Raw genomic sequence first — 55,967 nt, forward strand, 5'->3', positions numbered from 1 at the left:
GTCACCCGCAGACCCAGTCGCCACAAGGCTTTCGCCCGGACTTCCCGTCTCCCCCGCGCCTTCATCGAAAGCGCGAAAGACCGGAATTCTAGTCACGCAGATGACATCTTGCAAGCGGTTTTTTGACCGGCTAGCAAAGTCGGGGCTGACCACGGCTCGCCTGCTCCATATAGCAGTCGTCATAGTGCTTCCGGCCGATGCCTGCCGGCCGCGCAGCAACGACGATCCCGCATCGCGCACGGGCCCATCCGGCGCGCTCCTGCTGCCCAATCCGATGGCGCGCACGGAACCGACTAGAATATGGGGTTCTCTGCACCCCAACTCACAGATTTATGCGCTCGCGAATCGCCAAACGCCTTCCTCCTGACGCCGACAAGCTCGTCGGCCTCTCGCTCGCCCTGTTCGCCTCGGGCAGCCGCACCGAAGACCGCTTCTGGGAGGCAAAGCTCGACACGCTGCTAGCGAAGGTCGTGCGCAACGGCAATCAGACTACGCTCGACGCCGCGCTCGATCATCTGCAGCAGAATCATCCGGACGCCTACGGCGCGCTCGCCGACATGGCGGAGACGCACAGCGAGTCGTTCATCGTCGAACACGACGGCGCGCAATACGAAGCGCTGCTCGTCGCCGCGCCGGTGCTGGCCTGGACGCGCTATGTCATCCCTTCGGGCCCGCTGAAGGCCGATGGAGCCGATGCCCTGCGCACCCATCTTCAGGCGCACGTGCTGGCGAACGGCACGCGCGTCGCGATGGCCCCCTATCTCTATAGCATCGACCAGTTGCCGCGCCACCATGTCGAAACCTGGCGCCTCGCACAACAGCTTACACAGGCGGCACTGAGCGGCGCGCCGGCGAAAATCAGCTCTGGCGAACTGCCGGAAACGTCGCCAATCCTCGCCGATCCGCGTTTCCTGCTCGCCGTCGTCGCAGCACCTGTTGGCGCCCCGCTCTTCCGCTGGCAGGAAGAGGAGCACGGCTCGCGCATCGAGCGCGGTCAGTGCCTCGAGCAATGGGCCACCCAGGGCGGCGCCAACCTTGCCGTCGTCATGCCGGGCTGCGAGTTCGAGTGCCTGCTGCCCGACGCCTACTACTCCGCCTGCCGCGACGCGGACGAGCGCGTGCGCCCGCACACCATCCGCACCGCCGTGCGCTATCTGCTCGACACGATCGGCGCGGGCGCGCAGGACCTGCGCGCCGTCGTCGCCGGCTTCGGCGAGCGCCGGATCGACGAATACCGCATCGGCTTCACGAAGCGCGGCAGCAACGATGTGCTGTATGGCGTGGTCTGGCCGCTCTATGGCCGCGAGAACGGCGACGCCGACATCGACGAAGAACCGACCGAAGAGAATGTCAGCAGCGGTCCGCTCGAAGAGATCGTTGCGCTGCTGAAGGAATCGGGCATCACCGACATCCGCCGGCACGCAGGCCGCTTCGAGCCGGAATATTGCGATGACTGCGGCGTGCCGCTCTATGCGGATCCGCTCGGCGAGATCGTCCACGCCGAGATGCCAGAAGATGCTGAGCCCGTACAGCCACACTTCCACTAGGACAACGCCCAAATTCCTACCCGGTCCCGCCTGTGTGCGGGACTTTTTTTTGCCCTATGTCTTATGCCTTTTGGACAGGCCGCCAGCGCGCAACCTTTTTGTCATCATGGTGCTGTTGGTCTGGTTCACCGCCGCTTAGAAGCGGTGCGCGTTTCACAACATTGCGAGAGGCCGTCAACGAGAGGAGGGCAAATCCATGCGGTTCGTTGTACTCAATCCGGACGCCGAAAGGCGCGAAGGGCTCAAGGCGCTGTTAAGACAAATCGACCGTCGCGCACGCTTCAATGACGCGCCGGACTGGCGCAGCGTCGAGCGCGCCTTGCAACGGTTCACCCCCAACCTCATCGTGATCGACTGGCACGACGGCATCCGCGCCGGCGAACTGCGCCACTTTGTCATGCGGCACCGCAGCCTGCCCGTCGCCGTACTGGTCGACAGCGGCGAGACGCCTACGAGCGTGCGCGCGCTCATCAACGAAGGTGCCCGCGGCATCATCCGGCGCACAACGGACTCCCTCCTGATCGTGAAGTTTCTGGAGCTCATCATGCTCGGCGGCGATCATCTGCCGGCCGACGTGCTCGGTCCATGTACGCCCTGGCCCCTGCCGCCCCGGCTCAACGCCAAAGCCGCCGCACAGGCCCGCAAGGTGCGTCCGAAGGTCGACCTGTCACCTCGACAGGAGCAGATCCTGCGCTGCGTCCATATGGGCAATACCAACAAGATGATCGCGCGAGCGCTCGGCATCAGCGAGGGCACGGTGAAAGTCCATCTGACAAGCATCTTTCAGCAGCTCGGCGCGCCCAATCGCGCGGCGGCCGTCGCGATCTACAACGGCTTGCTCGCGAACCAGCTGCAGGTGCTGCGCGCGCGATGCGAGCGCGCGGCGAAGCCCAGGCACGGCGAGCATGGCCCGGTGCCATTACGCGCACGCGACGGTCTGGCGCATCGCTATCCGTTGCTGTCAGGCGACAGTGCGGAGCCGCTGCCCTTCGCCGCGGAGCCGGTGACGCCTTATGGCGACCCCGCCGCAGCGCAGCAGATGCGCCCCGTCGAGGTCGGCGAGGCCAGCGAGGGTGCGGACGAGGAAGCCCTGGTGCTCGCCCGCGCACACGGCTTGCCTTCCAACGAGTAATATGAAGCACATGGGGTTCCTATTTACGCCGCTTCCGCTCTGGGTTGCTATCGGTGCCTGGGTTGTCACCGCGGGGCTGCTCGCGCTCGCGCTATGGAAGAACCCCTTCAAGCGCCTGCAGGACGCGACGCTCCAGCACGTTTGGCTTGCGATCGTCGTCGCGATCTCCGTGCTGTGGGCAAGCAATGCGTGGCTCGAAGACGGCACCGTGCTGCACCTGCTCGGCGCCACGCTCGTGGTCACGCTATTCGACTGGGGACTCGCGCTCGTCGCCATGGGCGTCGTCGTCGGGCTCGCCGCGCTTGTCTTCGACGCCCCGTGGGAAGGCGTCGCCCTCACCTTCCTGATATTCGGCGCCTTCCCTGTCGCGATTTCGGCGCTGCTGCAGCGCGCCTGCACCGCGTGGCTGCCACGCAACCTCTTCATGTTCATCGTCGGCCAGGGTTTCGTGTCGCCGGCCATCGCCGTTTCGGCGGCGGCCTATCTCGCGCTCGGCACCCATGTCGCGCTCAACGGCGGATCGGCGATCACCGTGCCCGCAGGTTATGCATTCAGCGTATTTCTCCTCGCTTCGGGCGAAGCCTGGTTCACGGGCATGGCAACGGCGCTGATCGCCGTTTACCGTCCGACCTGGGTCACCACCTACGACGTGCGTCGCTATCGCCTGGGCGGTCCGCGAACCTGAGCGCTACCTCAACGCCGCACCGCCAGCAACGTGACGACGGGCGCGACGACACGTCGCGATCGGCCTTCGGCGCACACGCAGCAGCGCTTGCGCCGACTCCATCGCTCAGGCAGAAGAAAATAATTGTTTCCGGATTGAACTCGACCCGGCTGTGCAGCATCTTACGGTGCCTGACGTTTCACCCCTGATCCCAAGCAAGCAGATGGACTGCAACCATGCATCCCGCCGGCTGTTGTTCGTAGCCGGTCAACTGGCGGCGTGTGCCGCGAGCCTCATGCTCATCGCCGCGCCAACCGCGCAGGCCGATCAACTCGATCAACACAACGATCTCGTCAATCAGTTCGTCACCCAGATGCACGCGGACCCGCTAGTCGCGGACTGCGCGGCGCATGGCGACTTCGTCGCAAGCACGTCGACGGCGCTCGATCACGTCGAGTTTCCACCCAGCTCGTTCGACAGCGCGCACGCGAGCGTGACGCCATGGAACGACTCGTTCGACGAAGGCAAGCAGCGCGTGAAGGTCGAGACGATCGTGACGGTCGACGGCATCGGCATTCCCAAAGCAAGCGGCAACTCGCCCTACGACCTGAAGTTTCGCTGCGGCTATGTCGGGCAGCAGATGCTCGCGTTCAGCTGGAACGATCCGGTCCCGCCGGCGCGTGCACGCAGCGAGCGCGGCACGGCGTCGAGCGGCGCTCATGGAAAGGGCAAGCATTCGACCAGGAAGGCCACGGGCAACGGCTCGAAGAAAGCCCCCGCGAGCAAGTCGAGCCACAAGTCGTCGACGAGCAGCACGAAGTCGTCCAGCAAATCGACGACGACGAAATCCACTGCGAAGAAAACGACTTCAAAGAAGAAGACGACGGCTCACTGAACTCGTCAGTACGCTCGATGCAAAAAAGGGGGAAACGGCCTGGCCGTTTCCCCCTTCTTCTTGATGTCTGCGTGAAGAAGGCGCGTGTTACGCGAACGCCTCCACGTGATGCAGGATAGCCTGCAGCATCGCAGCGCCGAGCGCGGCGCTGCGCTCGCCGTTCCAGCCTACGCGTTCGTCGGGCAGATTGGCGTTGTCCTTGAACGGCATCTCGAGCGTGAGCGACAGGCAGCCATAGCGATGGCCGATGTACTTCGACGCGAGCTTGAGCGCATCTTCGCGGTAGCGGCTCGCCTCGTAGCCGTGCTGATCCTGGAAGTCGGGGCTCGCCACCTTGAATGCCTCGATGAACGCCTTCTGCTCCGTGCGTTGCTGATCGGTAAAGCCCGGCAGCATTTCCGAGCCCGCCACGAACACATAGGGCAGCGTCTCGTCGCCGTGGATGTCGAAGAAGAGATCGACGCCCGTGGCTTCGATCGCATCGCGCACGACCAGCACTTCGGGGCTGCGCTGCGCGTCAGGCCCCATCCACTCGCGGTTGAGGTTCGCGCCCACGGCATTGGTGCGCAAATTCCCGTGCACGCTGCCGTCCGGATTCATGTTCGGCACGATATGGAACACGGCGCGGTCGTACAGCTTGCGCGCGACCGGATCGCCCGCCCAGTCGCCCCAACCCGCGAGCCGCTTCACCAACCCTTCGACGAACCACTCGGCCATGCTCTCGCCCGGATGCTGGCGCGCGATGATCCACACTGTCTTCTTGGGCTTGCCGTCAGGCGCGGTGTCGCCCGGCATGCCGAGCGAGAGCAGCGACATGGGCCGGCCTTCCACGCTTTGCCCGAGTTCCGTGAGCGTGGCGTGCGGCAGCTGCTGAAGCGCGCCCAGGAACTCCGAGTGACGCTCTTCGCCATACGGCTCGAAGTACGCGTAGTAGACACTGTCGAAGTCGGGCGTGTGATCGATGACGAGTTCCTTCCCGTCATACGAGGTCGGCACGCGGAACCAGTTCACGCGGTCGTAGCTCGCTGCGGCCTGGTAGTCGCGCCAGCCCTCGGGGAATGCGCAGGCCGACGCGTTCTCGAAGGTCATCACGCAACGCTCGCCGCGCACGCCCGAGAGGCGGAAGTAGAACCATTGCGCGAACTCGGACTGGTTGTCCGCTCGCACGCGCAGGCGAATATCGTCGGCGCGCTCGCACGACAGAACTTCGATCGCGCCCGCATCGAACTGGCTGGAGATGGCAATCGTCATGGTGTTTTCCTTCCCGCTTGCTTGTTCACTTACTCGGCGATGCGCCGACGAAATACATAGGTCGAATCGTTCGATGCATCCGCATCGAACGCGTAGCCCTCCACGTCGAACGCCTTGAGCGCTGCGGGCTCGGCCACGCGGTTCTCGACGGCATAACGCGCCATCAACCCGCGCGCGCGCTTCGCGTGGAAGCTGATGATCTTGTAGCGGCCGCCCTTCCAGTCTTCGAATACCGGCGTGACCACAGGCGCAGCGAGCTTCTTCGGCTTCACGGCCTTGAAGTACTCGTTCGACGCGCAGTTCACCACCACGCGTGCGCCCTTCGCTGCTTTCGCGTGGTTGTGCTCGATCTGCGCATTGATCGCGTGCGTGATGCGCTCACCCCAAAACGCGTAGAGATCCTTGCCGCGCGCATTTTCGAAACGCGTGCCCATTTCCAGGCGATAAGGCTGCAGGAGGTCGAGCGGACGCAGCAGGCCATAGAGCCCGGAGAGCACGCGCACATGCTGTTGCGCAAAGTCGAGATCCGCCGACGAGAGCGACTTCGCGTCGAAGCCTTCGTAGACGTCGCCGTTGAACGCGAGCACGGCCTGCTTCGCGTTGTCCTGGCTGAACTGCTTCGACCAGTCGGCGTAGCGCTGGAAATTCAGGCGCGCGAGCGGGTCGGAAATGCTCATGAGCGAACCGATCTGTTGCGGCGAGAGGCGGCGCAGGCCGGCGATCAGCTCGGCTGCGTCGTCGACGAAATCGGGGATGGTGTGGGCTTCGATGTGCGCCGGCGTGTCATAGTCGAGCGATTTGGCCGGCGACAGAACGATTATCATAGAGGCTTGCAGGCACGATGTGCCGATGTTCAAAGGCGAAAGCCCGATTGTAGCGAATTCACGAATGACCGGCCTCACGCCCCCAACTGCAGCCCCCCTCTCGCCCGCCGCCGCTCGCGCGCTCCCCGTGGTTCTCGACTCGAACGTCTGGCTCGATATCCTCGTGTTCGACGACCCGCACACGCGCCCCATTCGCGCCGCGCTCGAGCGCGGCGCGATCCAGGCGCTGATCGACGCGCGCTGCCAGGCCGAGTTGGCCCACGTGCTCGACTACCCGCAGTTCGCGGATCGCGGCGTCGCGAAAGCGGATGCGCTCGCGGCGCTGGTCGGGCTCGTCGAACTGATCGAGCTGCCCGAGCTTGCCGCCGACGCGCGGCCCCTGCCCCAATGTCGCGACCGCGACGACCAGAAGTTTCTGGAACTCGCGCGCGCAAGCGGCGCACAGTGGCTCGTCTCGAAGGACCGCGCGGTGCTCAAGCTCGCGAAGCGCGTGGCACGCGACTTTGGCTTTCGCATCGCGACGCCCGATGCCTTCGTCGCCGAATGCGTGCAGAACGCGGCTCAAGCCGCGCAGGCCTGATGCCCTTGCGTCACGGCGCTCGCGCCCGGCCTGAGCACCGCAGCGGCGCCGATTTGCCTACAATCGGACTTTGATCCAACTTTTCCCGTCCCAACGTCCGACTCCCGCCCGCGACATGAACGCACCGCATCCCACGCAGAATTCGCAGGACACCCTGCTCACGCCCTCTTTTCCGTCGCGTCTGCCGAACGTCGGCACGACGATCTTCACCGTGATGAGCGCGCTCGCCGCCGAAAAAGGCGCGGTCAACCTGGGCCAGGGCTTTCCCGACTTCGATTGCGATTCGCGCATCGTCGACGCCGTCGCGCAAGCCATGCGCGAGGGCCATAACCAGTACCCGCCGATGGCAGGCATCGCCGCGCTGCGCGAGGCGATCGCGGACAAGATCGAGCACGTGTACCGCCGCCGCTACGACGCGAATAGCGAGATCACGGTGACGGCCGGCGCCACGCAAGCGCTCCTCACGGCGATCCTCGCGACCGTGCACGCGGGCGACGAAGTGATCGTGGTCGAGCCGACCTACGACAGCTATTTGCCGTCGATCGAACTGGCGGGCGGCAAGCCCGTGTTCGTGACGCTCGAAGCGCCTGACTACGCGATTCCGTTCGACCGCCTCGCCGCGGCCATCACGCCGAAAACGCGCCTCATCCTCATCAACACGCCACACAACCCGACGGGCACGGTGTGGCGCGCCGAGGACATGCAAAAGCTCGAGGAGATCGTGCGCGGCACCAACGTGCTGATCCTCTCCGACGAGGTCTACGAGCACATGGTCTACGACGGCCAGCCGCACGAGAGCGTGGCGCGCTATCCGGAACTGGCCGCGCGCAGCTTCATCGTGTCGAGCTTCGGCAAGACCTATCACGTGACGGGCTGGAAGGTGGGCTATGTCGCCGCGCCCGCGCCGCTCACGGCTGAGTTCCGCAAGGTGCACCAGTTCAACGTGTTCACCGTGAACACGCCGATGCAGTTCGGCCTGGCGCAGTATCTGCGCGATCCGAAGCCGTATCTGGAACTGCCCGCGTTCTACCAGAAGAAGCGCGACTTCTTCCGCGCCGGTCTCGCCAGCACGCGCTTCAAGCTGCTGCCGTGCGAAGGCACCTACTTCCAGTGCGTGGACTATTCGGCGATCAGCGATCTGCCCGAAGCGGAATTCTCGAAGTGGCTCACAGCGGAGATCGGCGTGGCCGCGATTCCGGTGTCGGCGTTCTATCACGAGGCGCACGAATCTGGCGTCGTGCGCTTTTGTTTCGCCAAGCAGGAAGGCACGCTCGCGACCGCGCTCGAGCGGCTCGCGCGGCTCTGATGTCGTGCGCGCGCGATGAATCCACGAACGGCAGTGCGTTCCCGATCATCGCGCGCAACAACGTGCAAAACGCCGCAACGCTTACGAGTTCGCCTCGATATACGCCTTGCGGTCCGCGTTGACGCGCTGCGCCGTCGGGCGTTCACCGATCAGCTTGATATACGACTTCCAGTCGATGCCCACGTCGACGAGGAAATCGCTGCCGTACACGGCCTGCGTCGCGCGGCCCACGAGCGGCAGGCTCACGAACGCCGCCGCATCGGCCACACGGAACTGCTCGCCCGCCACGTAAGGCGCGAACTTCGCGAGCCGCTTGAAAGCCGCCACGTAACGGCGCAGCCGCTTTTCCATGGTCGCCTTGACCTCGTCGGTCGCCTTCCCTCCGAAGAACGCCTCGCCGTAAAGCTCGCGCGCATTCAACTCCAGATACGTCTCGATGAAGACGATGAGTTCGCGCTCCTTCGCTGCCTGCCACGGATCCGCCGCGAAGATGTGCTTCTCTGGAAAGCGCGCCGCCAGGTACTCGACGATCACTTCCGACTCGCACAAGAAGCCCTGCTCCGTTTCGATAAAAGGCACCTTGCCAGCCGGCGACTGTGCGAGCAGCGCCTCTTCGAGCGGCAGCTTGTTCGGCACCTCCTCGAACGCGATGCCGTGCTCGAGCAGCAGAAGCTTGACCTTGTTGTAGTAATTCGACAGCGCGAAACCGTGCAGCTTGATCATCCTCGTTGCCTCCTTGAGGGGGCAGTTCCCTTATCGGAACTGCCGAACCGTTTTCATAAAATTGTACGACCGTGCTATTCTAGGCCAATCATGGAGCCAGGCTTCCAATGACTTCACATCATTTCAACATTGAGACAATCGGCATCGTCGGCACCGGCGCGATGGGCCGCGGTATCGCCCAGATCGCCGCGCAGGCGGGCCTCGCGGTGCGCCTCTACGACACGAACCCGCAGGCGGTCGCCGCTGCGCGCGACTATCTCGCCGACACCTTCGCGAAACTCGCGGCAAAAGGCAAGCTCGACGAGCCCGCCGCGAAGGCCGCGCTCAAATGCGTGAGCGGCGCGCACACGCTCGATGAACTCGCGGTCTGCGATCTCGTGATCGAGGCGATCGTCGAAAATCTCGAGGCCAAGCGCACGCTCTTTCGCGAACTCGAAACCGTGGTGGGCGAGCGTTGCCTGCTCGTCTCGAACACCTCTTCGCTTTCCATTACGGCCATCGCCGCCGCGTGCAGCGATCCCTCGCGCGTCGCGGGCTATCACTTCTTCAACCCCGTGCCGCTCATGAAGGTCGTCGAAGTGATCGACGGCCTGCGCAGCGATCCCGCCGTCGGCGATGCCCTCGTGGCGCTAGCGCGCCGGATGGGCCACACGCCGGTTCGAGCGAAGGACATGCCCGGCTTCATCGTCAATCACGCTGGCCGCGGCATGAATACCGAAGGCCTGCGCGTGGCGGGCGAAGGCGTAGCGAGCTTCGTCGAGATCGATCGCATCATGCGCGAGCAGGCAGGCTTTCGCCTCGGACCGTTCGAGCTGCTCGACCTCACCGCGCTCGATGTCTCGCATCCGGTGATGGAGTCGATCTATCACCAGTTCTATGAAGAGCCGCGCTTCACGCCCTCGCCCATCACGGGTGTGCGGCTCGCGGGGGGACTCGTCGGCCGCAAGGCTGGCGAAGGGTTCTATCGCTATGTCGATGGCAAGCAGCAGGTGCCCGACGAGCCCGCAGCGCCCACGGCGCTGCCCGCGCGCGTCTGGGTGAGCCGCCGTAACGCCGCCGCGCGTGACGCCGTGCTCGCGCTCGCCGCGCAAGCGCGTGTGCCCGTCGACGAAGGCGATACGCCCGCAGCTGACGCGCTGATCGTCGTCGCGCCGCTCGGCCTCGACGCCACGACCGCCGCGCTCGACGAGCAGCTCGACGCGAGCCGCGTCGTCGCCATCGACACGCTGTTCCCGCTCGACGCCGCGAAGCGCCGTACGCTGATGACGACGCCCGCCACCACGCGCGAAGCCCGCGACGCGGGCCACGCGCTCTTCGCCGCCGACGGTGTGCCGGTCACCGTGATCCGCGATTCGACGGGCTTCGTCGCGCAGCGTATCGTCGCGACGATCGTCAACATCGGTTGCGACATCGCGCAAAAACAAATCGCCACGCCCCGCGACATCGACCTCGCGGTCACGCTGGGCCTGGGCTACCCGCGCGGCCCGCTCGCGCTCGGCGACGCGCTGGGCGCGCGCACGATCCTCGCGATCCTGCGCAACATCCACACCGTGCTCGGCGATCCGCGCTATCGCCCGTCGCCGTGGCTCGCGCGCCGCGCGCAGCTCGGCCTCTCGCTGACGCAAGCAGACGCAGCAGACATCAACGCATCGAACGAGGCACCGCAATGAGCGCCGAACTCCGCAGCACCCGACCGCAAGGCCACGAATCGACCCTTGTCCTCACGCTGTCGAACCCCGGCGCGCGTAACGCGCTGCATCCCGACATGTACGCCGCCGCCGTCGAAGCCTTCGACACCGCCGAGCGCGACCCGTCGCTGCGCGCAATCGTCCTCACGGGCGCCGACAACTTCTTCTGCGCGGGCGGCAACCTCAACCGTCTGCTCGAAAACCGCGCGAAAGACCCTTCGGTGCAGGCCGCCAGCATCGACATGCTCGCCGCCTGGGTCACCGCGATGCGCCAGTCGACCAAGCCGATCATCGCGGCCGTGGAAGGCGCGGCTGCCGGCGCGGGCTTCTCGCTCGCGCTCGCCGCCGACCTGCTCGTCGCCGCCGACGATGCGAAGTTCGTCATGGCCTATTCACGCGTGGGCCTGACGCCCGACGGCGGTGGCTCGTGGTTCCTCGCGCGCTCGCTGCCGCGCTCGCTCGCGTTCGAGCTGATGGTGGAAGGCAAGCCGATCGGCGCTGCGCGCCTCGCGGAACTGGGCGTCGTGAACCGGCTCGCGAAGCCGCAATCGGCGCTCGATACGGCGCTTGCGTGGGCCGACGAACTCGCGAAGATCTCGCCGAATTCGGTGGCGCGCATCAAGGGTTTGACGAACGTCGCGGACGCGCAACCGCTCGAAGCACAGCTCATTGCGGAGCGCGAAAGTTTCGTCGCGTCGCTGCATCACCGCGACGGCCTCGAAGGCATTACCGCGTTCCTCGAAAAGCGCGCCCCTGTCTACAAGTAAACCGGCTTCACTCCGCACGAGCGGCACACCCATGACCGAGTACCAGTTGCCCGCGCGCCGGCGCCTCTATGTGATGCGTCACGGCGACGTCACCTACTTCGACGAGACGGGTCGCGCAATCGACCCGGACACCGTGCCGCTCAACGAGAACGGCCGCGCCCAGGCTACCGCCGCCGGCGAAGCGTTCTCGTTGCAGGGCGTGCGTTTCGATCGCGTCATCGTGAGCGGACTGCGCCGCACGGTCGAGACCGCGCAGCGCGTGCTCGCGGCTACCGGTCAGTCGATCGAACTCGAGGTGCAGAGCGCGTGGGAAGAGATTCGCGGCGGGCGTCTCGCCGAGATTCCCCCCGCCGAAGTCGAAAATGCCTTCCTGCGCGTGTTCGACGGCATCGTGCCGGAAGACACGCGCTTTCTCGGCGGCGAGACCATCGGCGAGTTGCTCGACCGCGTGCTGCCGCCGCTCGATGCGCTGCGCGCCGACCTCTCGTGGGACTCGGCGCTGCTCGTCCTGCACGGCGGCGTGAATCGCGCGATTCTCTCGCATGCGATCACGGCGGGCGGACGCGCATTCTTCGGCCATCTCGCGCAGGCCACGGGCTGTATCAACGCACTCGATGTCGGCGCCGAACCGCGGGACTGGGTCGTGCGCATGCTCAACTACGCGCCGCCCTCCCCGCTGCACCGCGACACCCGCAACACGACGATGGAGATGCTGTACGCGCAGTACCTGCGCTATAGACCGCGCGGCTGACGCGCGGCCACCCACAGGAGAATCAGGAGAAGGGAGACGCATATGGCGCAAGCCACCCCGGATGGAGACACGCACAACAACGCGCAAACGCGCCCCGACTACTCGGCGTTCGAAGGCACGCGCCCGGTTGCCGAGCGTCAGCGCTTTGACGTGGAGGCGCTGAGCGCCTGGCTCACCGCTCACGTGGAAGGCTTCCGAGGCCCTCTCACGATCGAGCAGTTCGCCGGCGGCCAGTCGAACCCGACGTTCAAGCTCATCACGGCCGGCCGCACCTACGTGATGCGCGCGAAGCCGGGACCCAAGGCGAAGCTGCTGCCGTCTGCGCATGCGATCGAACGCGAATACCGCGTGATGGATGCGCTCGCCGCAACCGACGTCCCGGTCGCAAAGATGCTCGCGCTCTGCGACGACGAAGCGGTGATCGGCCGCGCGTTCTACGTGATGGAGTTCGTCGAGGGCCGCGTGCTCTGGGACCAGTCGCTGCCCGGCATGACGCGCGAGCAACGCGGCGCGATCTACGACGAGATGAACCGTGTGATCGCCGCGCTCCACAACGTGAAGCCCGACGCCGTGGGTCTCGCCGACTACGGCAAGCCAGGCAATTATTTCGCACGCCAGATCGATCGCTGGAGCCGCCAGTATCAGGCCTCGGAAACGGAGCGCATCGACGCCATGCATCACCTGATCGAATGGCTGCCGCAGCACATGCCTGACGATGCGGGCTCACGCGTGTCGGTCGTGCATGGCGACTATCGCCTCGACAACCTGATCTTTCACCCGAGCGAGCCGCGCGCGCTGGCCGTGCTCGACTGGGAGCTCTCCACGCTCGGCGACCCGCTTGCCGACTTCTCGTATCACTGCATGGCCTGGCACGTCGATCCCGCGCAGTTCCGCGGCATTGCCGGGCTCGACTGGCAGGCGCTCGGCATTCCCGACGAGGCGCAGTACGTCGCGCGCTATTGCGAGCGCACCGGCCTCGAGATTCGCGGCGACTGGAACTTCTATCTTGCGTACAACATGTTCCGGATCGCGGCGATCCTGCAGGGCATCATGAAACGCGTGGTGGACGGCACGGCCGCGAGCGCGCAGGCCATCGACGCAGGCCGCCGCGCGAGGCCCATGGCGGAGCTCGCCTGGCGCTACGCGCAGAAGGTGCGCTGAAAGCCCGTTCGAGAACGACTCACTTTTCACTGTCACTGCATCGCATTGCGAGGTCACCGATGAATTTCGATTACTCCCCGAAAGTGCAGGCGCTGCGCGAGAAACTGCTCGCGTTTTTCGACGAACACATCTATCCGAACGAAGCCGTCTTCCACGAGGAAGTCGAGCGCAATCGCGCGAGCGGCAACCCGTGGGTGCCGACGCAAATCGTCGAACAGTTGAAAGAGAAGGCGCGCGAAGCGGGCCTGTGGAACCTGTTCCTGCCCGCCTCCGAACGCGGCGCGGGTCTCACGAACCTCGAATACGCGCCGCTGTGCGAAATCATGGGCCGCGTGCACTGGGCGCCTGAGGTGTTCAACTGCAGCGCGCCCGACACCGGCAACATGGAAACCATCGAGCGCTACGGCAGCGAGGCGCACAAGCAGCAATGGCTCGCGCCGCTGCTGGCAGGCCAGATCCGTTCGGCCTTCCTGATGACCGAGCCCGACGTGGCCTCGTCGGACGCGACCAACATCCAGACGCGCATCGAGCGCGACGGCGACGACTACGTGATCAACGGCACGAAGTGGTGGTCGTCGGGTGCGGGCGACCCCCGCTGCGCAATCTACATCCTGATGGGCAAGACCGACCCCGATGCGCCACGCCATGCTCAACAGTCGATGATCCTCGTGCCCTCTGACACAGCCGGCATCACCGTGCGCCGCCCGCTTACCGTGTTCGGCTACGACGACGCGCCGCATGGTCATATGGAGATCACGCTCGAAAACGTGCGCGTGCCCGCGTCGAACATTTTGCTCGGCGAAGGCCGCGGGTTCGAGATCGCGCAAGGGAGGCTCGGGCCGGGCCGCATCCATCACTGCATGCGTCTCATCGGCCTCGCGGAACGTGCGCTCGAATTCATGGCGAAACGCGCCCTCTCGCGCGTGGCGTTCGGCAAGGCGGTCGCCCAGCAGACCGTCACGCAGGAGCGCATTGCCGAAGCGCGCTGCATGATCGAACAGGCCCGCCTGCTCACGCTCAAGACCGCGTATATGATGGACACCGTCGGCAACAAGGGCGCGCGTGGCGAGATCGCCATGATCAAGGTGGTGGCGCCGAACATGGCCTGCCAGGTGATCGACTGGGCCATGCAGGTGCACGGTGCCGCCGGCGTGAGCGGCGACTTCCCGCTGGCGTACTCGTACGCCTCGGCGCGCACGCTGCGCTTCGCCGATGGCCCCGACGAGGTGCACCGCAACGCCATCGCCAAGCTCGAACTCGCTCGCCATATGGACGCGGGCGCGGCGTCGCGCGTGGAAATGCCGGTCACGCGCTCGTAAGTCGGCGCGTGTCCACGTAAGTCCACAAGCGCAGCAGGGGCGCTCATGCGCCCTCTGCGAGCGACGCCGATCTATGCTAATTTGCGCCAGATCGGGCGTCGCGGAAGACTATCCGGACTTTCGCGGCGCCTTCTTTCATGGTGCCAAGGAGCCACGATGATCGACGTTTACAGCTGGGCCACGCCGAACGGTCACAAAGTCCATATCATGCTCGAGGAAACCGGCCTCGAATACCGGGTGCATCCGGTCGATATCGGCGCGGGCGACCAGTTCAAGCCCGAATTCCTCGCCATCAGCCCGAACAACAAGATTCCCGCCATTACCGACTCCGAAGGCCCGCGCCGCGCCGACGGCCAGCCGTTCTCGCTGTTCGAGTCGGGTGCGATCCTGATCTATCTCGCCGCGAAAACCGGCCGCTTCATGCCTGAAGACCTCGCGGCGCGCTACGACGTGCTGCAATGGGTGATGTTCCAGATGGGCGGCCTCGGCCCCATGCTCGGCCAGGCACACCACTTCCGCATCTACGCGCCCGAGAAGATCGAGTATGCGGTCAATCGCTACACGAACGAAGCGAAGCGGCTCTACAACGTGATGGAAACGCAGCTGGAAAAGACCGAGTATCTGGCCGGCGACGAATACACCATCGCGGATATCGCCGCATTCCCGTGGACGCGCTCCTGGCAAAACCAGGGTATCGATCTCGATTCACTGCCCAACGTGAAGCGCTGGCACGAAACGATCGCGGCGCGGCCGGCGGTCAAGCGCGGCGTGGAAGTGCTCGCCAATGCGCGCAAGCCGCTCATGGATGAGAAGGCGAAGGAGATGCTGTTCGGCACGACGCAGTACGCCAGACACTAACTCTTTACGCGGAAATCCGCGCAAAACCAGAGGGGCGCCCGCCTTGCAGCGGAGCGCCCCCTTTTGGTTGACTACGCAACCAGCCTAGAAGTAGTGCCGCGTGATGAACTCGGCCACACACGCGGGCCGCTCGCTGCCTTCGCGCTCGATGCTCACATCCCACACGACCTGCACGCCGCCGCCCTCCACGTCGCTCACTTCATTCACCGCGATACGTGCACGCACTTTCGCGCCCACGGGCACCGGCTGCGTGAAGCGCACGCGGTTGAGCCCGTAGTTCACGCCCATGCGCTGGCGCATGTGCAGCGTGCCTCCGAGCAGCACGGGAATCAGCGAGAGCGTGAGAAAGCCGTGCGCAATCGGGCCGCCAAACGGCGACTCGCGGCGCGCGCGTTCGGCGTCGATGTGGATCCATTGATGGTCGCCCGTGGCGTCGGCAAAACCGTGCACGTCCGCCTCGCTTACCTCGCGCCAGCCGCTCACGAGCGGCCCAGCGCCGATCAGCGCGCGCAGCGCCGCCGCGTCGGCAATCTGCATGACGTCGCTTTCGCTCACATCGAGCTCCCTGGATGACGAAGGCCGAACAGCGCCTTCGAACGCACCGTCACGATCAGTTCGCCGTGCTGGTTGTGTCCTTCCCACTGCGTTTCGACGATGCCGCGATCGGGCTTGGTCGCCGAAACGCGCTTGCTCAGGATCGCGTTCGTCATCGTCAACGTGTCGCCCACGCGCGTGGGCTTGAGCCAGCGGATCTCGTCGACGCCGGGCGAGCCCATCGAGGTCGAGTCCTTGAGAAAGTTGCGCACGAGCATGCCCATCATGACCGAGCAGGTATGCCAGCCGCTCGCAACGAGGCCGCCGAACATCGACGCCTCGCCGCCCGCCTCGCTCATGTGGAACGGCTGCGGATCGAACTGCTCCGCGAATTGCACCACCTCGTCACGCCCAAAAGTGTGGGAACCGACCACATAGCGCTTGCCCACTTCGAGATCTTCGTAACTCAGGCCCATCCCTATTCTCCGCTTATGTTGCCTGCTGCCGCCACGCGTTACGCTGCCTGCGCGAAACCGGGCAGCGAAGCGAAGCGTTCGAGGTGATGATCGACATCACCGAGCGTCGTTTCGATGATCGCGAGACGCTTGAACAGATGCGCGGCCGCCACTTCGTTGGTGACGCCCATGCCGCCGTGCAGCTGCACGGCCTGCTGGCCGATGAAACGCGCCGCCTGCCCCACGCGCACCTTCGCTGCCGAGATCGCGCGGCGCCGCTCTTCGGCCGACGCGCTACTGTAACGCGCGGCGGCGAGGTAAGTCAGCGAGCGTGCCTGCTCGGCGTGGATCAGCATCTCCGCCATGCGGTGCTGCAGCGCCTGGAAACGCGCGATCGGCACGCCGAACTGCTGACGCGTCTTCGTGTATTCGACCGTGGCGTGGTTGAGCGCATCCATGGCACCCACGGCTTCGGCGCACAGCAGGAACGTCGCGTAGTCGGCGATCTTCTCCCACGTCGCCGCGCCGGTGTGCGCGTCGCCAAGACGGCGCGCGTGCGTTTCCTTGAAGGTCAGCGTCGCAGCGCGTTGGCCGTCGATCGTGCGGTAATCGCCCACCTCGACACCGTTCGCATCGTACGCGACGACGAAGAGCGCTAGCTCGCCCGCGAAGCGCGCCGGCACGATCCAGTAGTCGGCCTGGGCGCCGTGCTGCACGACCGATTTCGTGCCGGTGAGCGCAAAGCCGTCGCCCGTTTCCTTCGCCTGCGTTTCCAGCGAGAACAGGTCGTAGCGCGACTGCGGCTCGTGGAACGCCGCAGCGAGCTTGATCTCGCCCGAGGCGACGCGTTCGAGCAGTGCCGCGTTTGGCGCATTGGCCGCACCGCCCGCGAGCTTGAGCGCCTCGACGCCCACCACAGTTGCCCAGTACGGCTCGACCACGAGCGCGCGGCCCAGCTCCTGCATGACGACGAGCATGTCGAATGGCGTGCCGTCGAAGCCGCCCTGCCCAGCCGGCACCGGCAGCGCGGTCAGTCCGAGTTCGACGAAGGCGTTCCAGTGCTGGTCTGAAACGCCGGCGGGTGTCTTCACGATCGCCTGGCGCGCCTCGAAGCCGTAGTTCTTGTCGAGATAACGACGCAGCGCGTCGGCGAGTTGCTGTTGTTCTTCGGTGAAATTGAAGTTCATTGCGCCGCTCCTCAAATTCCCAGAATCATCTGCGAGATGATGTTCTTCTGAATTTCGTTCGACCCGCCGTAGATCGACGTCTTGCGATAGTTGAAGTAGTACGCCGCGAGCGGGGCCGCGTCGTCGTCGCCGCCGGCCGCGTGTTCGTGTTCACCCTCGAGGAAGGCCGGATCGAACGGCGCCGCGAGCGGGCCGATCGCGTCGACCATCAGCTCGGTCAGCGCCTGCTGGATCTCCGTGCCCTTGATCTTGAGCATCGACGCCTCGGGGCCAGGGCCGCGCCCGTTGGACGCGCTCGCGATCACACGCTCGGCCGTGACTTCGAGCGCCATCAGCTCGATTTCGACGGCGGCCACGCGTGCCGCGAACACAGGATCTTCGAGCAGCGGCTTGCCATGCTTCTTCTGCTTGAGCGCGACGCCCTTGAGGAACGCGAGTTCGCGGTTCGACGCGCCCACGCGCGCGATGCCGGTGCGCTCGTGGCCGAGCAGATACTTCGCGTAGGTCCAGCCGCGGTTCTCGTCGCCGACGAGATTGTCGACCGGCACCTTCACGTCTTCGAAAAAGACTTCGTTGACCTCATGGTCTTCATCGAGCGTGATGATCGGACGCACGGTGATGCCGGGCGTTTTCATGTCGATGAGGAGGAACGAGATGCCCTCCTGCTTCTTGGCCGCAGGATCGGTGCGCACGAGGCAGAACATCATGTCGGCGTACTGGCCGAGCGTGGTCCAGGTCTTCTGGCCGTTCACGACGTAGTGATCGCCTTCACGCACGGCCCGCGTGCGCAACGACGCGAGATCGGAGCCCGAGCCCGGTTCGGAGTAGCCCTGGCACCACCAGTCTTCACCGGAAAGGATGCGCGGGAGATAGCGGCGCTTTTGGGCCTCGTTGCCGTACTTCATGAGCACGGGCGCGACCATCGACACGCCGAACGGCAGTACCGGCGGCGCGCCGATGCGGCCGCACTCGGCGTCCCAGATGTGGCGCTGCGTTTCGGTCCAGCCCGGGCCGCCCCATTCCGCGGGCCACGCGGGCGCGGACCAGCCCTTCTTGCCCAGCAGCTTGTGCCAGTTGGCAATGTCGTCGCGCGAGAGACGTTTGTGGTTGAGAACCTTGTCGCGCATTGCTTGAGGCAGATTGGCCTCGAGCCAGGCGCGGATTTCGGCGCGAAATGCGTCGTCAGCGGGGGTATAGTCCAGATCCATGCGCAATGTCTCCTGGCCGCGGCCGGTGCGGGGCGTTGCCCGCGCCGCGGCGAAGACCCGCATGGCGTTATTGCAGCGGACCCTTCAACGCGGCCGGAACCGGCAGCGGCATCACATCGATGCCTTCTTCGACGAGAGCTTGCGCATCGTCCGCGGAGGCGACTCCACGGATGTTGCGCGACGGCGCTTCGTTGTAGTGAATGCGCCGCGCCTCCTCGGCGAAACGGTCGCCTACGTTCTCCGTCTTCTCGAGGACCTCGCGGATCACACGCATCGCATGCGCCTGCCATTGCGCCGCCTGCTCGTGCAGCGACGCTTTCGGCGTTTCGCTCGCGCCGGACAGGTTCAGCCGGGGCGCGGACGGCAAGCGGGTCACATGGGTGGCGCCGCACATCGGACATTCGACCAGCTTGCGGGACAGTTGCGACTCGAAGTCGTCAACCGATGCGAACCAGCCTTCAAACCGATGGCCGTCTGGACACTGTAAATCGAGGACCTTCATGGGGAATCGAGGCTTGCGATGAGTTTAGCGCAAATCGTAAATTTGTGAACGACCGTTCGCAAAAATTCCTGCGGCCGGCCACCGGGACTTTCCCGGGGGTTCGATTGTAGCGCCGCTCGGGCGGGCGCGCTGAAGGTGCTTCGAGGCGTATGCTGCTGCGGGTGCGCGTAAAAGCAACAACGGCGGCCACAAGGGCCGCCGTCGATCGGGAATTCGCCGCGCCGCGTAGCGCGTGTCAGCCCTGCTCTGCCTTCGCGAGCGGCCACGCGCCCGACAGCGCCTTTTCGAGCCAGAACGTGCCGACGATTGTCTTCACGTCGGTGATCTTGCCCGTGCGCACCCATTCGAGCAGTTCGGGAACCGTCGCCGTGAAGGTTTCGAGAAACTCGCCATCGTCGAGTTGCGCCGCGCCTGCGGTCAGCCCGCGTGCGAGGTAAATGTCGATGAACTCGGTCGAGTACGAGATCACGGGATGGATCTGCGCCAGATAGACATACTCGCGTGCCGTATAGCCCGTCTCTTCCTTCAGTTCGCGGATCGCGCAGGCGAGCGCGCCCTCCTGCGGATCGAGCTTGCCAGCCGGGAATTCAGTCATCACGCGCGAGAGCGGATAGCGGTACTGGCGCTCCATCAGCACGCGGCCGTCGTCGAACAGCGGGATGACCATCACCGCGCCAGGATGCTGAACGAACTCGCGCGTGGCGTGCTTGCCGTCCGGCAGCGCAACGGTGTCGCGCTTCAGGGTGAGGAAATTGCCGGCGTAGAGCGTCGTGCTTTCCACGCACGTCTCGGCGAGCGCCGGGTCGTGTTGATAATGTTCAGCCATAGTCAGCCTCGTGGGTGCTCAGAAAAATCGGGAAGCCGCGGGCGCGCCGCTTGAAGTGAAATCGGCCAGACTGCAGGCCAGACTGCGGGTCGCACGACGCGTGCCGGCCGCGGGCCGGCGACGCGCCTCACGCCGGGCGGCGTTTGACGAGATATTGCCAGGTGAAGCCGGGGAACGCGAACACGACAAAAAGACTGAAGGTGATCGCGTAGAACTGCCAGCCCTGGTCAAAACGATTGCCGGCGCGCGCCTCCAGCAGGAAGCCAAACGTACCGACCACAAAATACAGCACGATCATTTCAGCGATGCGAATCCACGCACTCTTCTTCGGTGCGCGAAGCGGCACGACGCCGAACAATCGCTGGTTGAGGAACGGCAGGTTGGCGCCTGCGAGCGCCAACAGCACGATGAACCAGCCCGCTGCCGACATTAGAGCGGCAGCGTATGCGTAACAGCCTGCAGGCAGATCGACATCAGCGGGCCAGGAATGATGCCAAGCACGAGCACCGCCACGCCGTTGAGCGTGAGCAGCGCGCGGTTGCATGCGTGGCTCTCGATCGGTGCATCGTCCTGCGGTGCGTCGAAGTACATCAGCTTGACGATGCGCAGGTAGTAGAACGCGCCGAACAGCGACGTGATCACGGCGAGCACCGCAAGCCACGTGAGGCCCGCGTTCATGGTCGCTTCGAGCACGGCGAGCTTCGCGTAGAAGCCGACGGTCGGCGGAATGCCCGCGAGCGAGAACATCATGAGCATCATGACGAACGCGAACACCGGGTTGCGCTGGTTCAGGCCCTTGAAGTCGTCGATCGTTTCCGCTTCGAAATCGCGGCGGGACAGCAGCATGACGATGCCGAACGCGCCCAGCGTCGTGATCAGATAGACGATGCTGTAGAACATGGCCGAGCTGTACGCGCTGGCCGCGCCCGTCGCCTTGTTGTCGACGATGCCGGCGAGCAGGCCGAGCAGCACGAAGCCCATGTTCGAAATGGCCGAGTACGCGAGCATGCGCTTGATGTTGCGCTGGACGATACCCGTGATGTTGCCGACGATCATCGAGAGTGCGGCGAGGATGATCAGCATCTCCTGCCAGTCCACAGCCAGCGGCAGCAGGCCCATCACGAGGAAGCGCACGGCCCAGGCGAATGCCGCGACCTTCGGGCCGCCGCCGGTAAGCAGCGTCATGGCCGTAGGCGCGCCTTGATAGACGTCGGGCACCCACATGTGGAACGGCACCGCGCCCATCTTGAACGCCACGCCGGCGACGATGAACACCACGCCGAACAGCAGGACGATATCGTTGATGTGGCCCGAAGCCACGGCCTTGAACACTTCGTTCAGCTCGAGCGAGCCGGTCGCGCCGTACAGCATCGAGATGCCGTAGAGCAGGAAGCCCGAAGCGAGCGCGCCCAGCACGTAGTACTTCATGGCCGCTTCGTTCGACTGCGCCGCGTTACGACGCAGGGCGATGACCGCGTAGAGCGAGAGCGACATCAGCTCGAGGCCGAGGTACAGCGTGAGGAAGTTGTTGCCGGAGATCATCGTGATCTGGCCGAGCAGCGAGAACAGGCCAAGCAGGAAGAACTCGCCCCGGAACATGTCGCGGTCTTCGAGGTACTTGCGCGAGTACACGATCGACACGGCGTAGCCGAGCGTGACCACCGCCTTCATGGCGCTCGCGAACGGATCGACCACGTACATGCGCGTGAAGTAGTAGTACACGTGCGGATCGAACGCGTCCACCGCGAACCAGATACCGGCTATGACCGTGGTCAGCAGCGCGATGAAGTAGGTCGTGCGCCGGCCTTCAGGACCGGTGAACGTGTCGTTGAGCCACGCGACGACGAGGCCGGTCATCACCAGGCCGTCGGGCAGCAGAGCGTACATAGGGGCGTTTGGCATGATCTTTTGTTCCTCCGCTCGGGTATTACTGTGACAGCGGCAGTTTCGACACTGCGACGTGGGAGAGGAGGTTTTCCACGGAAACGTGCATCACATCGGTAAAGGGCTTCGGGTAGACGCCCATGAAAAGCGTAAACAGTGCGAGCACCCCAAGGATGAAGTATTCGCGACCGTTGATGTCCTTCAGCTCGCGAACATGGTCGTTCGCAACGGCGCCGAAGTACACCCGCTTGTACATCCACAACGTATAGGCCGCGCCCAGGATCAGCGTGAACGCCGCCCCGAATGCGATCCAGAAGTTGAACTTCACTGCCGCCAGAATCACCATGAATTCGCCGACGAATCCCGAGGTGCCCGGCAGGCCGCAGTTGGCCATCGCGAACAGCATGGCCAGCGCCGCGAACTTCGGCATGGTGTTGACCACACCGCCGTAATCCGCGATATCGCGTGTGTGCATGCGGTCATACAGCACGCCGATGCACAGGAACATGGCGCCCGAGACGAAACCGTGCGAGATCATCTGGATGATCCCGCCTTCCATCGCGAGCTGGCTCGATTCGCCGAACATAAAGAAGCCGAGCGTGACGAAGCCCATGTGGGCAATCGACGAGTACGCGACCAGCTTCTTCATGTCCGCCTGCACCATCGCCACGAGGCCGATGTAGATCACGGCGATCAGCGACAGCGTGATGATGACCGGCGCCAGGTAGTGGCTCGCGTCGGGCGTGACCGGCAGCGAGAAACGCAGGAAACCGTACGCGCCGAGCTTGAGCATGATCGCGGCCAGCACGACCGAGCCGCCCGTGGGCGCTTCGACGTGCGCGTCCGGCAACCACGTGTGAACCGGCCACATCGGCACCTTGACGGCGAACGCGAAGAAGAACGCGATGAACAGCAGGATCTGCGGCGTCATGGCGATCTTCGCGGCCTGCCAGGTGGCGAGGTCGAAGGTCCCGGTAATGCGGTACAGGTACAGCAACGCGACCAGCATGAGCAGCGAGCCGGCCAGCGTGTAGAGAAAGAACTTGAACGCTGCGTACACGCGGTTCGGGCCGCCCCACACGCCGATGATGATGTACATCGGAATGAGCGTGGCTTCGAAGAACACGTAGAACAGCAGACCGTCGGCAGCGCAGAAAACGCCGATCATGATGCCCGACAGGATGAGGAACGACGCGTAATACTGCGCGACGTTCTTCGTGATGACCTGCCAGCCCGCGATCACGACGATCACGGTGATGAGCGCCGTCAGCACGACGAACCACAGCGCGATGCCATCGACGCCCAGGTGATACGCAATATTGAACCGCTCGATCCAGACCGACTTCTCCTCGAACTGCAGGGAAGCCGTGCTCGTGTCGAAGCCCGCAACGAGCGGAAGGGTGACGAGGAAACTAAGCACCGAACCGATGAGTGCGAGCCAGCGGTCCGCACTCGGGTTCCGACGGGAACCCACTACAAGAACGATGATGCCGAATACGATCGGCATCCATATCGCAATACTGAGAATCGGAGTTGCGTGCATGCGTTTCCTCGCCTTATTTTGCCTTATTTGCCGCCAAGCGTTACAAACAGGGTAAGGAGGCCAAGCATGCCGATGATCATGGCAAATGCGTAGTGGTAGATATAGCCGGATTGCAGGAAACGAATGACAGTTGCAAACCAGCCGATAAACTTGGCGCTCCCGTTTACGACGCCGTCGATCACGACGACATCGCCCTCCTTCCACAGACCGCGACCGATCGCGACTGCTCCGCGAGCGAAGACGATTTCGTTGATCTTGTCGAGGTAATACGCGTTTGCCAGCAGCTTGTAGACCGGCGAGAAAGTGCGCGACACGACGGCCGGCAGTTCCGGGCGCTTCATGTAGAAGAACCACGCCACCACCACACCCGCGAGTGCGAGCCACACCGGCAGCCCCGAGAACGCATGCGCGCCCATCGCGGCCCAGCCCTGGAATTCCTTGCCCATCTCCGCGAGCGCTTCGTGGTTCTCGCCGACGAAGATGACGTTCTGGAACGCCACGCCATGCGAGAAGAAGTCACCGAAGAGCAGCGGCTGGATCGCGAACGCGCCGGCGATCACCGAGGGGATCGCGAGCAGAACGAGCGGCACCCAGATGACCCACGGCGACTCGTGCGGCACGTGCACGTGGTGTTCGTCGTGACCGTGGCCATGATCGCCGTGACCGCTGTGGGCGGCATTCGCGGCTTCGATCGCCATCGGCGATTCCGGATGCTTCGGACCGCGGAAGCGTTCTTCACCGTGGAACACGAGGAAGTACATACGGAACGAGTACAGCGCCGTGACGAACACGCTCGCGACCACTGCGAAGTACGCGAAGCCCGAACCCGGCAGGTGCGAGAGCTTCACGGCGTCGATGATCGAATCCTTCGAGTAGAAGCCCGAGAAGAACGGCGTGCCGATCAGCGCGAGCGAACCGACGAGCGAGGTGATCCACGTGATGGGCATGTACTTGCGCAGGCCGCCCATGTTGCGCATGTCCTGATCGTGATGCATGCCGATGATGACCGAGCCCGCGCCGAGGAACAGCAGCGCCTTGAAGAACGCGTGCGTCATCAGGTGGAAGATCGCGACCGGGTAAGCCGAGACGCCGAGCGCCACCGTCATGTAGCCGAGCTGCGAGAGCGTGGAGTAAGCCACCACACGCTTGATGTCGTTCTGGACCACCCCGAGGAAGCCCATGAAGAGCGCGGTAATGGCGCCGATCACGACGATGAACGACAGCGCGGCTTCCGACAGTTCGAACAGCGGCGACATGCGCGCGACCATGAAGATACCGGCCGTCACCATGGTTGCCGCGTGAATCAGCGCGGAGATCGGCGTCGGGCCTTCCATCGAGTCCGGGAGCCAGACATGCAGCGGGAACTGGGCCGACTTGCCCATTGCGCCGATGAACAGGCAGATACACGCGACGGTGAGCAGGTTCCACGAGGTGCCCGGGAACGTCAGCGCGGCGATTTCATGACCCTTCGCGAAGATGTCGTTGTAGTTCAGCGAGCCGCCGAACGCGAGCAACAGGCCAATGCCGAGCAGGAAGCCGAAGTCGCCCACGCGGTTCACGAGGAACGCCTTCATGTTCGCGTAGATGGCGCTTTCACGCTTGAAGTAGAAGCCGATCAGCAGGTACGAGACGAGACCCACCGCTTCCCAGCCGAAGAACAGCTGCAGGAAGTTGTTGCTCATCACGAGCATCAGCATCGAGAACGTGAAGAGCGCGATGTACGAAAAGAAGCGCTGGTAGCCCTCTTCTTCCGCCATGTAGCCGATCGTGTAGATGTGCACCATCAGCGACACGAAGGTCACGACGACCATCATGAGCGCAGTCAGCGAGTCGATGAGGAAGCCGACTTCGAACTTCAGGGTGCCAACCGACATCCATTCGTAGACCGTCGCGTTGAAGCTCGCGCCGCCCATCACGTCGAGGAGCGTGATGCACGAAAGCACGAACGCGACCGCGACGCCAAGAATGGTCACCGTATGCGCGCCCGCGCGCCCGATCGTTTTGCCAAAGAGACCGGCAATCAGGGAACCGGCGAGAGGAGCCAGCGGGATCGCCAGCAGAAGAGTTTCGTTGAGAGTCGTTGCCATAAAGTCAGCCTGCCTTAGCCTTTGAGCTGATCGAGATCCTCGACATTGATCGTGTCGAGGCTGCGGAACAGGGTCACAAGAATAGCCAGACCAATTGCAGCTTCCGCCGCCGCAACTGTAAGCACGAAGAACACGAAAATCTGTCCGTGAACGTCACCGAGGTAATGCGAGAACGCGACGAAATTCGTGTTCACCGCTAACAGCATCAGCTCAATCGCCATCAGGATGATGATGACGTTGCGCCGATTCAAAAAGATTCCGACGATCGAGATCGCAAAAAGGATCGCGCCGAGGACGAGGTAATGGGCCAGTGTCAGCATGGTTCGCTCCTTCGCGCTTAGCTCTTCGTTGCCGGTGCGGCCGGCGCGGCACCGGCCGCAGGCGCAGCCCCGGCTTCGGCTTGCGCCGGTTCCGCCGGCTCCGGCACTTCCACGACGGCCTGCATCTTCACGAGGCGCACGCGGTCCTGGCGACGCACGTTGACCTGCTTCGACACGTCCTGACGCTTCGAGTCCTTCGGCTCGCGCACCGTGAGCGCGATAGCCGCGACGATCGCCACCAGCAGCACGAGGCCGGCGACTTCGAAGGCGAAGATGTAGTCGGTGTAGATGATCTTGCCGATCAGGTGCGCGTTCGAGATCGCGGCGGCGGCGGCCGGCGTGGTATCGGGCACCGGCGTGCTCGTCGCGCCGAAGCCGTGCCACAGGATCAGCGCGGTTTCGACCACGATGATCGCGCCCACGATGGTCGCCACCGGAATGAAGCGCTTGAAGTCGCGGCTCAGCACGTCGATGTTGATGTCCAGCATCATCACCACGAACAGGAACAGCACCATCACCGCGCCCACGTAGACGAGCACCAGCAGGATCGCGAGGAATTCGGCCTCGAGCAGCATCCAGATCGCGGCCGCGTTGAAGAACGCGAGCACGAGGAAGAGCGCAGACGCGACAGGATTGCGCGAAGTGATCACCTTCAGCCCTGACAGCGTGAGCAGCAGCGCGAAGATGTAGAACAGGACGGTCGTGAATTCCATGATTACTGGTTCATCGTTGAGGCCTTCGTGAGGCGGATTGCGCGGCGCAGACTGGCGGCCAGACCAGGTAGCGTCGCGCCGCGGCGGTCAGGCTGCGGTATCGCGCGGGCGTTCGGCACACGCGCTCCCCACAGCCGGCCCGAACCGCGGGCCGATGCAGCGTCAAACTGAAAGATCAACGGTACGGTGCATCCGCTGCCTTGTTCGCCGCGATCTGCGCTTCATAGCGATCGCCAACGGCCAGCAGCATATCCTTCGTGAAATACAGATCGCCGCGCTTCTCGCCGTGGTACTCGAGAATGTGCGTTTCGACGATCGAGTCGACCGGGCAGCTCTCTTCGCAGAAACCGCAGAAGATGCACTTGGTCAGGTCGATGTCGTAACGCGTCGTGCGACGCGTGTTGTCCTCGCGCACTTCCGATTCGATCGTGATCGCGAGCGCGGGGCACACGGCCTCGCACAGCTTGCACGCGATGCAGCGCTCTTCGCCATTTTCATAGCGGCGCAGCGCGTGCAAGCCTCGAAAACGCGGGGACATAGGCGTCTTTTCTTCCGGGAACTGCACGGTGAACTTGCGCTTGAAGGCGTAACGCCCCGTCAGCGCGAGCCCCTTGAGCAGTTCGGTCAGGAAAAACGTCTTGAAGAAGTTTTGGATAGCGTTCATGGTTGTGTTCGCCCCTTATTTCCAGATGCTCAACGGCGACATGTACCAGAAGCCGACCACGATCAGCCACACGATGCACACCGGAATGAACACCTTCCAGCCGAGACGCATGATCTGGTCATAGCGATAGCGCGGGAACGTCGCGCGGGCCCAGATGAAGACCGACAACAGGCAGAAGACCTTCAGCACCAGCCAGAACACGCCCGGGATGAAGTCGAGGAACGCGAACGGGGCGCTCCAGCCGCCGAGGAACAGCACCGAGGCGAGCGCCGAGATCACGATCATGTTGATGTATTCGGCGAGGAAGAACAGCGCGAACGCCATCCCCGAGTAATCGATCATGTGACCCGCGACGATTTCCGACTCCCCTTCCACCACGTCGAACGGGTGACGGTTCGTTTCGGCAATGCCCGAGATGAAGTAGACGACGAACATCGGCAGCAGCGGCAGCCAGTTCCACGAGAGGAACGTGATGCCCCAGTTCGCGAACATGCCGCGCATCTGGCCTTCGACGATCACCGAGAGGTTCAGGCTGCCCGACACCATCAGCACGACGACGAGCGCGAAGCCCATCGAAATTTCGTACGAAACCATCTGCGCCGCGGCACGCATGGCGCCGAGGAACGCGTACTTCGAGTTCGACGCCCAGCCCGCCAGAATCACGCCGTACACGCCGATCGAAGAGATCGCCATCGCGTAGAGCAGGCCCGCGTTGATGTCGCCGAGCACCGCGCCCGCCTGGAACGGAATCACCGCCCAGACAGCGAACGCCGGCACCACCACCATGATCGGCGCGACCATGTAGATCCAGCGGCTTGCCTGCGCAGGCTGAATCACTTCCTTGAGCAGCAGCTTCAGCACGTCGGCGATCGGCTGCAACAGACCTGCGGGACCGACGCGGTTCGGGCCGAGACGCACGTGCATCCAGCCGATCAGCTTGCGCTCCCAGAGGATCAGGTACGCCACGCACAGCAGGATCACCACTGCGACGACGAGAATGCGCACCAGCGCCCAGACGGTGGGCCATGCCACGCCGAGCAGCTGGCTGCCGCCTGCATTGATCGTATCGAACAAGCTCATTTACGCCTTCTCCACCAGCAGTTCACCGAACAGGCTGCCGAGTTGCGCACCGGCCGGCGTCGCCGCCGACACGCGCACCACCGTCGGCGCAAGATTCGCATCGCGCGTCGCAGGCGCCGTCACCGACAGATCGCCCTGGCGCACGCGCACGGCGTCGCCTTCCTTCAGGCCGAGCTGGTCGAAGTATGCCGCCGGCAGACCGATCGCGTTCGCCACGCGGGCAGCCATGGTGAGCTGCAGCGCCTCTCCGCGGCGCACGATTTGATCGGCGTGGTAGATCGGCACGTCGGCGATGCGCTCGAAGCGGCCTTCCGCGGCCTTCGCGAGGCTGCCGCGTGCAATCGTGGCGCCGGCCTTGTTCGACAGACGGCCTTCGAAGCTGCCGTCGCCCATCGCCTTGCGGCGCACTTCTTCGGCGGTGTCGTATTCGAAACCCTTGGCGCCCAGCAGCGTGCCGAGCACGCGCAGGACCTTCCATGCCGGACGCGTGTCGCCGAGCGGGCGCACGACGCCGTTGAAGGTCTGGGACGTACCTTCTGCGTTGATGAAGGTGCCCGACGTTTCCGTGTACGGCGCGATGGGCAGCAGTACGTCTGCGTAGTCGAGGCCCGTCTTGTACGGCGAGAACACGGCGACCATTTCGGCCTGCGCGAGCGCGGCGCGCGCGGCGGCCGGGTTGGCCGTATCGAATTCCGGCTCGACGTTGAAGAGCAGATAGCCCTTGCGCGGCTGCTCGAACGCTTCGCGTGCGTTCAGGCCGTCGCGGCCCGGCAGCACGCCGGCGATATGCGCGCCGACCGTGTTGGCCGCTTCCGTGAGGAAGCCAAGCGTCGCGCCCGTCGTTTCGGCGATGAACTGCGCCGCGGCGTGCAGGCGCGAGAACTCCGGATGCTGGACCGCGGCGTTGCCGAGCAGCACGTAGCGGCGCTCGCCGTTCGCCAGCGACGCGGCGACCTGCTTCGCGGCTTGCGTGGCCTGTGCGCCTGCGAAGCCTTCCGGCACCGCAACGCCCTTCGCTTCGGCGACAGCCGCCGCGATCGAAGCGAGTTCGTCGAGCCATGCCGAGGGCGCGGCGACGATGCGCTGCGCGTTCGGGATCAGCGAGCCGTCAGCGGTGGCCTGCAGGAAGCTGACCTGTGCACCGCCCTTCGCTGCCTGGCGCAGACGCGCGGCGAACAGCGCGTGGTCGCGGCGCAGGAACGAGCCGATCACGAACGCCGAATCGGCATACGAGAGTTCGGCGATCTTCGTGCCGAGCCACGGCGCGCCTTCGAGCGGCGCCGAGAAGTCGCTCTGGCGCAGGCGGAAGTCGACGTTCGGCGTGCCGATCGCATCCGCGAACTGCTTCGCGAGATAGAGTTCTTCGAGCGTGCTGTGCGGGCTCGCGAGCAGCGCGAGCTGGTTCTCGCCGTGCTCGTCGCAAATGCCCTTGATGCCCTTCACGACGTATTCGAGCGCGGTCTGCCAGTCGGTCTCGATCCACTCGCCGCCCTGCTTGATCATCGGGCGCGTGAGACGGTCTTCGCTGTTCAGGCCTTCGTACGAGAAGCGGTCCTTGTCCGAGATCCAGCACTCGTTGATGGCTTCGTTCTCGAACGGCAGCACGCGCATCACGCGGTTGTTCTTCACCTGCACGACGAGGTTCGCACCCGTTGCGTCGTGCGGGCTCACCGACTTGCGGCGCGACAGTTCCCACGTCCGCGCCGAGAAGCGGAACGGCTTGCTCGTGAGCGCGCCGACCGGGCACAGGTCGATCATGTTGCCCGAGAGTTCCGAGTCGACCGTCTTGCCGACGAACGAGGTGATTTCCGAGTGCTCGCCGCGGCCGAGCATGCCGAGTTCCATCACGCCGGCGATTTCGTCGCCGAAGCGCACGCAGCGCGTGCAGTGGATGCAGCGCGACATCTCTTCCATCGAGATGAGCGGACCGACGTTCTTGTGGAACACCACGCGCTTTTCTTCGCTGTAGCGCGAGGCGGACTTGCCGTAACCGACGGCCAGATCCTGAAGCTGGCATTCACCGCCCTGATCGCAGATCGGGCAGTCGAGCGGATGGTTGATCAGCAGGAATTCCATCACGGCTTGCTGACCCTGCACGGCCTTGTCCGACATGGTGCGCACGACCATGCCTTGCGACACCGGCGTCGCGCACGCGGGCACGGCCTTCGGCATCTTCTCGACATCGACGAGACACATCCGGCAGTTGGCCGCGATGGAGAGCTTCTTGTGATAGCAGAAGTGCGGGATGTACGTGTCCACGCGCTGAGCAGCCTGGATCACCATGCTGCCCTCGGGCACCTGCACCTTCTTGCCGTCTATTTCAAGTTCAACCATGATGGTTAATCGTCCCTAACCTGTTACCGCTCAATTTCACAGCGGCATTCCCCGTCACTGCGCCGTTGCGTCGTGCTACGCGGTTCGCGCACAACATGCTGTCTCTTCGCCTGTCAGGCGGCCACCGTCTCCGAGGCCGCGTGCGAGCCGGCATGACCGCCGACGAGACAACGCTTGTTGTGCACGTGATATTCGAATTCGTCCCAGTAATGCTTGAGCATGCCGCGCACCGGCATGGCCGCCGCGTCGCCGAGCGCGCAGATCGTGCGGCCCATGATGTTGCCCGCCACCGAGTTCAGCAGGTCCAGGTCTTCCTGGCGGCCTTCGCCGTGCTCGATACGGTTCACCACGCGATACAGCCAGCCCGTGCCTTCGCGGCACGGCGTGCACTGGCCGCACGACTCTTCGTAATAGAAGTACGAGAGGCGCAGCAGCGAGCGCACCATGCAGCGTGTTTCGTCCATGACGATGACGGCGCCCGAGCCGAGCATCGAGCCCTGCTTGGCGATGGAGTCATAGTCCATGTCGGTCTGCATCATCAGGTCGCCCGGAATGACCGGCGCCGACGAGCCGCCCGGAATCACGGCCTTCAGCTTCTTGCCGCCGCGCACGCCGCCGGCCAGCTCCATGAGCTTCGCGAACGGAGTGCCGAGCGGGATTTCGTAGTTGCCCGGACGCTCCACGTCGCCCGAAATCGAGAAGATCTTCGTGCCGCCGTTGTTCGGCTTGCCGAGTTCCATGTACGTCTGCGGACCGACGCTCAACAGGAACGGGACGGCTGCGAACGTCTCGGTGTTGTTGATCGTGGTCGGCTTGCCGTACACGCCGAAGCTCGCCGGGAACGGCGGCTTGAAGCGCGGCTGGCCCTTCTTGCCTTCGAGCGACTCGAGCAGCGCGGTTTCCTCGCCGCAGATGTACGCGCCATAGCCATGGTGCGCGTGCAACTGGAACGAGAAGTCCGTGCCGAGAATGTTGTCGCCGAGATAGCCCGCCTGGCGCGCTTCTTCCAGCGCAGCCTCGAAGCGGCGGTACACCTCGAAAATCTCGCCGTGGATGTAGTTGTAGCCCACGGTGATGCCCATCGCGTACGCGCCGATGGCCATGCCTTCGATCACGCTATGCGGATTCCAGCGCAGGATGTCGCGGTCCTTGAACGTGCCAGGCTCGCCCTCGTCCGAGTTGCAGACGAGATACTTCTGCCCCGGGAACTGACGCGGCATGAAGCTCCACTTCAGGCCGGTCGGGAAGCCCGCGCCGCCGCGGCCGCGCAGACCGCTCGCCTTCACGTCGGCGATCACCTGCTCGGGCGGAATCTTTTCTTCGAGAATACGGCGCAGCTGCTTGTAGCCGCCGCGCGCGACGTAGTCTTCGAGATGCCAGTTCTCGCCGTTGAGGCCCGCGAGAATCAGCGGTTTGATGTGACGGTCGTGCAACGAAGTCATTTCGAAAGCTCCTCGAGCAGCTGGTCGATCTTCTCGCGGCTCATGAAGCTGCACATGCGGTGATTGTTCAGGAGCATCACCGGCGCATCGCCGCACGCGCCCATGCACTCACCTTCTTTCAAGGTGAACTTGCCGTCGGGCGTGGTTTCGCCGAAGTCGATTCCGAGCTTCTGCTTCAGGTATTCGGCGGCGCTCTCCGAGCCGCCATCCGGGCCGAGCTGGCACGGCAGATTCGTGCAGAGCGTGATCTTGTGCTTGCCGACCGGCCTGGTCTCGAACATCGTGTAGAACGTGGCGACTTCCTGCACCGCGACAGGCGGCATGCCGATGTAGTCGGCCACGTACTGCATGATTTCGGGAGACAGCCAGCCGTGCTCTTCCTGAGCAACGGCCAAAGCCGCCATCACGGCGGACTGTCGCTGATCGGCGGGGTACTTCGTCAACGCGCGATCGATTTCTTTCAGGCCTTCAGCTGAGATCATTTTCAGACACGACTCTTTCAATTCCTACCGAACGAAAACCTGCCGCGCGTTCTCATACATTCGCTGCGACAGACGTGGCGTTCCATGCTGCGTGCGCCCGGGACCGGGCGTACCTTACTGCGCGCCGCCCTAGCGGTCGATTTCACCGAACACGATGTCCTGCGTGCCGATGATCGTGACCGCGTCGGCAATCATGTGGCCGCGCGCCATTTCATCGAGCGCGGACAGGTGGGCATAACCCGGCGCACGGATCTTCAGACGATACGGCTTGTTCGCGCCATCTGACACCAGGTAGATGCCGAATTCACCCTTCGGATGTTCGACGGCAGCGTATGCCTCGCCTTCGGGCACGTGGAAGCCTTCCGTGAAGAGCTTGAAGTGGTGAATCAGCTCTTCCATGTTCGACTTCATGTTCACGCGCGAAGGCGGTGCAACCTTGTGATTGTCGATCATCACGGGGCCGGGATTCTTGCGCAGCCACTCAATGCACTGTTTCGCAATGCGCGTGGACTGGCGCATTTCTTCGACGCGCACGAGATAGCGGTCGTAGCAGTCGCCGTTCACGCCCACCGGAATGTCGAAGTCCATCTGGTCGTAGACTTCGTACGGCTGCTTCTTGCGCAGGTCCCACTCGATGCCCGAACCGCGCAGCATCGCGCCCGTGAGGCCGAGCTGCATGGCGCGCTCGGGGCTCACCACGCCGATGCCGACCAGACGCTGCTTCCAGATACGGTTGTCGGTGAGGAGCGTTTCGTACTCGTCGACGCAACCGGGGAAGCGCGTAAAGAAGTCGTCGATGAAGTCCAGCACCGAGCCCTGGCGCGCCTCGTTCATGCGGGCGAGCGCCTTTTCGTTGTGGATCTTCGACGCTTTGTATTGCGGCATTGCGTCAGGCAGATCGCGGTACACGCCGCCCGGACGGTAGTAAGCCGCGTGCATGCGCGCACCCGAGACCGCCTCGTAGACGTCCATCAGGTCTTCGCGCTCGCGGAACGCGTAGAGGAACACCGCCATCGCGCCGACGTCGAGCGCGTGCGAGCCGATCCACATGAGGTGGTTCAGCACGCGCGTGACTTCGTCGAACAGCACACGGATGTACTTCGCGCGGATCGGCACTTCAATGCCGAGCAGCTTTTCGATGGCGAGCACATAGCCGTGCTCGTTGACCATCATCGACACGTAGTCGAGACGGTCCATGTACGGCACCGACTGGATGAACGTCTTGTTCTCGGCGAGCTTTTCGGTCGCGCGATGCAGCAGGCCGATGTGCGGATCGGCGCGCTGGATCACTTCGCCGTCGAGCTCGAGCACGAGACGCAGCACACCGTGCGCTGCCGGGTGCTGCGGGCCGAAGTTGAGCGTGTAGTTCTTGATCTCTGACATGCGACCCTCTTAGTGTTTCTTCAGACCGCCGTAGCGATCTTCGCGGATCACACGCGGCGTGATCTCGCGCGGCTCGATCGTCACGGGCTGGTAGACCACGCGCTTCTGCTCCGGGTCGTAACGCATTTCGACATAGCCCGAAACCGGGAAGTCCTTGCGGAACGGGTGGCCGATGAAACCGTAGTCGGTCAGGATGCGGCGCAGGTCGGGGTGGCCTTCGAAGACGATGCCGTACAGGTCGAACGCCTCGCGCTCATACCAGTTGGCCGAATTCCAGATCTCGACGAGTGAGGGCACGATCGGCACTTCGTCGTCCGGCGCGAACACGCGCAGACGCACGCGCCAGTTGTTCGCGAGCGAGAGCAGATGCGACACCGCGGCGAAGCGCGGGCCTTCCCAGGCGCCGTCACCGAAGGTCTGGTAGTCGACGCCGCACAGGTCGACCAGTTGCTCGAAGCGCAGCGAGGGATTGTCGCGCAGCTCCTTGGCCACCGCGAGGGACTCGCCCGCCTTGACGACCAGCGTGAGCTCGCCGAGCGCCTCGGTGAGGCTGACGATGCGCGCGCCGAGGGCCGCTTCGAGGTTCGCTTTCAGGGTCTCGAGTTTGCTTGCCATATTGTGGGGAGGCTCGCGGCCTTTATTGACGGGCGATGGTGCTGGTGCGGCGAATCTTCGCCTGCAACTGGATCACCCCGTAGACCAGGGCTTCCGCTGTCGGCGGGCATCCCGGCACGTAGACGTCGACCGGCACGATGCGATCACAACCGCGCACGACCGAATACGAATAGTGGTAGTAGCCGCCGCCGTTGGCGCACGACCCCATCGAGATGACCCAGCGCGGCTCGGCCATCTGGTCGTAGACCTTGCGCAGCGCCGGCGCCATCTTGTTGCAGAGCGTGCCGGCGACGATCATGACGTCCGACTGACGCGGGCTCGGACGGAACACCACGCCGAAACGGTCAAGGTCATAACGGGCCGCGCCCGCGTGCATCATCTCGACCGCGCAACACGCCAGACCGAACGTCATCGGCCACAGCGAGCCAGTGCGCGTCCAGTTGATCAGCTTGTCAGCCGTGGTGGTGACAAACCCTTCCTTCAAGACCCCTTCGATACTCATGTGCTTTCCACTCCAGACGGACAGCCCACAGTTTCCCCGCAGTGCCGCCCATACAATCCGGCGATTAACCCATTATTCCCAGTCGAGACCACCCTTCTTCCAGATGTAGGCAAAGCCCAGCAGGAATTCGAGCAGAAACAGCATCATCGACAGGAAGCCCGGCCAGCCGATGTCGCGCAGGGCCACGCCCCACGGAAACAGGAACGCCGTTTCGAGGTCGAAGATGATGAAAAGGATGGCGACCAGGTAGTAGCGTACGTCGAACTTCATTCGGGCGTCTTCGAAGGCTTCGAAGCCGCACTCGTACGGCGAATTCTTTTCGCTGTCTGGCCGGTTGGGACCGAGGACCTTGCCGATTGTCACTAGCGCTATGCCCAGACCGAGACCCACAAGGAGGAACAGAAGGACGGGGAAATAGGCAGCGAGGTTCAAGGCTATCCTCTATATCGGTTGGTTCTGAGGTTCCGCTGGAACTTGCATCGCTCCGCGGGAATCACTTCACGTACTTCGCGCTGCGAACAGAAGACGAACACGACGTAAGAAGCAAAAATGCCAGCCGAAGCTGAAGCAAGCGGCTGGCATTTTTTAGATAACATTGGTGCCGACGGCGAGACTCGAACTCGCACAGCTTTCGCCACTACCCCCTCAAGATAGCGTGTCTACCAATTTCACCACGTCGGCACTACATGCAATCCGGGACAACAAAATCTTGCAACCCGCGAATCGCTTCAAGACTTAGATTCTAACTTGTTTCCGTTCTTTGTTCAACGCACAAAACAAGTTTTTCAATCTTATTTCGGCACGTCGTTGCCAGGTTGCGAGGCTGCTGCAGCCGGCGAAGCCGCCGCCGGAGCGGGTGCGCCAGGAGCAGATGCAACCGGTGCCGAAGCAGCCGGCGCCGAGGCCACGACCGGGGCTGGAACCGAAGCGCCAAGCACGCCCGCCGAAGGCTTCGCATGATACGACCCCAGGTAAGTTAACGCAAGGGTGGAGCAGAAAAACACCGTTGCGAGAACTGCGGTAGTGCGCGAAAGGAAGTTCGCGGAACCGCTCGCGCCGAACAGGCTGCCCGACGCGCCGCTGCCGAATGCGGCGCCCATGTCCGCGCCTTTGCCGTGCTGCAGCAAGACGAGGCCGATCACCCCGAGCGCCGACAGAAGCTGGACGACGATAATCAACGTTTTCAAATACAGCATCACACTCACCTGAGTCCTGGTTGAACGTCCGCCCCTCCCGGAGCAGACGCATAAGCAGCCCGCACGACGCGTTTTAGTTCGAATGCTTCGTGCGCAAGCCTTCAGCTCGCGACGCTGGCGCCCGCCGCAGCGGCCACGCAGATCGCGAGGAAATCACCCTCTTTCAGCGACGCGCCGCCGATCAGGCCGCCGTCGATGTCGGCCTGACGGAAGAGCTCCGCCGCATTTTCCGGCTTCACGCTGCCGCCGTAGAGCAGCGGCACGTCCGCCACTTGCGCGCCCTTGGCCGCGAGGCGCACACGCAGGAATGCGTGCACCTGCTGAGCCTGCTCCGAGCTCGCGCTCTTGCCCGTGCCGATCGCCCAGACCGGCTCGTAAGCGACGACGATACGCGCCGCCTCTTCGGCCGACAGCGCGGCCAGCACGGCATCGATCTGTGCGCCGACCACGCGCTCGGTCGCGCCCGACTCGCGTTCTTCGAGCGTCTCACCCACGCAGACGATAGGGGTGAGACCCGCCACGAGCGCGCGCTGCGCCTTCACAGCGACGCATTCGGAGCTCTCGCCGTGGTAAGCGCGGCGCTCCGAGTGACCAACGATCGCAAACCTGGCTTCGAAGTCGGCAACCATGCCTGCCGCGACTTCGCCCGTATAGGCGCCCTGCTCGTGCGCAGAGATGTCCTGCGCGCCCCATTGAACCCGGCTGCCGCCGAGCAGCGCCTGCGCCTGCGCGAGATACGGGAACGGCACGCACACACCAACGTGCACATCCGCGGGCAGCGCCTGCGCACCGCGCGCAACGCCTTCTAGCAGTGCCGCATTGGCCGCGAGACGGCCATGCATCTTCCAGTTACCGACTACGAGCTTCGATCGTTGTTTCGTCATTGTTCCGGTTGCTGTTAAAAGCGGACGCAAAACACATAATTTTACTGCGTGAAATCCAGGCGGGTCAAACCGCCCCGCCCGGGATGCACAAAAAATATGCGAAAAAAAATCCCGAAAAATCAAGCATGCGCACGCGAGTCGCCCGTACCGATGCACCGTCAGGCCGCGCCGCTCCAGTCGAGCATGATCTTGCCGATGTGCTCGCTGCTTTCCATCAAAGCGTGCGCCTCGGCGGCCTGCGCGGCGGGAAATACGCGGAACACGACGGGCTTGATGCGACCCTCTTCGATGAGGGGCCAGACCTTCGCCTTGAGTTCCTGAGCGATCTGGGCCTTGAACTCGACGGAACGCGCACGCAGCGTCGAACCGGTCACCGTGAGCCGGCGGCGCAGGATCTCGCCCATGTTGAGTTCGGCCTTGGAGCCGCCGAGCGTCGCGATGAGCACGATGCGGCCACCGGTCGCCAGTGCGGACAGCTCGCGCGCCACATAGCCGCCGGCCACCATGTCGAGAATCACGTCCACGCCGCGGTCGTTCGTAAGCGCCTTTACGACCTCGACGAAATCGCTGCTGCGGTAGTTGATGGCGCGGTCGGCGCCGAGCGCTTCACAGGCGCGGCACTTGTCGTCCGAGCCTGCGGTCGCGAACACGCGAAAGCCGAGGGCATGCGCGATCTGGATCGCCGTCACGCCGATACCGCTCGAGCCGCCCTGCACGAGCAGCGTCTCGTTCTCGCCGCCCTCGCCCTGGCCGAGGTAGGCGCGCTGGAAAACGTTGCTCCAGACCGTGAAGAACGTTTCGGGCAGCGAGGCCGCCTCGACATCCGTGAGCCCCTGGGGCACCGGCAGGCACTGGCCGAGCGGCGCGACCGCGTATTCGGCGTAACCACCGCCCGCGATCAGCGCACACACACGATCGCCGATCTTCAGCCCGAACGGATTGTTCTTCTCGTCGATCGCGCCGCCAACGATCTCGCCCGCCACCTCGAGCCCCGGCAGATCGGAAATGCCCGGCGGCGGCGCATACGAGCCCTTGCGCTGGAACACGTCGGGGCGATTTACGCCCGAGGCGCTCACCTTGATCAGCACTTCGCCGGCCTTCGGCTCGGGAGTTGGCCGTTCGGCCAGCTTGAGCACGTCCGGCGCACCGAATTCCGTAATCTCGACTGCCTTCATCTCGCGTCTCCTCAGCGCTTCGCGCCCCGTCCTGGATGGCGCTGCGCACGCGACAGGATTGACGCATGCGCACTGCCATTCACCCTCATTGTCATAAAAAACGGCCGGCGCGTTTTGCACGCTGCCGGCCGTTGGAGCTTACCGCTTTACTGCTGCGGCTCGCCTTGCGGTGCGCCGCCATTGGCCTGCTCGTTGAGCAGCGCCTTGGCGGACAGGCGCACGCGGCCCTTCTCGTCCGTCTGGATGACCTTGACCTTCACGACCTGGCCTTCCTTCAGATAGTCATTGATGTCCTTGATGCGCTCGTTGGCGATCTCGGAGATGTGCAGCAGACCATCCTTGCCCGGCAACAGGTTCACGATCGCGCCGAAGTCCAGCAGCTTGAGGACCGCGCCTTCGTACACCTGGCCCACTTCGATTTCGGCCGTGATGTTCTCGATGCGCTTCTTCGCTTCGGCCATGCCTTCGCTCGACGTCGAAGCGATGGTCACGACGCCGTCGTCGGAGATGTCGATCGTCGTGCCGGTTTCTTCCGTCAGCGCGCGGATCACCGAACCGCCCTTGCCGATCACGTCGCGGATCTTTTCGGGGTTGATCTTGATGGTGATCATGCGCGGAGCGTACGCCGACAGCTCGGTGTTCACGCCCGACACCGCCGAGGTCATCTTTCCGAGGATGTGCATACGGCCTTCCTTCGCTTGCGCGAGGGCGACCTGCATGATTTCCTTGGTGATGCCCTGGATCTTGATGTCCATCTGCAGCGCGGTCACGCCAGCTTCCGTACCCGCAACCTTGAAGTCCATGTCGCCGAGGTGATCTTCGTCGCCGAGGATGTCGGTCAGCACGGCGAACTTGTTGCCTTCGAGGATCAGGCCCATCGCGATGCCGGCGACGTGCGCCTTCATCGGCACGCCGGCGTCCATCAGCGCGAGGCAGCCGCCGCACACCGATGCCATCGACGACGAGCCGTTCGACTCGGTGATTTCCGAGACCACGCGGATCGAGTAGCCGAACTCTTCGGCGCTCGGCAGGCACGCGACGAGCGCGCGCTTGGCGAGACGGCCGTGGCCGATTTCACGGCGCTTGGGCGAGCCGACACGGCCCGTTTCGCCGGTCGCGAACGGGGGCATGTTGTAGTGGAGCATGAAGCGGTCGCGGTACTCGCCTTCGAGCGCGTCGATGATCTGCTCGTCGCCCTTGGTGCCGAGCGTCGCGACGACCAGCGCCTGCGTTTCGCCGCGCGTGAAGAGCGCCGAACCGTGGGTGCGCGGCAGCACGCCCGTGCGGATCTCGATCGGGCGCACCGTGCGCGTGTCGCGGCCGTCGATGCGCGGCTCGCCGTTCAGGATCTGCGAACGGACGATCTTCGCTTCGAGGTCGAACACGATGTTGCCGACCGTGGCCTTGTCGGCCGCCGTCGTGCCGGCCGCAGCCGCTTCTTCTTCGAGCTTGGCCGACGTCGCTGCGTAGACTTCCTTCAGCTTGGTCGAACGCTGCTGCTTGTCGCGCAGTTGATAGGCGGCGAGCAGGTTGTCGTTGGCGATGGCCGTGACGCGTGCGATGAGCGCTTCGTCCTTCGGCGCCGGCGTCCAGTCCCACTCGGGCTTGCCGCCGTCGCGCACCAGCTCGTGGATCGCGTCGATGGCCGTTTGCATCTGCTCGTGGCCGAACACGACGGCGCCGAGCATCACGTCTTCCGGCAGCTGGTCGGCTTCCGATTCCACCATCAGCACGGCGCGCTCGGTACCGGCCACGACGAGGTCGAGGCGCGATTCCTTGATCTGGGCACGCGTCGGGTTGAGCACGTACTCGTTGTTGATGTAGGCGACGCGTGCGGCGCCCACCGGGCCGTTGAACGGCAGACCCGAGATCGCCAGCGCAGCCGATGCGCCGATCAGCGCGGGGATGTCAGCCGGGACTTCCGGGTTGATCGACAGGACGTGGATCACGACCTGGACTTCGTTGTAGAAGCCTTCCGGGAAAAGCGGACGCAGCGGGCGGTCGATCAGGCGCGAGATCAGCGTCTCGCCTTCCGACGGACGGCCTTCGCGGCGGAAGAAGCCACCCGGGATCTTGCCGGCCGAATAGGTCTTTTCGATGTAATCGACGGTGAGCGGGAAGAAGTCCTGACCCGGCTTGGCGGTCTTCGCGCCGACGACGGTCGCGAGCACGACGGTGTCTTCGACGTCGACGATGACAGCACCGCTGGCCTGACGGGCGATCTCACCCGTTTCGAGGCGCACGTTGTGCTGGCCCCATTTGAATTCCTTCACGACTTTATTGAACATGGTCATGGTCACTCACTCCTTACTCATTTGTTATGCGCCGCCCGCACACGCGGACGATGCGGCAAGACAGGTTCCGGCACCGCGCAGGAAGAGGAGTGTTATGCCATTCCAGCGGATCGCGAGGTTGCAAAACGGTTGCAGTGCGGCTGTGACGCATCGCCGCGTACGATCTGCTGGAATGACACAAAGCTCTGCCCCGAGGCCCGGCCCTGCTGCTTGTACTGCTGGTGCTACTTGGTGTTGCCTTGTGTCCCGGACCGGTGTTTATCGCATCAAAACAGCTTGAAAAGCAGCATGAAGCGCACCGTTCAAAAACAAAATGCCTGCATCAGTGGAACTGACACAGGCATCTTTGCGGAAGACCTTCCGATTACTTACGCAGACCCAGCTTCTCGATCAGCGCGCGGTAACGGTCAGCGTCCTTGCCCTTCAGGTAGTCGAGCAGCTTGCGGCGGCGGCTCACCATGCGCAGCAGACCGCGGCGGCTGTGGTGATCCTTCGCGTGCGACTTGAAGTGCGAGGTCAGTTCGTTGATACGCGACGTCAGGAGCGCAACCTGAACTTCGGGCGAACCCGTGTCGTTGGTGCCGCGCGCGAATTGCGCGACGACGTCGGACTTCTTGATATCTGCTACGGACATTTTGCTTTTCCTTTAAAACAAACGAGCGGTCACGGAAGAAAGGCCGTGCCGTGGCTTGGTTCTTACTGCGTGATTGTCTTGCCGCAGGTTCGCGACAAGGGGCGTATTGTAGCACAGCCCCGATTTGCCGCGAAACCGCTTGTAAGGGACGCGGTCACGGCCGCTTCATCTGGCAGACCGTGGCGGGCACGGTCTGCTGCGCAGGCAGCGCCAGCACCGTGCGAAAGCCGTAGCCGGAACCCTCGTTGTCGTTGCGCACGCCGGGCGTGTCCTGCCTGTCCATCTCCATGACATAAAGGGGCTGGATCACCTGGTGGTCGTCGGCGCGCATCCACATGGGGTGAAAGCCATTGTCGAAGCGCATGCCCTCCAGCGTCCTGGCGACCGCCGCGGGGTCGGCCGTACCCGCCTTCGTCATGGCCTGCGCGAGCATCTCCACCATCATCGACATGCGCAACACCGGGTAGTCGTCCTTCGCTGCCGGATAGCGCGCGCGGAACGCCTTGTACCACGCGTCGGAGGCCACACCGCCTGCGTTCGGATGCCAGTCTGCCACGGCGATCACGCGCTTCACGCCCGCATCGCCCAGCGCCGCCGGCGCGCCGAGGCTGTTGCCGTAGAAGGTGTAGAACTTCGCGTCGAGGCCCTGCTCGCGCGCGGCCTTCACGAGCAGCGTGAGGTCATTGCCCCAGTTTCCCGTGATGACGGCGTCGGCGCCCGCGGCGCGAATCTTGGCGATGTACGGCGCGAAGTCCTTCACGCGGCCAATGGGGTGAAACTCGTCGCCGACGACGGCGATGTCCGGACGGTCCTTCACGAGCGCGGCGCGGGCGAGCGTGCTCACGTCGTGGCCGAAGCTGTAGTCCTGGTTGAGCAGATACACCTTCTTCACCGACTTGTCCGCGGCGATCACGTCCGCGAGCGCGTCCATGCGCATGCCCGCGTGCGCGTCGAAGCGGAAGTGCCAGAAGCTGCAATTCGCGTTGGTGAGCGCGGGGTCGTCGGCGGAATAGTTGAGGAAGAGCTCGCGGTTCTCCGGATCGCGCGTGGCCTGGCGATCGACTGCCGACTCGAGCGCCGCCGCCACCGCCGAGCTGTTGCCCTGCATGACATAGCCGATGTGGCGGTCCTGCGCCATGCGCAACTGCACGAGCGCCGCCTCGGGGCTGCCCTTGCTGTCGAGCGTCACCAGTTCGAGCGGATGCGCCCCGTCACGCAGCACGACGCCGCCGCGCGCATTGACGCGTTCCACGCCGAAGCGCAGATTGCGCTCGACGGCCGCGCCCGCGTCCGCGAACGGGCCGGACATGCCTTCGATGAGCGCGAGCTGGATCGGCTTGCCGGTCGGCGCCTCATCCGCCCGTACACCGGTTGAGGCCGCGAGGCCTGCCGCCAGCGCCGTCACGGTGACCACGATCGCCGCCGCACGCGTCATGCGTGCCGTCATGCGCTTTTCTCTCATTGTTTGATGCCAGCCCGATTGTCATTCGAAGCGCGGATCATAGGCCGCGAGGCGGGCCGACGGCAAGGCCGCGATCCTCGGCGTAGCCGCACAGGCCCGCCCCGCGAGCGCCTCGCGCCGTGTCAAAATAAGGGTTCCACATTCACGGCGGTCATTGAAACCTTGCCATCGGGGGACATCATGTTCACGCGCCTCTCAACCTCGCTCGCAACGCCCGTGCGCCTCGCCTCGCGCCGCCTGCGCCTCGGGCTCGTCGCGGGCGTGGGCGCACTCGCGCTCGCCGGCTGCGCGCAGCCGTGGCAGCAATTCCATGCAGGCGACGACGCGCAGTCCGTGATCGGCCGCTTCGGGCCGCCGGCTGAAACCTACGACCTGCCCGACGGCGGCAAGCGCCTCATGTGGCCGACCCAGCCGATGGGCGAAACCACCACCGCCGCCGACATCGACGCGAGCGGCCGCGTCGTGAACGTGCGCCAGGTGCTGCAGCCCAACGAGTTCTATCGCGCCGAAATCGGCAAATGGACGCGCAGCGACGTGCTCGTGAACTTCGGCCGCCCGGTCGAAACCTCCTACTTCCCGCTGATGAAGAAGGAAGCGTGGACCTACCGCTACCTCGAAGACAACGTTTGGTACATGCTCTACAGCTTCTACTTCGACGACCAGGGCATTCTGCGGCTCACGCAGAAGACGCCCGATCCGCTGCACGACCCGGATCGCCGCAGCCTGTTCTGATTGTCTTGGCCGCAGCGGCCCCGGCGCCGCAAAAAACAAAACCCCCGCGCTTTTGCAAGCCGGGGGCTTTTCATTGGCTGTGCGATGCGAGGCAAGATGCCTCGCCACCGCTTACACCGCTTCGGAGCGCTGCGGATTGACCTTGTCGCCCGAGTAGAGCTTGTTGAGCGCCGAGATATACGCCTTCGCCGACGCGGCGACGATATCCGGATCCGTGCCCACGCCATTGACGATGCGGCCGGCCTTCGAGAGACGCACCGTCACTTCGCCCTGCGCCTGGGTGCCCGTCGTGATCGCGTTCACCGAGTACAGCAAGAGCTCCGAGCCGCTGCCCACTTCGGTTTCGATCGCGTTGAGCGTGGCGTCCACCGGGCCGTTGCCCGCGGCTTCGCCGGTCACTTCCTTGCCGTCGGCCGAGAACACGACGCGCGCGTGCGGACGCTCACCCGTTTCCGAGTGCTGCGCGAGCGAGATGAACTTGAAGTGCTCCTGATCCTGCGCCTGCGCCGACTCTTCCGTGACGATCGCGATGATGTCTTCGTCGAAGATTTCGGCCTTGCGGTCGGCCAGTTCCTTGAAGCGCGCGAACGCGTTGTTCAGTTCGCCTTCGCTGTCGAGCTGGATGCCAAGTTCCTGGAGACGCTGCTTGAACGCGTTGCGGCCCGACAGCTTGCCGAGCACGATCTTGTTCGCGCTCCAGCCCACATCTTCCGCGCGCATGATCTCGTAGGTGTCGCGCGCCTTGAGCACGCCGTCCTGGTGGATGCCCGAGGCGTGCGCGAAGGCGTTGGCGCCGACCACGGCCTTGTTCGGCTGCACGACGAAACCGGTGATCTGCGACACGAGCTTCGAAGCCGGCACGATCTGCGTGGTGTCGATGCCGAGATCGAGTCCGAAGTAGTCCTTGCGGGTCTTCACGGCCATCACGATTTCTTCGAGCGAGGTGTTGCCGGCGCGCTCGCCGAGACCGTTGATCGTGCACTCCACCTGGCGCGCGCCGCCGATCTGCACGCCTGCCAGCGAGTTCGCCACGGCCATGCCGAGGTCGTTGTGGCAGTGCACCGAGAACACGGCCTTGTCCGAGTTCGGAATGCGCTCGCGCAGCGTCTTCACGAGGTTGCCGTACAGCTCGGGAATGCCGTAGCCGACCGTATCGGCGATATTGATCGTGGTCGCGCCTTCGTTGATCACGGCTTCGAGCACGCGGCACAGGAAGTCCATGTCCGAGCGGCTGCCGTCTTCGGGCGAGAACTCCACGTCGTTCGTGAACTTGCGCGCGAAGCGCACCGCGAGCTTCGCCTGCTCGAGCACCTGCTCGGGCGACATGCGCAGCTTCTTCTCCATGTGCAGCGCCGAAGTGGCGATGAACGTGTGGATGCGGAAGTGGTCGGCGGGCTTGAGCGCGTCGGCGGCGCGCTGGATGTCCTTGTCGTTCGCACGGGCGAGCGAGCAGATCGTGCTGTCCTTCACCATGCCGGCGATCGTGTGGATCGCGTCGAAGTCGCCGTTCGAGCTGGCTGCGAAGCCGGCTTCGATGATGTCGACCTTCATGCGCTCGAGCTGCTTCGCGATGCGGATTTTCTCTTCCTTCGTCATCGACGCACCGGGCGACTGCTCGCCGTCACGCAACGTCGTATCGAAGATGATGAGCTTGTCTGCTGCCATTTCGGGTCTCCAGGGGGACTTGTTCAGTGTCTGAAACGGATTTTGGGTGTTCGCGCCACCGATGGCGACGCTGACAATGAACGAGGCTTACGGAGGGCGAGCGAGATCAGCGCGGCAGGCGCGCTAGCGCTAGCGTGCTTAGTCGCGCGCCGGCTTGAAGGGAGAAGAGGGGGAACTGGATGGTGTCCATGCCGCCGACTATAGCCTGAATCCGCCGATAGCGCAATTGGAAGAGACCAGCCCCGATGTGCGCAAAAAGAAAACGGGCCGCGCTCGCGCGCAGCCCTCCTTGCGGCACTCCGGCACCCGCGACCTACCGCTCGCGCGGCGACGAACGCGCCGGGTTCGAGCGTCCGCGCACGGCCTGGTACGCCCAGAACACGTAGCCCGAGAGGCCGTAGAGCACGAACAGGCCGAACAGCATCAGCGGCGGATCGGACGACACCAGCACGAACGCCACCACCACGAGCAGCGTGGCCGCGAACGGCACGCGATGGCGCACGTCGAGCGCCTTGCCGCTGTAGAACGGCGCATTGGACACCATCGTCACGCCGGCGTAGATCGTCAGCACGAAGGCCACCCACGGCAGCCACGAGAGCTTCACGGGCACGCGGTTGTCGGTAGCGAGCCAGACGAAGCCGGCGATGAGCGCGGCCGCGGCCGGGCTCGGCAGGCCCTGGAAGAAGCGCTTGTCCACCACGCCGATGTTCGTGTTGAAGCGCGCTAGACGCAGCGCCGCGCCCGAACAGTAGACGAATGCCGCAAGCCAGCCCCAGCGCCCGAGATCCTTGAGCACCCACTCGTACATCACGAGCGCGGGCGCCACGCCGAACGACACCATGTCCGAAAGGCTGTCGAACTGCTCGCCGAACGCGCTTTGCGAGTGCGTCATGCGCGCTACGCGCCCGTCCATGCCGTCGAGCACCATCGCCACGAAAATGGCGATGGCCGCCACCTCGAAACGCACGTTCATGGCCTGCACGACCGCGAAGAAGCCGCAGAAGAGCGCCGCCGTGGTGAACGCGTTGGGCAGCAGGTAGATGCCGCGCTTCTTCAGGAACTCCTGGCGCGCCGCGCGCCGGTTCGCGGCGACGCCCATGGGCTCCTGCACGGCCTTGTTGCGCCGGAACGGCCGAGGCAGCGGCGCGCCGGCAGGGTTACGGGGTCGACGCTGTTTGAATCCGGCCATCGCAGCCCTCCTTTATGCCGATTGGGTCGGCAGTTCGGCGAGGATCGTCGACGAGGCGGACACCTTCTCGCCAATCGACACACGCGGGCGGCTGCCCACGGGCAGGTAGACGTCGACGCGCGAGCCGAAGCGGATGAAGCCATAGCGCTGGCCGCGCGAGAGCGGCTCACCGGCACGCACGTAGCAAAGAATGCGGCGCGCGATGAGGCCCGCGATCTGCACCGAGGTGACGGTCGTGCCGTCGGCCATCGTCAGGACCACGGCGTTGCGCTCGTTCTCGGTCGAAGCCTTGTCGATGGCGGCGTTCAGGTACGCGCCCGGGAAGTACTCGACCTTGGCGACGGCGCCGTCCACGGGCGAACGCTGCGAGTGCACGTTGAAAACGTTCATGAACACGCTGATCTTGAGCGCTTCACGGTTTGCATACGGGTCGTGCGCGGTTTCCACGGCGACGATGCGGCCGTCGGCCGGGCACAGCACGGCGTTGGCCTGGCTCGGGATCGGGCGCGGCGGATCGCGGAAAAACTGGACGACGAAGATCAGGATCAGCCAGAAGGGCCATGCGAGTCCGAAGCCTGCGACCGCATGGATCAAGAGCGCCACGACGGCCGCAATGGCGATGAACGGCCAGCCTTCGCGCGCGATGATCGGATGAGGGTAATTCATGGTGGCTTCGCTGTTATTTTAAAAACCGTAGGATAGCAAAAGCCGCCCAGGGTTCATCCCACCTGGGCGGCTTTTTCGGGTCTGACTCAGGTCAAACTGATCAGTGCTGGCATAAAACCGTACACGCGATCAGATTGAGCCGTCAGATTAGTTCTTCGACTGGTCGACGAGCTTGTTCGCGGCGATCCACGGCATCATCGCGCGCAGCTTCGCACCGACCACTTCGATCTGGTGCTCGGCGCCGAGACGGCGGCGCGATTGCAGCGTCGGTGCGCCGGCCTTGTTTTCCAGGATGAAGCTCTTGGCGTATTCGCCGGTCTGGATGTCCTTCAGGACTTCCTTCATGACCTTCTTCGTCTCGGCCGTAATGACGCGCGGGCCCGTCACGTACTCGCCGTACTCGGCGTTGTTCGAGATCGAGTAGTTCATGTTGGCGATGCCGCCTTCATAGATCAGGTCGACGATCAGCTTCAGTTCGTGCAGGCACTCGAAGTAAGCCATTTCCGGCGCGTAGCCCGCTTCGACCAGCGTTTCGAAGCCAGCCTTGATCAGGTCGACCGTGCCGCCGCACAGCACGGCTTGTTCGCCGAACAGGTCGGTTTCGGTTTCTTCGCGGAAGTTCGTTTCGATGATGCCGGCACGGCCGCCGCCGTTCGCTGCTGCGTACGACAGGGCGATGTCACGCGCTGCGCCCGACTTGTCCTGGTGGACAGCGATCAGGTGGGGCACGCCGCCGCCTTGCGAGTAGGTGCCGCGAACCGTGTGGCCCGGCGCCTTCGGGGCGATCATGATGACGTCCAGATCCGCGCGCGGGATCACCTGGCCGTAGTGCACGTTGAAGCCGTGGGCGAACGCGAGCGCTGCGCCGTTCTTGATGTTCGCGTGGACTTCCTTCGCGTAGACATCGGCGATCTGCTCGTCGGGCAGGAGCATCATGACGACGTCGGCGTTCTTCACCGCTTCGGCCACTTCCTTGACCTGCAGGCCGGCGTTCTCAGCCTTGCTCCACGATGCGCCGTTCTTGCGCAGACCGACCGTGACGTTCACGCCGCTGTCCTTCAGGTTCAGCGCGTGTGCGTGGCCTTGCGAGCCGTAACCGATGATCGTGACCTGCTTGCCCTTGATGAGGGAGAGATCGGCGTCCTTGTCGTAGAAAACTTTCATGTTGGTTCCTTGGCGAGAGTCTGGTGAATTTCGGTACTGCTATTAGCTTTTGCTGCACCGGATGCGATTAAGGACGCATCCGGTCAAGTCCGGTGCAAGATCGACTGGGGTCGGGTCACACCTTCAGAATGCGCTCTCCGCGCCCAATGCCCGAGCCGCCCGTACGGACGGTTTCGAGAATCGCGGTCGCATCGATCGCTTCGATGAACGCGTCGAGCTTGTCGCTCGCGCCCGTCAGTTCGATCGTGTAGGTCTTTTCGGTGACGTCGATGATACGGCCGCGGAAAATATCCGCCATCCGCTTCATCTCCTCACGTTCCTTGCCGACCGCCCTTACCTTGATCAGCATCAGTTCGCGCTCGATGTGGGCGCCCTCGGTAAGGTCGACCACTTTCACCACCTCGATCAGGCGGTTCAGATGCTTCGTGATCTGTTCGATCACGTCGTCCGAGCCAATGGAAACGATGGTCATGCGCGACAGCGAACGGTCTTCGGTCGGCGCCACCGTCAAGGTTTCAATGTTGTAGCCGCGTGCCGAGAAGAGGCCGACCACGCGCGAGAGCGCGCCCGGCTCGTTTTCCAGCAGAACGGAAATAATGTGTCTCATGATGTGATCCGCGATTTATCCAGTTTTCGCATTTGGCAGATGCGGCTGCCGCCCTTCCCCGCGAACCCGCGCGCCCCTTGTGTGGACGCGCGCCGCGCGAGGTCGAAACGGCGCCGTGCAAATACCGTTACAGGTCTTCCGAGCCGAGCAGCATCTCGGTGATGCCCTTGCCGGCCTGTACCATCGGCCAGACGTTTTCGGAAGGGTCGGTCTGGAAATCGAGGAACACCGTGCGGTCCTTCAAACGCAGCGCTTCCTTGAGCGCCGGCTCGACGTCCGCGGTCTTTTCGATCCGCATGCCGACGTGGCCGTACGCTTCGGCGAGCTTCACGAAGTCAGGCAGCGCATCCATATAGGAATGCGAATAGCGCTTGCTGTATTCGATCTGCTGCCATTGGCGGACCATGCCGAGGTAGCGGTTGTTCAGCGAAATGATCTTCACGGGCGTGTCGTACTGCTTGCAGGTCGACAGCTCCTGAATGCACATCTGAATCGAGCCTTCGCCCGTGATGCACAGCACGTCGTCGTCCGGGTGCGCCATCTTCACGCCCATCGCCGCCGGCAGGCCGAAGCCCATCGTGCCGAGGCCACCGGAGTTGATCCAGCGGCGCGGCTGGTTGAAGCGGTAGAACTGCGCAGCCCACATCTGGTGCTGACCCACGTCCGAGCACACGAACGCGTTGCCGCCCGTGAGCTCCCACGCCTTCTCCACCACGTACTGCGGCTTGATGATCTCGCTCGAACGGTCGAACTTCAGGCAGTTCTTCTCGCGCCAGCTTTCGATGTCCTTCCACCAGTCGGCGAGCGCGGCCGTATCCGGGCCGTGATCGGCGTGCTGAAGCTGCTCGATGAGCTCCTTGAGCACTTCCTTCACGTCGCCGACGATGGGGATATCGACCTTCACGCGCTTCGAGATGGACGACGGATCGATGTCGATGTGGATGATCTTGCGCGGACGAGAGGCGAAGTGCGCGGGGTCGCCGATCACACGGTCATCGAAGCGCGCGCCGATCGCGATCAGCACGTCGCAGTGCTGCATCGCCATGTTGGCTTCGTAGGTGCCGTGCATGCCGAGCATGCCGAGGAACTTGCGGTCGCTCGCGCGGTAGCCGCCCAGACCCATCAGCGTGTTCGTGACCGGGTAGCCGAGCAGGTCGGCGAACTGGTTCAGTTCGCGCGACGCATCCGCGAGGATGATGCCGCCGCCGGTGTAGATATACGGACGCTTGGCCGAGAGGAGCAGCGACACCGCCTTGCGGATCTGCCCCGAGTGGCCCTTGGTGACCGGGTTGTACGAACGCAGCGCAACGTTTTTGATCGGTTCATACGTGCACGGCGTCTTCGACACGTCCTTCGGAATGTCGATCAGCACGGGGCCGGGACGGCCGGTGCGCGCAATGTAAAAAGCTTTCTTGACGGTGGCGGCGAGATCGCGCACGTCCTTCACGAGGAAGTTGTGCTTCACGCAGGGACGCGTGATGCCGACCGTGTCGCACTCCTGAAAGGCGTCTTGACCAATCGCGGCGGTAGGCACCTGGCCGCTGATGATCACCATCGGGATCGAGTCCATGTAGGCTGTCGCGATGCCCGTCACCGCATTGGTGACGCCAGGTCCCGAGGTCACGAGACACACGCCGACGTTGCCGGTCGAACGCGCATAGGCGTCGGCCGCGTGCACGGCTGCCTGTTCGTGGCGCACGAGAACGTGCTGAATCTTGTCCTGCTTGTACAGCTCGTCGTAAATGTAGAGCACCGAGCCGCCGGGATAGCCCCAGATGAATTCGACCTGCTCGTCCGCGAGCGCCTTCATCAGCACGGTTCCGCCGATGGAGGTATGAGCTTGAGGGTCAGATTCTTGCGAAGGGGGGACCGACGTGGAGAATTCCGCGCTGGGCATGTTCATCATTGACCTTTCGAATTTTCGGCAAAAAATTGATCGGGTGCTCTCTGCCGGGCTTGTGGCTCGGGTTCAAGCGGCGCGTCCAGTTGACAGATGAGCTTCTTGGGCCACATCCGAATTGAGACAAGTCACTTATGTTGCGAACCGTCGAAGATAGCGGCTCGATGCCTTTCGGTCAAGCAAATCTTGACAACGCGGGCACGAACGTTGCGACAGCGCGCACGCCTCGCGGCGCCGGCCAAGAGCCGGCAGAGCAGCCACCAGGGCGGGTGCATCCATGATGCGAAGCATTCTCACGGCCTTCCCGCTACCCTGTTGGCGTGAAAATTTGCTAGGATCCGCGAGTTTTACGACATTTTTCGAACGATTACGCGTACGCTGGCGGCGGCGCCCTGCAACGGATGGCATCAGACAAGGAACTCGCCGACTTTCTGGCGGGCGTCGAAAGACGCGCGTTCAAGCAGACGGTCTACGCCGTAAGGGACGACGACGCCTCGCTCGACATCGTGCAGGACGCGATGATCAAGCTCGCGGAAAAATACGGAGACCGCCCGGCCGCAGAACTCCCCCTGCTCTTTCAGCGTATTTTGCAAAATACGATGCACGACTATTTTCGTCGGCAGAAAGTACGCAATACGTGGGTGAGCCTGTTTTCGTCGCTCGGCAACGCCGACGACGAGGAGTTCGACCCCCTCGAGACCTTCGAGGCCGAGCAGGGCACGGCTGGCGCCGAGAGCAGCGAGCAGCAGATCGAGCGCGCGCAGGTGCTCCAGATGATCGACGACGAAATCCAGAAATTACCGGCACGTCAACGGGAGGCGTTTCTGATGCGTTACTGGGAGGATATGGATGTCGCCGAGACTGCCGCCGCAATGGGCTGCTCCGAAGGCAGCGTGAAAACGCACTGCTCTCGGGCCACCCACACGCTGGCTCAAGCGCTCAAGGCCAAAGGAATCACCCTATGAGCTCCGCCCTCGAAAATAAAGAACTGGCGTTCGTGCGGGAAATGCGTCGCGCGCTCGACGAGAGCGCCGCCAACCTGCCCGCTGCTACCACCGCCCGACTCGCCGCCGCACGCAAGACCGCACTCGCCCAGAAAAAGGCCGAGGTCGTGCTCGTGCGCGCCCCGGCGCTCGCCGCGGCCGGCGTCGGCAGTCTGTCCGGCGCGCCCACGCACCGGCCTGCGCGGCGCCGTTCAGCACTCGCACGCTTCGCGCTCGCCTGGCCGCTCGCGGCACTCGTGGCGGGCCTCTTTGCCATCGCGTACTTCGAAGATCAGCAACGCACCGCTGAACTCGCCGATATCGACGCGGCCATGCTGAGCGACGACCTGCCGCTCACGGCCTACCTCGATCACGGGTTCAATGCGTATCTGACGCGCGCGCACTAAGGAAATCTGAGCAGGAGACTGACGGGGTGAGTTACAAGCGCGGCCTGGCCGTTGTCATTGGATGTGTGGTCGCGGCAGTGGTGTCGTATGTGGCGACCTACCCGCGCTTTCATCCCGAGCCCACCGGCGAAAACACCGCTGGCGCGCCCGCGCAGGCGAAAGCGCCTCCGGTCGATAATTCGATCACGACCACCTTTGCGCCGCTGCCCGGCCAGTCCAATCCGCTCGCGTGGGCGCATCTGAGCGATGCGCAGCACGCCGCGCTCGCGCCGTTCGCCGTCGAATGGGACCGCTTCAGCGACGAGCGCAAGCGCAAATGGCTGAAGATCGCCGCCCGTTACCCGAAAATGTCGCCCGAAGCCCAGAAGCGCCTGCATGAGCGCATGGCGGAATGGGTCGGCATGACGCCGGAGCAACGGCGTGTCGCGCGCGAAAACTACCAGGTGTCCAAGGAATTGCCGGCGCAGGCGCGCCAGCGCGCCTGGAAGGCTTACCAGCAGCTCCCCGAAGAGCAGAAAGAACGCCTTGCCGCGAGCGAGCACAAGCGCCGGCCCACCGTCGTGAGCGCCCCGCCCAGCGGCAACAAGAGCGAGATTCGCGATATCCAGCGCCTCGTCAACGAGCGCGATCACCGCGGCCTGCCGCATGCGCCCGCAGGCGTCACCGGGGCATCGGGCGCGGCTGGCGCGAGCAGCACCGGCTCGGGTCTCGCACCCGCCTCGCCTGGCGCGCCGAGCGAGCCGGCCGTGGCTTCGTCGTTTGCGGCGGGCATTCCCGCCGCCGGCAGCTTCGTGCCGGCCACGCCCATCCCTGTCTCGCCCGCCGAAGCCCCCGCGGCGTTCAAGGGCTCCTGAAGCCTCTACCAAGGCGCTCGCAGCCCCATCGCGCGCACCCTCGTTAACCCCGCCGCGGCGTTGCGGTCGTTTCGCCGCGCGCGTGTTCGAGGTTATGCTTGGGACGTCCCGTCCCCGAACTGACGCCATCGTGTCCGAAAGCGCCCAAGCCGCCACCCTGCCGTCCGCCGCCGTGTTCACGGTTGAACCTGCGCCCGTTTCGATTCGCCGCCGCCTCGCCGCGTTCATCTACGAAAGCGTGCTGCTGTTCGGCGTCGTCTTCGCCGCCGGGCTCGCGTTCAGCCTCGTCCTGCAGCAGCGCAATGGCTACACGCATCACAACGCGATGGCGGTCTGGATCATCTTCGTGGCGGGCGCGTACTTCGTCGGGTTCTGGCACAAGGGCGGGCAGACGCTGCCGATGAAGACCTGGCGCCTGCGTGTCGTCGGCCCGGACGGCCAGCCGCCCACGCTCGCGCGAGCGACGCTGCGCTACCTCGCCGCGTGGCTCTGGTTCCTGCCGCCGCTCGTGCTGCATCCGCTGCTCGATCTTTCGATTCCGCACACGCTTGCGCTCGTTGCCTGCTGGTTCGTGATCTGGGCCGCGAGCGCCCGCTTCTCCCACGACCGCCAGTTCCTTCACGACCGCATAGCGGGCACGTGCATTGTCGCAATCGCGCCACAGGGCGCGAAGGCGTAGCCGCCGTACGACATCCCCCATCGCGCCGGAAAAGCGGCTGCACGGTACCCCTGGGACTGCGTAACGAGACCTTCTCGTGACTGTCATGTTGCCGTCACGGCGGCATGGCGCAATGCGCGTATTACAACCTGCCGCGCGCGCCATGGCCCAAAAGACGTCAGCGACCACCCTGTTCCGGCAGACCACCGGACGAGGCACCGACTCCGCCACGTTCCACCCCTCTCCCGGCGGAGCCACCTTTCCCGTCCCGCCCCTGCCGCCCTCGTCGATCGACGACGCCCTCACCACCGGCTCCCACGACGACGACCATCCCGATCCCACCCGCTACCGCACGATCTGGCTCTCCGATATCCATCTCGGCACGGGCGGCTGTCAGGCGTCGTATCTGCTCGATTTTCTGCGCCACAACGAGTCGGAGTATCTGTACCTCGTGGGCGACATCATCGACGGCTGGCAGTTGAAGAAAGGCTGGTACTGGCCGCAGGCGCACAACGACGTCGTGCAAAAGGTGCTGCGCAAGGCGCGCAAGGGCACCCAGGTCGTCTACATCCCGGGCAACCACGACGAGAGCGCACGCCAGTTCTGCAATCTCGCGTTCGGCGACATCCACGTGCGCGAGGAAGCCTTTCACACGACGCTCACCGGCAAACGCCTGTGGGTCGTGCACGGCGATCTCTTCGACGGCGTGATCCAGCACGCCAAGTGGCTCGCCTATCTCGGCGACTCGGCCTACACGCTGATCCTCCTGCTCAACCGCTGGTTCAACCGCGTGCGCGCGAAGCTCGGCTTCCAGTACTGGTCGCTCTCGCAGTACCTCAAGCATCAGGTCAAGAACGCGGTGAACTTCATCTCCTCGTTCGAGCGCGTGATGACCGACGAAGCGCGCCGCCGCGGCTGCGACGGCGTGGTCTGCGGCCACATCCACAAGGCCGAGATCCGCGACATCGACGGCATCCTGTACTGCAACGACGGCGACTGGGTGGAGAGCCTGTCCGCGCTCGTCGAGACGTTCGAGGGCGAGTTGCGCATCGTCTACTGGACCGTGAAGCGCGCGCCGGAAGCGCAGGTCTCGACGCGCAAGGCGCGCGTGAGCGCCGCCTGATTGTCGACTGATACCGCTACGCAGCAGCAGCCATAACCGCACTACCGAACGACGAGAGGGCCGACGACCGATGAAAGTAATGATCGTGACCGATGCATGGGAGCCGCAGGTCAACGGCGTAGTTCGAACGCTGAAGAACACGACGCGCGAACTCATCGCGCTCGGGCATCAGGTGGAACTGCTCACGCCGCTGGAGTTCCGCACGATACCGTGCCCCACCTACCCGGAAATCAAGCTCTCGCTGTTTCCGAAGCGGCATCTGAAGGAACGCATCAGCGCGTTCGGGCCCGATGCGATCCACATCGCGACCGAAGGTCCGCTCGGACTCGCCGCGCGCCGCTATGCAATCGACCACGACCTGCCGTTCACGACCGCGTATCACACGCGCTTTCCCGAGTACGTGCAGGCGCGCTTCGGCATTCCGCTCGCGGCGACCTACCGCTTCCTGCGCTGGTTCCACAAGCCTTCCCTGGCGGTGATGGCGCCCACGCCCGTCGTGAAGACCGACCTCGAGAAGTTCGGCTTCACGAACGTCGTGCTGTGGACGCGCGGCGTGGACCTCGACATCTTCCGGCCGATGGATTCCAAGGTGCTCAACACGGCGCGTCCCATCTTCCTGTATGTGGGACGCGTAGCCGTGGAGAAGAACGTCGAGGCGTTTCTCAAGCTCGATCTACCCGGCTCGAAATGGGTGTGCGGCGAAGGCCCGGCGCTCGCCGAGCTGAAGTCGCGCTATCCCCAGGCGAATTACCTGGGTGTCCTGAGCCAGCCCGAACTCGCGAAGGTCTACGCCGCCGCCGACGTATTCGTGTTCCCGAGTCGCACCGACACCTTCGGTCTCGTGCTGCTCGAAGCGCTCGCATGCGGTACGCCCGTGGCCGCCTACCCGGTGACGGGCCCGATCGACGTGCTGGGCACGGGCGGCGCGGGTTCGATGAACGAAGACCTGCGCGAAGCGTGCCTCGAAGCGTTGAAGATCGACCGCGCCGAGGCGCGCGCCTGGGCCGAGCGCTTCTCGTGGCGCGCGGCCTCCGAGCAGTTCGCGGCGCATCTCAAGCCGCGCTCGCGCGCGACGATGGAGCCGTCCAGCGCCGCTGCCTGAGCGCGGGGCCGGCTATGGTGCGCGCTTCGATTGTCCGCGAGCGCG

Annotated in this window: 55 protein-coding genes and 1 tRNA gene; 19 read left to right on the forward strand and 37 right to left on the reverse strand. The window is 64.2% G+C overall.

From position 1 onward, the window contains the following. Window positions 1–332: 332 nt before the first annotated feature. The 4 genes from AB4Y44_RS32075 (at window position 333) to AB4Y44_RS32090 (ending at window position 4,238) form a co-directional block, all read left to right on the forward strand. Complete coding sequence (locus AB4Y44_RS32075) at window positions 333–1,547, forward strand: DUF2863 family protein (protein ID WP_368701810.1); 1,215 nt, start codon at window positions 333–335, stop codon at window positions 1,545–1,547. 196 nt (window positions 1,548–1,743) lie between these two features. Next, window positions 1,744–2,679 carry a response regulator transcription factor gene (locus AB4Y44_RS32080; protein WP_342921070.1) on the forward strand — a complete coding sequence of 312 codons (936 nt, stop codon included), beginning with the start codon at window positions 1,744–1,746 and terminating at the stop codon, window positions 2,677–2,679. Window positions 2,680–2,689: 10 nt separating this feature from the next. Next, entirely contained in the window at window positions 2,690–3,364 is a 675-nt protein-coding gene (locus AB4Y44_RS32085) for an energy-coupling factor ABC transporter permease (protein ID WP_342921069.1), read from the forward strand. 202 nt (window positions 3,365–3,566) lie between these two features. Then, on the forward strand, window positions 3,567–4,238 hold the full coding sequence (locus tag AB4Y44_RS32090; RefSeq protein ID WP_342921068.1) for a BspC domain-containing protein: 672 nt from the start codon (window positions 3,567–3,569) through the stop codon (window positions 4,236–4,238). Window positions 4,239–4,325: 87 nt separating this feature from the next. Here AB4Y44_RS32090 and AB4Y44_RS32095 read toward each other — a convergent pair whose 3' ends face one another. Both AB4Y44_RS32095 and yaaA read right to left on the reverse strand, forming a co-directional pair. After that, complete coding sequence (locus tag AB4Y44_RS32095) at window positions 4,326–5,489, reverse strand: M14-type cytosolic carboxypeptidase (RefSeq protein WP_342921067.1); 1,164 nt, start codon at window positions 5,487–5,489, stop codon at window positions 4,326–4,328. 29 nt (window positions 5,490–5,518) lie between these two features. Further along, on the reverse strand, window positions 5,519–6,313 hold the full coding sequence (yaaA, locus tag AB4Y44_RS32100; RefSeq protein WP_368701811.1) for a peroxide stress protein YaaA: 795 nt from the start codon (window positions 6,311–6,313) through the stop codon (window positions 5,519–5,521). A gap of 64 nt (window positions 6,314–6,377) precedes the next feature. Between yaaA and AB4Y44_RS32105 the strand changes: the two genes are divergently transcribed. Then, window positions 6,378–6,893, forward strand: coding sequence for a putative toxin-antitoxin system toxin component, PIN family (locus AB4Y44_RS32105; RefSeq protein WP_342921065.1), 516 nt, complete (start codon window positions 6,378–6,380; stop codon window positions 6,891–6,893). Between the two features lie 115 nt (window positions 6,894–7,008). Beyond that, on the forward strand, window positions 7,009–8,199 hold the full coding sequence (locus AB4Y44_RS32110) for a pyridoxal phosphate-dependent aminotransferase (protein WP_368701812.1): 1,191 nt from the start codon (window positions 7,009–7,011) through the stop codon (window positions 8,197–8,199). A gap of 81 nt (window positions 8,200–8,280) precedes the next feature. On the opposite strand, the gene AB4Y44_RS32115 is transcribed toward AB4Y44_RS32110, so the two are convergent. Then, entirely contained in the window at window positions 8,281–8,922 is a 642-nt protein-coding gene (locus tag AB4Y44_RS32115) for a glutathione S-transferase (RefSeq protein ID WP_368701813.1), read from the reverse strand. Window positions 8,923–9,029: 107 nt separating this feature from the next. Between AB4Y44_RS32115 and AB4Y44_RS32120 the strand changes: the two genes are divergently transcribed. The 6 genes from AB4Y44_RS32120 (at window position 9,030) to AB4Y44_RS32145 (ending at window position 15,466) form a co-directional block, all read left to right on the forward strand. Next, on the forward strand, window positions 9,030–10,592 hold the full coding sequence (locus AB4Y44_RS32120; protein ID WP_368701814.1) for a 3-hydroxyacyl-CoA dehydrogenase: 1,563 nt from the start codon (window positions 9,030–9,032) through the stop codon (window positions 10,590–10,592). Next, complete coding sequence (locus AB4Y44_RS32125) at window positions 10,589–11,377, forward strand: oxepin-CoA hydrolase, alternative type (RefSeq protein ID WP_368701815.1); 789 nt, start codon at window positions 10,589–10,591, stop codon at window positions 11,375–11,377. Before AB4Y44_RS32120 ends, AB4Y44_RS32125 begins: the two co-directional genes overlap by 4 nt. A 31-nt stretch (window positions 11,378–11,408) precedes the next feature. Then, window positions 11,409–12,128: a histidine phosphatase family protein gene (locus AB4Y44_RS32130; protein ID WP_368701816.1), complete on the forward strand. Its 720-nt coding sequence runs from the start codon at window positions 11,409–11,411 to the stop codon at window positions 12,126–12,128. Window positions 12,129–12,170: 42 nt separating this feature from the next. Beyond that, window positions 12,171–13,289, forward strand: coding sequence for a phosphotransferase (locus AB4Y44_RS32135; protein WP_342921059.1), 1,119 nt, complete (start codon window positions 12,171–12,173; stop codon window positions 13,287–13,289). Window positions 13,290–13,348: 59 nt separating this feature from the next. Further along, window positions 13,349–14,608: an acyl-CoA dehydrogenase gene (locus tag AB4Y44_RS32140; RefSeq protein ID WP_342921058.1), complete on the forward strand. Its 1,260-nt coding sequence runs from the start codon at window positions 13,349–13,351 to the stop codon at window positions 14,606–14,608. A 156-nt stretch (window positions 14,609–14,764) separates the two neighbouring features. Then, window positions 14,765–15,466 (forward strand): glutathione binding-like protein, encoded by a 702-nt coding sequence (locus AB4Y44_RS32145; protein ID WP_368701817.1) that lies wholly within the window; start codon window positions 14,765–14,767, stop codon window positions 15,464–15,466. An 84-nt stretch (window positions 15,467–15,550) separates the two neighbouring features. On the opposite strand, the gene AB4Y44_RS32150 is transcribed toward AB4Y44_RS32145, so the two are convergent. From AB4Y44_RS32150 to AB4Y44_RS32285, 28 genes are all read right to left on the reverse strand, one after another. Beyond that, window positions 15,551–16,003 (reverse strand): MaoC family dehydratase, encoded by a 453-nt coding sequence (locus tag AB4Y44_RS32150; protein ID WP_368701829.1) that lies wholly within the window; start codon window positions 16,001–16,003, stop codon window positions 15,551–15,553. A gap of 14 nt (window positions 16,004–16,017) precedes the next feature. After that, the gene (locus AB4Y44_RS32155; protein ID WP_342921056.1) at window positions 16,018–16,476 is read right to left on the reverse strand and encodes a MaoC family dehydratase; all 459 of its coding nucleotides are present in this window, start codon (window positions 16,474–16,476) and stop codon (window positions 16,018–16,020) included. Between the two features lie 38 nt (window positions 16,477–16,514). Next, entirely contained in the window at window positions 16,515–17,642 is a 1,128-nt protein-coding gene (locus tag AB4Y44_RS32160; protein WP_368701818.1) for an acyl-CoA dehydrogenase family protein, read from the reverse strand. 11 nt (window positions 17,643–17,653) lie between these two features. Further along, window positions 17,654–18,850, reverse strand: coding sequence for an acyl-CoA dehydrogenase family protein (locus AB4Y44_RS32165; RefSeq protein WP_342921054.1), 1,197 nt, complete (start codon window positions 18,848–18,850; stop codon window positions 17,654–17,656). Between the two features lie 67 nt (window positions 18,851–18,917). Continuing rightward, window positions 18,918–19,352: a DUF1178 family protein gene (locus tag AB4Y44_RS32170; RefSeq protein WP_110386796.1), complete on the reverse strand. Its 435-nt coding sequence runs from the start codon at window positions 19,350–19,352 to the stop codon at window positions 18,918–18,920. A 235-nt stretch (window positions 19,353–19,587) separates the two neighbouring features. Further along, window positions 19,588–20,178 (reverse strand): NUDIX domain-containing protein, encoded by a 591-nt coding sequence (locus AB4Y44_RS32175; RefSeq protein ID WP_368701819.1) that lies wholly within the window; start codon window positions 20,176–20,178, stop codon window positions 19,588–19,590. Between the two features lie 127 nt (window positions 20,179–20,305). Then, window positions 20,306–20,608 carry a DUF2818 family protein gene (locus tag AB4Y44_RS32180; RefSeq protein ID WP_028205666.1) on the reverse strand — a complete coding sequence of 101 codons (303 nt, stop codon included), beginning with the start codon at window positions 20,606–20,608 and terminating at the stop codon, window positions 20,306–20,308. Further along, window positions 20,608–22,080 (reverse strand): NADH-quinone oxidoreductase subunit NuoN, encoded by a 1,473-nt coding sequence (gene nuoN, locus AB4Y44_RS32185; protein ID WP_342921053.1) that lies wholly within the window; start codon window positions 22,078–22,080, stop codon window positions 20,608–20,610. The genes AB4Y44_RS32180 and nuoN overlap by 1 nt, the downstream gene beginning before the upstream one ends. A gap of 25 nt (window positions 22,081–22,105) precedes the next feature. Then, window positions 22,106–23,605, reverse strand: coding sequence for an NADH-quinone oxidoreductase subunit M (locus AB4Y44_RS32190; protein WP_342921052.1), 1,500 nt, complete (start codon window positions 23,603–23,605; stop codon window positions 22,106–22,108). Window positions 23,606–23,628: 23 nt separating this feature from the next. Next, the gene (gene nuoL / locus AB4Y44_RS32195; protein ID WP_342921051.1) at window positions 23,629–25,692 is read right to left on the reverse strand and encodes an NADH-quinone oxidoreductase subunit L; all 2,064 of its coding nucleotides are present in this window, start codon (window positions 25,690–25,692) and stop codon (window positions 23,629–23,631) included. A gap of 14 nt (window positions 25,693–25,706) precedes the next feature. After that, window positions 25,707–26,012, reverse strand: coding sequence for an NADH-quinone oxidoreductase subunit NuoK (nuoK, locus tag AB4Y44_RS32200; RefSeq protein WP_006052894.1), 306 nt, complete (start codon window positions 26,010–26,012; stop codon window positions 25,707–25,709). Window positions 26,013–26,029: 17 nt separating this feature from the next. Then, window positions 26,030–26,725: an NADH-quinone oxidoreductase subunit J gene (locus tag AB4Y44_RS32205; protein ID WP_342921050.1), complete on the reverse strand. Its 696-nt coding sequence runs from the start codon at window positions 26,723–26,725 to the stop codon at window positions 26,030–26,032. A gap of 175 nt (window positions 26,726–26,900) precedes the next feature. After that, entirely contained in the window at window positions 26,901–27,389 is a 489-nt protein-coding gene (gene nuoI / locus AB4Y44_RS32210) for an NADH-quinone oxidoreductase subunit NuoI (protein ID WP_254357569.1), read from the reverse strand. A 15-nt stretch (window positions 27,390–27,404) separates the two neighbouring features. Next, window positions 27,405–28,469, reverse strand: a complete 1,065-nt coding sequence (gene nuoH, locus AB4Y44_RS32215; protein WP_042271744.1) for an NADH-quinone oxidoreductase subunit NuoH — start codon at window positions 28,467–28,469, stop codon at window positions 27,405–27,407. Beyond that, window positions 28,470–30,803 (reverse strand): NADH-quinone oxidoreductase subunit NuoG, encoded by a 2,334-nt coding sequence (nuoG, locus tag AB4Y44_RS32220; RefSeq protein WP_342921049.1) that lies wholly within the window; start codon window positions 30,801–30,803, stop codon window positions 28,470–28,472. Window positions 30,804–30,916: 113 nt separating this feature from the next. Beyond that, window positions 30,917–32,245 (reverse strand): NADH-quinone oxidoreductase subunit NuoF, encoded by a 1,329-nt coding sequence (gene nuoF, locus AB4Y44_RS32225; protein ID WP_266230547.1) that lies wholly within the window; start codon window positions 32,243–32,245, stop codon window positions 30,917–30,919. Continuing rightward, window positions 32,242–32,727, reverse strand: a complete 486-nt coding sequence (nuoE, locus tag AB4Y44_RS32230; RefSeq protein WP_342921048.1) for an NADH-quinone oxidoreductase subunit NuoE — start codon at window positions 32,725–32,727, stop codon at window positions 32,242–32,244. The genes nuoF and nuoE overlap by 4 nt, the downstream gene beginning before the upstream one ends. Window positions 32,728–32,856: 129 nt before the next feature. Further along, window positions 32,857–34,110 (reverse strand): NADH-quinone oxidoreductase subunit D, encoded by a 1,254-nt coding sequence (locus AB4Y44_RS32235; protein WP_342921047.1) that lies wholly within the window; start codon window positions 34,108–34,110, stop codon window positions 32,857–32,859. Between the two features lie 9 nt (window positions 34,111–34,119). Then, window positions 34,120–34,725 carry an NADH-quinone oxidoreductase subunit C gene (locus tag AB4Y44_RS32240; protein ID WP_254357572.1) on the reverse strand — a complete coding sequence of 202 codons (606 nt, stop codon included), beginning with the start codon at window positions 34,723–34,725 and terminating at the stop codon, window positions 34,120–34,122. Window positions 34,726–34,747: 22 nt separating this feature from the next. Beyond that, window positions 34,748–35,227 carry an NADH-quinone oxidoreductase subunit B family protein gene (locus tag AB4Y44_RS32245; RefSeq protein WP_027819582.1) on the reverse strand — a complete coding sequence of 160 codons (480 nt, stop codon included), beginning with the start codon at window positions 35,225–35,227 and terminating at the stop codon, window positions 34,748–34,750. Window positions 35,228–35,299: 72 nt separating this feature from the next. Beyond that, window positions 35,300–35,659 (reverse strand): NADH-quinone oxidoreductase subunit A, encoded by a 360-nt coding sequence (locus AB4Y44_RS32250; RefSeq protein WP_091998289.1) that lies wholly within the window; start codon window positions 35,657–35,659, stop codon window positions 35,300–35,302. Between the two features lie 164 nt (window positions 35,660–35,823). After that, window positions 35,824–35,908 (reverse strand) — tRNA-Leu (locus AB4Y44_RS32255). 110 nt (window positions 35,909–36,018) lie between these two features. Further along, the gene (gene secG / locus AB4Y44_RS32260; protein WP_342921046.1) at window positions 36,019–36,423 is read right to left on the reverse strand and encodes a preprotein translocase subunit SecG; all 405 of its coding nucleotides are present in this window, start codon (window positions 36,421–36,423) and stop codon (window positions 36,019–36,021) included. A gap of 101 nt (window positions 36,424–36,524) precedes the next feature. Continuing rightward, entirely contained in the window at window positions 36,525–37,307 is a 783-nt protein-coding gene (gene tpiA, locus AB4Y44_RS32265) for a triose-phosphate isomerase (protein ID WP_368701820.1), read from the reverse strand. A 158-nt stretch (window positions 37,308–37,465) separates the two neighbouring features. Next, on the reverse strand, window positions 37,466–38,482 hold the full coding sequence (locus tag AB4Y44_RS32270; protein WP_342921044.1) for an NAD(P)H-quinone oxidoreductase: 1,017 nt from the start codon (window positions 38,480–38,482) through the stop codon (window positions 37,466–37,468). Between the two features lie 146 nt (window positions 38,483–38,628). Continuing rightward, on the reverse strand, window positions 38,629–40,776 hold the full coding sequence (gene pnp, locus AB4Y44_RS32275; protein ID WP_342921043.1) for a polyribonucleotide nucleotidyltransferase: 2,148 nt from the start codon (window positions 40,774–40,776) through the stop codon (window positions 38,629–38,631). Between the two features lie 364 nt (window positions 40,777–41,140). Then, window positions 41,141–41,410, reverse strand: a complete 270-nt coding sequence (gene rpsO, locus AB4Y44_RS32280; protein WP_042271770.1) for a 30S ribosomal protein S15 — start codon at window positions 41,408–41,410, stop codon at window positions 41,141–41,143. Window positions 41,411–41,564: 154 nt separating this feature from the next. Beyond that, window positions 41,565–42,857, reverse strand: coding sequence for a branched-chain amino acid ABC transporter substrate-binding protein (locus AB4Y44_RS32285; protein ID WP_368701821.1), 1,293 nt, complete (start codon window positions 42,855–42,857; stop codon window positions 41,565–41,567). Window positions 42,858–43,052: 195 nt separating this feature from the next. Here AB4Y44_RS32285 and AB4Y44_RS32290 point away from each other — a divergent pair, with 195 nt between their 5' ends. Next, a complete protein-coding gene (locus tag AB4Y44_RS32290) occupies window positions 43,053–43,604 on the forward strand; it encodes a hypothetical protein (protein ID WP_342921041.1) in 552 nt (183 codons plus the stop codon). 111 nt (window positions 43,605–43,715) lie between these two features. Here AB4Y44_RS32290 and AB4Y44_RS32295 read toward each other — a convergent pair whose 3' ends face one another. From AB4Y44_RS32295 to AB4Y44_RS32320, 6 genes are all read right to left on the reverse strand, one after another. Beyond that, window positions 43,716–45,269: a 2-isopropylmalate synthase gene (locus AB4Y44_RS32295; RefSeq protein ID WP_342921040.1), complete on the reverse strand. Its 1,554-nt coding sequence runs from the start codon at window positions 45,267–45,269 to the stop codon at window positions 43,716–43,718. A gap of 313 nt (window positions 45,270–45,582) precedes the next feature. Further along, complete coding sequence (gene pssA / locus AB4Y44_RS32300) at window positions 45,583–46,458, reverse strand: CDP-diacylglycerol--serine O-phosphatidyltransferase (protein ID WP_042271776.1); 876 nt, start codon at window positions 46,456–46,458, stop codon at window positions 45,583–45,585. Window positions 46,459–46,470: 12 nt separating this feature from the next. Beyond that, window positions 46,471–47,124: a phosphatidylserine decarboxylase gene (locus AB4Y44_RS32305; RefSeq protein WP_028205688.1), complete on the reverse strand. Its 654-nt coding sequence runs from the start codon at window positions 47,122–47,124 to the stop codon at window positions 46,471–46,473. 147 nt (window positions 47,125–47,271) lie between these two features. Then, complete coding sequence (ilvC, locus tag AB4Y44_RS32310) at window positions 47,272–48,288, reverse strand: ketol-acid reductoisomerase (protein ID WP_028205689.1); 1,017 nt, start codon at window positions 48,286–48,288, stop codon at window positions 47,272–47,274. A gap of 115 nt (window positions 48,289–48,403) precedes the next feature. After that, complete coding sequence (ilvN, locus tag AB4Y44_RS32315; protein WP_027795483.1) at window positions 48,404–48,895, reverse strand: acetolactate synthase small subunit; 492 nt, start codon at window positions 48,893–48,895, stop codon at window positions 48,404–48,406. 127 nt (window positions 48,896–49,022) lie between these two features. Then, window positions 49,023–50,798, reverse strand: a complete 1,776-nt coding sequence (locus AB4Y44_RS32320; protein WP_342921087.1) for an acetolactate synthase 3 catalytic subunit — start codon at window positions 50,796–50,798, stop codon at window positions 49,023–49,025. Window positions 50,799–51,196: 398 nt separating this feature from the next. Between AB4Y44_RS32320 and AB4Y44_RS32325 the strand changes: the two genes are divergently transcribed. From AB4Y44_RS32325 to AB4Y44_RS32350, 6 genes are all read left to right on the forward strand, one after another. Further along, a complete protein-coding gene (locus AB4Y44_RS32325; RefSeq protein ID WP_069265288.1) occupies window positions 51,197–51,760 on the forward strand; it encodes an RNA polymerase sigma factor in 564 nt (187 codons plus the stop codon). After that, window positions 51,757–52,185 carry a DUF3619 family protein gene (locus tag AB4Y44_RS32330; protein WP_028205693.1) on the forward strand — a complete coding sequence of 143 codons (429 nt, stop codon included), beginning with the start codon at window positions 51,757–51,759 and terminating at the stop codon, window positions 52,183–52,185. The genes AB4Y44_RS32325 and AB4Y44_RS32330 overlap by 4 nt, the downstream gene beginning before the upstream one ends. Window positions 52,186–52,211: 26 nt before the next feature. Beyond that, complete coding sequence (locus AB4Y44_RS32335) at window positions 52,212–53,039, forward strand: DUF3106 domain-containing protein (RefSeq protein ID WP_342921039.1); 828 nt, start codon at window positions 52,212–52,214, stop codon at window positions 53,037–53,039. Between the two features lie 130 nt (window positions 53,040–53,169). Next, complete coding sequence (locus AB4Y44_RS32340) at window positions 53,170–53,718, forward strand: RDD family protein (RefSeq protein WP_368701822.1); 549 nt, start codon at window positions 53,170–53,172, stop codon at window positions 53,716–53,718. Window positions 53,719–53,860: 142 nt separating this feature from the next. Beyond that, window positions 53,861–54,820 (forward strand): UDP-2,3-diacylglucosamine diphosphatase, encoded by a 960-nt coding sequence (locus tag AB4Y44_RS32345; RefSeq protein WP_342921037.1) that lies wholly within the window; start codon window positions 53,861–53,863, stop codon window positions 54,818–54,820. Window positions 54,821–54,890: 70 nt separating this feature from the next. Continuing rightward, window positions 54,891–55,922 (forward strand): glycosyltransferase family 1 protein, encoded by a 1,032-nt coding sequence (locus AB4Y44_RS32350; protein ID WP_342921036.1) that lies wholly within the window; start codon window positions 54,891–54,893, stop codon window positions 55,920–55,922. Window positions 55,923–55,967: the final 45 nt, after the last annotated feature.

The sequence above is a fragment of the Paraburkholderia sp. BR10937 genome (genome assembly GCF_040965695.1).
Classification (GTDB): Bacteria; Pseudomonadota; Gammaproteobacteria; order Burkholderiales; family Burkholderiaceae; genus Paraburkholderia.

Coding starts and splice junctions, on each gene's coding strand:
- AB4Y44_RS32075 (WP_368701810.1), top strand. CDS start 333: ATGCGCTCGCGAATCGCCAAACGCCTTCCTCCTGACGCCGACAAGCTC.
- AB4Y44_RS32080 (WP_342921070.1), top strand. CDS start 1,744: ATGCGGTTCGTTGTACTCAATCCGGACGCCGAAAGGCGCGAAGGGCTC.
- AB4Y44_RS32085 (WP_342921069.1), top strand. CDS start 2,690: ATGGGGTTCCTATTTACGCCGCTTCCGCTCTGGGTTGCTATCGGTGCC.
- AB4Y44_RS32090 (WP_342921068.1), top strand. CDS start 3,567: ATGGACTGCAACCATGCATCCCGCCGGCTGTTGTTCGTAGCCGGTCAA.
- AB4Y44_RS32095 (WP_342921067.1), bottom strand. CDS start 5,489: ATGACGATTGCCATCTCCAGCCAGTTCGATGCGGGCGCGATCGAAGTT.
- yaaA (WP_368701811.1), bottom strand. CDS start 6,313: ATGATAATCGTTCTGTCGCCGGCCAAATCGCTCGACTATGACACGCCG.
- AB4Y44_RS32105 (WP_342921065.1), top strand. CDS start 6,378: ATGACCGGCCTCACGCCCCCAACTGCAGCCCCCCTCTCGCCCGCCGCC.
- AB4Y44_RS32110 (WP_368701812.1), top strand. CDS start 7,009: ATGAACGCACCGCATCCCACGCAGAATTCGCAGGACACCCTGCTCACG.
- AB4Y44_RS32115 (WP_368701813.1), bottom strand. CDS start 8,922: ATGATCAAGCTGCACGGTTTCGCGCTGTCGAATTACTACAACAAGGTC.
- AB4Y44_RS32120 (WP_368701814.1), top strand. CDS start 9,030: ATGACTTCACATCATTTCAACATTGAGACAATCGGCATCGTCGGCACC.
- AB4Y44_RS32125 (WP_368701815.1), top strand. CDS start 10,589: ATGAGCGCCGAACTCCGCAGCACCCGACCGCAAGGCCACGAATCGACC.
- AB4Y44_RS32130 (WP_368701816.1), top strand. CDS start 11,409: ATGACCGAGTACCAGTTGCCCGCGCGCCGGCGCCTCTATGTGATGCGT.
- AB4Y44_RS32135 (WP_342921059.1), top strand. CDS start 12,171: ATGGCGCAAGCCACCCCGGATGGAGACACGCACAACAACGCGCAAACG.
- AB4Y44_RS32140 (WP_342921058.1), top strand. CDS start 13,349: ATGAATTTCGATTACTCCCCGAAAGTGCAGGCGCTGCGCGAGAAACTG.
- AB4Y44_RS32145 (WP_368701817.1), top strand. CDS start 14,765: ATGATCGACGTTTACAGCTGGGCCACGCCGAACGGTCACAAAGTCCAT.
- AB4Y44_RS32150 (WP_368701829.1), bottom strand. CDS start 16,003: ATGCAGATTGCCGACGCGGCGGCGCTGCGCGCGCTGATCGGCGCTGGG.
- AB4Y44_RS32155 (WP_342921056.1), bottom strand. CDS start 16,476: ATGGGCCTGAGTTACGAAGATCTCGAAGTGGGCAAGCGCTATGTGGTC.
- AB4Y44_RS32160 (WP_368701818.1), bottom strand. CDS start 17,642: ATGAACTTCAATTTCACCGAAGAACAACAGCAACTCGCCGACGCGCTG.
- AB4Y44_RS32165 (WP_342921054.1), bottom strand. CDS start 18,850: ATGGATCTGGACTATACCCCCGCTGACGACGCATTTCGCGCCGAAATC.
- AB4Y44_RS32170 (WP_110386796.1), bottom strand. CDS start 19,352: ATGAAGGTCCTCGATTTACAGTGTCCAGACGGCCATCGGTTTGAAGGC.
- AB4Y44_RS32175 (WP_368701819.1), bottom strand. CDS start 20,178: ATGGCTGAACATTATCAACACGACCCGGCGCTCGCCGAGACGTGCGTG.
- AB4Y44_RS32180 (WP_028205666.1), bottom strand. CDS start 20,608: ATGTCGGCAGCGGGCTGGTTCATCGTGCTGTTGGCGCTCGCAGGCGCC.
- nuoN (WP_342921053.1), bottom strand. CDS start 22,080: ATGCCAAACGCCCCTATGTACGCTCTGCTGCCCGACGGCCTGGTGATG.
- AB4Y44_RS32190 (WP_342921052.1), bottom strand. CDS start 23,605: ATGCACGCAACTCCGATTCTCAGTATTGCGATATGGATGCCGATCGTA.
- nuoL (WP_342921051.1), bottom strand. CDS start 25,692: ATGGCAACGACTCTCAACGAAACTCTTCTGCTGGCGATCCCGCTGGCT.
- nuoK (WP_006052894.1), bottom strand. CDS start 26,012: ATGCTGACACTGGCCCATTACCTCGTCCTCGGCGCGATCCTTTTTGCG.
- AB4Y44_RS32205 (WP_342921050.1), bottom strand. CDS start 26,725: ATGGAATTCACGACCGTCCTGTTCTACATCTTCGCGCTGCTGCTCACG.
- nuoI (WP_254357569.1), bottom strand. CDS start 27,389: ATGAACGCTATCCAAAACTTCTTCAAGACGTTTTTCCTGACCGAACTG.
- nuoH (WP_042271744.1), bottom strand. CDS start 28,469: ATGAGCTTGTTCGATACGATCAATGCAGGCGGCAGCCAGCTGCTCGGC.
- nuoG (WP_342921049.1), bottom strand. CDS start 30,803: ATGGTTGAACTTGAAATAGACGGCAAGAAGGTGCAGGTGCCCGAGGGC.
- nuoF (WP_266230547.1), bottom strand. CDS start 32,245: ATGACTTCGTTGCACGACCGTCACATCAAACCGCTGATTCTCGCGGGC.
- nuoE (WP_342921048.1), bottom strand. CDS start 32,727: ATGATCTCAGCTGAAGGCCTGAAAGAAATCGATCGCGCGTTGACGAAG.
- AB4Y44_RS32235 (WP_342921047.1), bottom strand. CDS start 34,110: ATGTCAGAGATCAAGAACTACACGCTCAACTTCGGCCCGCAGCACCCG.
- AB4Y44_RS32240 (WP_254357572.1), bottom strand. CDS start 34,725: ATGGCAAGCAAACTCGAGACCCTGAAAGCGAACCTCGAAGCGGCCCTC.
- AB4Y44_RS32245 (WP_027819582.1), bottom strand. CDS start 35,227: ATGAGTATCGAAGGGGTCTTGAAGGAAGGGTTTGTCACCACCACGGCT.
- secG (WP_342921046.1), bottom strand. CDS start 36,423: ATGCTGTATTTGAAAACGTTGATTATCGTCGTCCAGCTTCTGTCGGCG.
- tpiA (WP_368701820.1), bottom strand. CDS start 37,307: ATGACGAAACAACGATCGAAGCTCGTAGTCGGTAACTGGAAGATGCAT.
- AB4Y44_RS32270 (WP_342921044.1), bottom strand. CDS start 38,482: ATGAAGGCAGTCGAGATTACGGAATTCGGTGCGCCGGACGTGCTCAAG.
- pnp (WP_342921043.1), bottom strand. CDS start 40,776: ATGACCATGTTCAATAAAGTCGTGAAGGAATTCAAATGGGGCCAGCAC.
- rpsO (WP_042271770.1), bottom strand. CDS start 41,410: ATGTCCGTAGCAGATATCAAGAAGTCCGACGTCGTCGCGCAATTCGCG.
- AB4Y44_RS32285 (WP_368701821.1), bottom strand. CDS start 42,857: ATGACGGCACGCATGACGCGTGCGGCGGCGATCGTGGTCACCGTGACG.
- AB4Y44_RS32290 (WP_342921041.1), top strand. CDS start 43,053: ATGTTCACGCGCCTCTCAACCTCGCTCGCAACGCCCGTGCGCCTCGCC.
- AB4Y44_RS32295 (WP_342921040.1), bottom strand. CDS start 45,269: ATGGCAGCAGACAAGCTCATCATCTTCGATACGACGTTGCGTGACGGC.
- pssA (WP_042271776.1), bottom strand. CDS start 46,458: ATGGCCGGATTCAAACAGCGTCGACCCCGTAACCCTGCCGGCGCGCCG.
- AB4Y44_RS32305 (WP_028205688.1), bottom strand. CDS start 47,124: ATGAATTACCCTCATCCGATCATCGCGCGCGAAGGCTGGCCGTTCATC.
- ilvC (WP_028205689.1), bottom strand. CDS start 48,288: ATGAAAGTTTTCTACGACAAGGACGCCGATCTCTCCCTCATCAAGGGC.
- ilvN (WP_027795483.1), bottom strand. CDS start 48,895: ATGAGACACATTATTTCCGTTCTGCTGGAAAACGAGCCGGGCGCGCTC.
- AB4Y44_RS32320 (WP_342921087.1), bottom strand. CDS start 50,798: ATGAACATGCCCAGCGCGGAATTCTCCACGTCGGTCCCCCCTTCGCAA.
- AB4Y44_RS32325 (WP_069265288.1), top strand. CDS start 51,197: ATGGCATCAGACAAGGAACTCGCCGACTTTCTGGCGGGCGTCGAAAGA.
- AB4Y44_RS32330 (WP_028205693.1), top strand. CDS start 51,757: ATGAGCTCCGCCCTCGAAAATAAAGAACTGGCGTTCGTGCGGGAAATG.
- AB4Y44_RS32345 (WP_342921037.1), top strand. CDS start 53,861: ATGGCCCAAAAGACGTCAGCGACCACCCTGTTCCGGCAGACCACCGGA.
- AB4Y44_RS32350 (WP_342921036.1), top strand. CDS start 54,891: ATGAAAGTAATGATCGTGACCGATGCATGGGAGCCGCAGGTCAACGGC.